The organism is Pseudomonas sp. WS 5079, assembly GCF_012985465.1.
Classification (GTDB): Bacteria; Pseudomonadota; Gammaproteobacteria; order Pseudomonadales; family Pseudomonadaceae; genus Aquipseudomonas.
Genome location: NZ_JAAQWN010000008.1, coordinates 114,341 through 172,011 on the forward strand (window position 1 = coordinate 114,341; position 57,671 = coordinate 172,011).

The 57,671-nt window shown below is 58.0% G+C and carries 52 protein-coding genes (2 of these 52 running past the window's edge); 14 read left to right on the forward strand and 38 right to left on the reverse strand.

What is annotated here, in order from left to right; all coding sequences use genetic code 11:
- Window positions 1-407, reverse strand: the 5' portion of a protein-coding gene (greB, locus tag HBO05_RS21275; RefSeq protein WP_172313970.1) for a transcription elongation factor GreB. The gene continues 67 nt to the left of window position 1, outside the view; only the first 407 of its 474 coding nucleotides appear in the window; it begins with the start codon at window positions 405-407; the stop codon falls past the left edge of the window.
- 139 nt (window positions 408-546) lie between these two features.
- The gene (locus tag HBO05_RS21280; RefSeq protein ID WP_178123759.1) at window positions 547-1,692 is read right to left on the reverse strand and encodes a hypothetical protein; all 1,146 of its coding nucleotides are present in this window, start codon (window positions 1,690-1,692) and stop codon (window positions 547-549) included.
- A 300-nt stretch (window positions 1,693-1,992) separates the two neighbouring features.
- On the opposite strand from HBO05_RS21280, the gene HBO05_RS21285 reads away from it, so the two are divergent.
- Genes HBO05_RS21285 through HBO05_RS21295 form a run of 3 tightly spaced genes read left to right on the forward strand, consistent with a single transcriptional unit; the run spans window position 1,993 to window position 5,448 of the window.
- Window positions 1,993-2,919 (forward strand): ABC transporter ATP-binding protein, encoded by a 927-nt coding sequence (locus HBO05_RS21285; RefSeq protein WP_172313972.1) that lies wholly within the window; start codon window positions 1,993-1,995, stop codon window positions 2,917-2,919.
- A complete protein-coding gene (locus tag HBO05_RS21290) occupies window positions 2,916-3,641 on the forward strand; it encodes an ABC transporter permease (RefSeq protein WP_169952681.1) in 726 nt (241 codons plus the stop codon). Before HBO05_RS21285 ends, HBO05_RS21290 begins: the two co-directional genes overlap by 4 nt.
- A gap of 37 nt (window positions 3,642-3,678) precedes the next feature.
- Complete coding sequence (locus HBO05_RS21295; protein WP_346266479.1) at window positions 3,679-5,448, forward strand: Gldg family protein; 1,770 nt, start codon at window positions 3,679-3,681, stop codon at window positions 5,446-5,448.
- Between the two features lie 10 nt (window positions 5,449-5,458).
- Here the strand turns inward: HBO05_RS21295 and HBO05_RS21300 are convergent, their stop codons facing one another.
- From HBO05_RS21300 to HBO05_RS21310, 3 genes are all read right to left on the reverse strand, one after another.
- Window positions 5,459-5,767 (reverse strand): class I SAM-dependent methyltransferase, encoded by a 309-nt coding sequence (locus tag HBO05_RS21300; RefSeq protein WP_169952685.1) that lies wholly within the window; start codon window positions 5,765-5,767, stop codon window positions 5,459-5,461.
- 247 nt (window positions 5,768-6,014) lie between these two features.
- Complete coding sequence (locus HBO05_RS21305; RefSeq protein WP_057439195.1) at window positions 6,015-6,449, reverse strand: DoxX family protein; 435 nt, start codon at window positions 6,447-6,449, stop codon at window positions 6,015-6,017.
- A gap of 103 nt (window positions 6,450-6,552) precedes the next feature.
- The gene (locus HBO05_RS21310; RefSeq protein ID WP_172313974.1) at window positions 6,553-7,974 is read right to left on the reverse strand and encodes a transglycosylase SLT domain-containing protein; all 1,422 of its coding nucleotides are present in this window, start codon (window positions 7,972-7,974) and stop codon (window positions 6,553-6,555) included.
- A 235-nt stretch (window positions 7,975-8,209) separates the two neighbouring features.
- Here HBO05_RS21310 and HBO05_RS21315 point away from each other — a divergent pair, with 235 nt between their 5' ends.
- The 3 genes from HBO05_RS21315 to HBO05_RS21325 all read left to right on the forward strand — a co-directional run bounded on the left by HBO05_RS21315 (window position 8,210) and on the right by HBO05_RS21325 (window position 11,102).
- Window positions 8,210-9,016 (forward strand): TatD family hydrolase, encoded by an 807-nt coding sequence (locus HBO05_RS21315; RefSeq protein WP_172313976.1) that lies wholly within the window; start codon window positions 8,210-8,212, stop codon window positions 9,014-9,016.
- Between the two features lie 96 nt (window positions 9,017-9,112).
- The gene (locus HBO05_RS21320) at window positions 9,113-10,594 is read left to right on the forward strand and encodes a methyl-accepting chemotaxis protein (RefSeq protein WP_172313978.1); all 1,482 of its coding nucleotides are present in this window, start codon (window positions 9,113-9,115) and stop codon (window positions 10,592-10,594) included.
- A 145-nt stretch (window positions 10,595-10,739) separates the two neighbouring features.
- Entirely contained in the window at window positions 10,740-11,102 is a 363-nt protein-coding gene (locus HBO05_RS21325) for an Mpo1-like protein (RefSeq protein WP_170042804.1), read from the forward strand.
- 7 nt (window positions 11,103-11,109) lie between these two features.
- Here HBO05_RS21325 and HBO05_RS21330 read toward each other — a convergent pair whose 3' ends face one another.
- From HBO05_RS21330 to HBO05_RS21340, 3 genes are all read right to left on the reverse strand, one after another.
- Window positions 11,110-11,907, reverse strand: a complete 798-nt coding sequence (locus HBO05_RS21330; protein WP_170042803.1) for a thioesterase family protein — start codon at window positions 11,905-11,907, stop codon at window positions 11,110-11,112.
- Between the two features lie 101 nt (window positions 11,908-12,008).
- Window positions 12,009-12,770, reverse strand: coding sequence for a CHAD domain-containing protein (locus HBO05_RS21335; RefSeq protein WP_172313981.1), 762 nt, complete (start codon window positions 12,768-12,770; stop codon window positions 12,009-12,011).
- 95 nt (window positions 12,771-12,865) lie between these two features.
- Entirely contained in the window at window positions 12,866-13,144 is a 279-nt protein-coding gene (locus tag HBO05_RS21340) for a hypothetical protein (protein ID WP_029300795.1), read from the reverse strand.
- Between the two features lie 216 nt (window positions 13,145-13,360).
- Here HBO05_RS21340 and HBO05_RS21345 point away from each other — a divergent pair, with 216 nt between their 5' ends.
- Complete coding sequence (locus tag HBO05_RS21345) at window positions 13,361-14,398, forward strand: patatin-like phospholipase family protein (protein WP_169952699.1); 1,038 nt, start codon at window positions 13,361-13,363, stop codon at window positions 14,396-14,398.
- Window positions 14,399-14,732: 334 nt separating this feature from the next.
- Here HBO05_RS21345 and HBO05_RS21350 read toward each other — a convergent pair whose 3' ends face one another.
- From HBO05_RS21350 to kdpF, 6 genes are all read right to left on the reverse strand, one after another.
- A complete protein-coding gene (locus tag HBO05_RS21350) occupies window positions 14,733-15,428 on the reverse strand; it encodes a response regulator (RefSeq protein ID WP_170042801.1) in 696 nt (231 codons plus the stop codon).
- 49 nt (window positions 15,429-15,477) lie between these two features.
- On the reverse strand, window positions 15,478-18,129 hold the full coding sequence (locus HBO05_RS21355) for a sensor histidine kinase KdpD (RefSeq protein WP_172313983.1): 2,652 nt from the start codon (window positions 18,127-18,129) through the stop codon (window positions 15,478-15,480).
- 255 nt (window positions 18,130-18,384) lie between these two features.
- On the reverse strand, window positions 18,385-18,930 hold the full coding sequence (kdpC, locus tag HBO05_RS21360; RefSeq protein ID WP_172313985.1) for a potassium-transporting ATPase subunit KdpC: 546 nt from the start codon (window positions 18,928-18,930) through the stop codon (window positions 18,385-18,387).
- Between the two features lie 114 nt (window positions 18,931-19,044).
- On the reverse strand, window positions 19,045-21,102 hold the full coding sequence (gene kdpB, locus HBO05_RS21365) for a potassium-transporting ATPase subunit KdpB (RefSeq protein ID WP_169952707.1): 2,058 nt from the start codon (window positions 21,100-21,102) through the stop codon (window positions 19,045-19,047).
- 11 nt (window positions 21,103-21,113) lie between these two features.
- Complete coding sequence (gene kdpA / locus HBO05_RS21370) at window positions 21,114-22,808, reverse strand: potassium-transporting ATPase subunit KdpA (protein ID WP_172313987.1); 1,695 nt, start codon at window positions 22,806-22,808, stop codon at window positions 21,114-21,116.
- 8 nt (window positions 22,809-22,816) lie between these two features.
- Window positions 22,817-22,906 carry a K(+)-transporting ATPase subunit F gene (gene kdpF, locus HBO05_RS21375; protein WP_032863112.1) on the reverse strand — a complete coding sequence of 30 codons (90 nt, stop codon included), beginning with the start codon at window positions 22,904-22,906 and terminating at the stop codon, window positions 22,817-22,819.
- Window positions 22,907-23,283: 377 nt separating this feature from the next.
- On the opposite strand from kdpF, the gene eat reads away from it, so the two are divergent.
- From eat to HBO05_RS21390, 3 genes are all read left to right on the forward strand, one after another.
- A complete protein-coding gene (gene eat, locus HBO05_RS21380) occupies window positions 23,284-24,648 on the forward strand; it encodes an ethanolamine permease (RefSeq protein ID WP_172313989.1) in 1,365 nt (454 codons plus the stop codon).
- A gap of 111 nt (window positions 24,649-24,759) precedes the next feature.
- The gene (locus tag HBO05_RS21385; RefSeq protein WP_003172675.1) at window positions 24,760-24,927 is read left to right on the forward strand and encodes a DUF2897 family protein; all 168 of its coding nucleotides are present in this window, start codon (window positions 24,760-24,762) and stop codon (window positions 24,925-24,927) included.
- 134 nt (window positions 24,928-25,061) lie between these two features.
- Window positions 25,062-25,652 (forward strand): TetR/AcrR family transcriptional regulator, encoded by a 591-nt coding sequence (locus tag HBO05_RS21390; RefSeq protein WP_169952712.1) that lies wholly within the window; start codon window positions 25,062-25,064, stop codon window positions 25,650-25,652.
- A 17-nt stretch (window positions 25,653-25,669) separates the two neighbouring features.
- On the opposite strand, the gene HBO05_RS21395 is transcribed toward HBO05_RS21390, so the two are convergent.
- Window positions 25,670-26,005 (reverse strand): helix-hairpin-helix domain-containing protein, encoded by a 336-nt coding sequence (locus HBO05_RS21395; protein ID WP_170042796.1) that lies wholly within the window; start codon window positions 26,003-26,005, stop codon window positions 25,670-25,672.
- A 309-nt stretch (window positions 26,006-26,314) separates the two neighbouring features.
- Here HBO05_RS21395 and HBO05_RS21400 point away from each other — a divergent pair, with 309 nt between their 5' ends.
- Window positions 26,315-26,833: a GNAT family N-acetyltransferase gene (locus HBO05_RS21400; RefSeq protein WP_169952716.1), complete on the forward strand. Its 519-nt coding sequence runs from the start codon at window positions 26,315-26,317 to the stop codon at window positions 26,831-26,833.
- A 51-nt stretch (window positions 26,834-26,884) separates the two neighbouring features.
- On the opposite strand, the gene HBO05_RS21405 is transcribed toward HBO05_RS21400, so the two are convergent.
- The 23 genes from HBO05_RS21405 to mtnA form a co-directional block, all read right to left on the reverse strand.
- Window positions 26,885-28,879: a nucleoside-diphosphate sugar epimerase/dehydratase gene (locus HBO05_RS21405; protein WP_169952718.1), complete on the reverse strand. Its 1,995-nt coding sequence runs from the start codon at window positions 28,877-28,879 to the stop codon at window positions 26,885-26,887.
- A gap of 222 nt (window positions 28,880-29,101) precedes the next feature.
- Window positions 29,102-30,112: a glycosyltransferase family 4 protein gene (locus HBO05_RS21410; RefSeq protein WP_169952720.1), complete on the reverse strand. Its 1,011-nt coding sequence runs from the start codon at window positions 30,110-30,112 to the stop codon at window positions 29,102-29,104.
- Complete coding sequence (locus HBO05_RS21415; protein ID WP_169952722.1) at window positions 30,109-31,077, reverse strand: SDR family oxidoreductase; 969 nt, start codon at window positions 31,075-31,077, stop codon at window positions 30,109-30,111. Before HBO05_RS21415 ends, HBO05_RS21410 begins: the two co-directional genes overlap by 4 nt.
- Window positions 31,074-31,985: a glycosyltransferase gene (locus HBO05_RS21420; RefSeq protein WP_170042790.1), complete on the reverse strand. Its 912-nt coding sequence runs from the start codon at window positions 31,983-31,985 to the stop codon at window positions 31,074-31,076. Before HBO05_RS21420 ends, HBO05_RS21415 begins: the two co-directional genes overlap by 4 nt.
- A 65-nt stretch (window positions 31,986-32,050) precedes the next feature.
- Entirely contained in the window at window positions 32,051-32,956 is a 906-nt protein-coding gene (locus HBO05_RS21425) for a glycosyltransferase family 2 protein (RefSeq protein ID WP_169952726.1), read from the reverse strand.
- A gap of 1 nt (window position 32,957) precedes the next feature.
- Complete coding sequence (locus HBO05_RS21430; RefSeq protein WP_169952728.1) at window positions 32,958-34,061, reverse strand: hypothetical protein; 1,104 nt, start codon at window positions 34,059-34,061, stop codon at window positions 32,958-32,960.
- A gap of 84 nt (window positions 34,062-34,145) precedes the next feature.
- Window positions 34,146-35,573, reverse strand: coding sequence for a group 1 glycosyl transferase (locus HBO05_RS21435; RefSeq protein ID WP_169952730.1), 1,428 nt, complete (start codon window positions 35,571-35,573; stop codon window positions 34,146-34,148).
- The gene (locus HBO05_RS21440; RefSeq protein ID WP_169952732.1) at window positions 35,570-36,847 is read right to left on the reverse strand and encodes an O-antigen translocase; all 1,278 of its coding nucleotides are present in this window, start codon (window positions 36,845-36,847) and stop codon (window positions 35,570-35,572) included. Before HBO05_RS21440 ends, HBO05_RS21435 begins: the two co-directional genes overlap by 4 nt.
- Window positions 36,844-37,971, reverse strand: a complete 1,128-nt coding sequence (locus HBO05_RS21445) for a DegT/DnrJ/EryC1/StrS family aminotransferase (protein ID WP_169952734.1) — start codon at window positions 37,969-37,971, stop codon at window positions 36,844-36,846. The genes HBO05_RS21440 and HBO05_RS21445 overlap by 4 nt, the downstream gene beginning before the upstream one ends.
- Before the next feature lie 104 nt (window positions 37,972-38,075).
- The gene (locus tag HBO05_RS21450; RefSeq protein WP_169952736.1) at window positions 38,076-38,480 is read right to left on the reverse strand and encodes an FdtA/QdtA family cupin domain-containing protein; all 405 of its coding nucleotides are present in this window, start codon (window positions 38,478-38,480) and stop codon (window positions 38,076-38,078) included.
- Complete coding sequence (gene rfbC / locus HBO05_RS21455) at window positions 38,477-39,043, reverse strand: dTDP-4-dehydrorhamnose 3,5-epimerase (protein ID WP_169952738.1); 567 nt, start codon at window positions 39,041-39,043, stop codon at window positions 38,477-38,479. The genes HBO05_RS21450 and rfbC overlap by 4 nt, the downstream gene beginning before the upstream one ends.
- A complete protein-coding gene (gene rfbA / locus HBO05_RS21460; protein ID WP_172313991.1) occupies window positions 39,040-39,933 on the reverse strand; it encodes a glucose-1-phosphate thymidylyltransferase RfbA in 894 nt (297 codons plus the stop codon). Before rfbA ends, rfbC begins: the two co-directional genes overlap by 4 nt.
- A 479-nt stretch (window positions 39,934-40,412) precedes the next feature.
- A complete protein-coding gene (locus tag HBO05_RS21465; RefSeq protein ID WP_172313993.1) occupies window positions 40,413-41,765 on the reverse strand; it encodes a Wzz/FepE/Etk N-terminal domain-containing protein in 1,353 nt (450 codons plus the stop codon).
- Between the two features lie 367 nt (window positions 41,766-42,132).
- A complete protein-coding gene (locus HBO05_RS21470; RefSeq protein ID WP_169952744.1) occupies window positions 42,133-42,366 on the reverse strand; it encodes a lipopolysaccharide assembly protein LapA domain-containing protein in 234 nt (77 codons plus the stop codon).
- 25 nt (window positions 42,367-42,391) lie between these two features.
- Window positions 42,392-42,688: an integration host factor subunit beta gene (gene ihfB, locus HBO05_RS21475; RefSeq protein WP_169952746.1), complete on the reverse strand. Its 297-nt coding sequence runs from the start codon at window positions 42,686-42,688 to the stop codon at window positions 42,392-42,394.
- A 329-nt stretch (window positions 42,689-43,017) separates the two neighbouring features.
- On the reverse strand, window positions 43,018-44,712 hold the full coding sequence (gene rpsA / locus HBO05_RS21480) for a 30S ribosomal protein S1 (protein WP_029298694.1): 1,695 nt from the start codon (window positions 44,710-44,712) through the stop codon (window positions 43,018-43,020).
- 121 nt (window positions 44,713-44,833) lie between these two features.
- Window positions 44,834-45,523: a (d)CMP kinase gene (gene cmk / locus HBO05_RS21485; protein ID WP_032863151.1), complete on the reverse strand. Its 690-nt coding sequence runs from the start codon at window positions 45,521-45,523 to the stop codon at window positions 44,834-44,836.
- Entirely contained in the window at window positions 45,520-47,730 is a 2,211-nt protein-coding gene (locus tag HBO05_RS21490; protein WP_172314071.1) for a bifunctional prephenate dehydrogenase/3-phosphoshikimate 1-carboxyvinyltransferase, read from the reverse strand. Before HBO05_RS21490 ends, cmk begins: the two co-directional genes overlap by 4 nt.
- 28 nt (window positions 47,731-47,758) lie before the next feature.
- Window positions 47,759-48,871 (reverse strand): histidinol-phosphate transaminase, encoded by a 1,113-nt coding sequence (hisC, locus tag HBO05_RS21495; protein WP_172313995.1) that lies wholly within the window; start codon window positions 48,869-48,871, stop codon window positions 47,759-47,761.
- Window positions 48,872-48,880: 9 nt separating this feature from the next.
- Window positions 48,881-49,975, reverse strand: coding sequence for a prephenate dehydratase (gene pheA, locus HBO05_RS21500; protein WP_025113086.1), 1,095 nt, complete (start codon window positions 49,973-49,975; stop codon window positions 48,881-48,883).
- Window positions 49,975-51,060 (reverse strand): 3-phosphoserine/phosphohydroxythreonine transaminase, encoded by a 1,086-nt coding sequence (gene serC, locus HBO05_RS21505; RefSeq protein ID WP_169952750.1) that lies wholly within the window; start codon window positions 51,058-51,060, stop codon window positions 49,975-49,977. Before serC ends, pheA begins: the two co-directional genes overlap by 1 nt.
- A gap of 227 nt (window positions 51,061-51,287) precedes the next feature.
- On the reverse strand, window positions 51,288-53,942 hold the full coding sequence (gyrA, locus tag HBO05_RS21510) for a DNA gyrase subunit A (protein WP_029298707.1): 2,655 nt from the start codon (window positions 53,940-53,942) through the stop codon (window positions 51,288-51,290).
- Window positions 53,943-54,366: 424 nt separating this feature from the next.
- Complete coding sequence (gene mtnA / locus HBO05_RS21515; RefSeq protein ID WP_172313997.1) at window positions 54,367-55,443, reverse strand: S-methyl-5-thioribose-1-phosphate isomerase; 1,077 nt, start codon at window positions 55,441-55,443, stop codon at window positions 54,367-54,369.
- Between the two features lie 109 nt (window positions 55,444-55,552).
- Here mtnA and HBO05_RS21520 point away from each other — a divergent pair, with 109 nt between their 5' ends.
- The 3 genes from HBO05_RS21520 to mupP form a co-directional block, all read left to right on the forward strand.
- Entirely contained in the window at window positions 55,553-56,884 is a 1,332-nt protein-coding gene (locus HBO05_RS21520) for a TRZ/ATZ family hydrolase (protein WP_172313999.1), read from the forward strand.
- A 63-nt stretch (window positions 56,885-56,947) separates the two neighbouring features.
- Window positions 56,948-57,646, forward strand: a complete 699-nt coding sequence (gene ubiG / locus HBO05_RS21525; protein ID WP_003172645.1) for a bifunctional 2-polyprenyl-6-hydroxyphenol methylase/3-demethylubiquinol 3-O-methyltransferase UbiG — start codon at window positions 56,948-56,950, stop codon at window positions 57,644-57,646.
- A gap of 4 nt (window positions 57,647-57,650) precedes the next feature.
- Window positions 57,651-57,671 carry the 5' portion of an N-acetylmuramic acid 6-phosphate phosphatase MupP gene (mupP, locus tag HBO05_RS21530; protein WP_169952756.1) on the forward strand. Its footprint extends 651 nt past the window's final position, so only the first 21 of its 672 coding nucleotides appear in the window; its start codon is at window positions 57,651-57,653; the stop codon falls past the right edge of the window.

Below are 57,671 nucleotides of genomic sequence, written 5' to 3' on the forward strand. Positions count from 1 at the left end.
TCATCGTCCACCTTCTTGCGCAACAGGGCCCTGGCCATGGGTGAGTCAATGGAGATGTAGTCCATGCGCTCATAGATCTCGTCATAACCCACGATCCGGAAACGCTTGGTCTCGCCCTGCTCGTTCTCGATATCCACCCAGGCCCCGAAGAACACCTTGCCCTCCTGCTCGGGCATGTACTCCACCACCCGCATGTCTTCCAGGCGCTTGCGCAGGTAGCGCACCCGGCGATCGATTTCGCGCAGCAGCTTCTTGTTGTACTGGTAGTCGGCGTTCTCGCTGCGATCTCCCAGCGAAGCGGCCCAGGTCACCTTGCGCGTAGTATCCGGACGCTTTTCTCGCCACAGGTAATCCAGCTCTTTCTTCAGCGCCTCATGACCTTCTTTGGTAATCAGCTTGGTACTCAAAAGCGTCACATCCCCAGGAAATATCCATTGGTTCAAACCAGCCTTGCATCAGCCACGGATGCACTGGCTGGCTGCCGGCAACCGGTCGGGTTTGATAATAAATGAACGCCAAAAAGTAGCCAGGCCTGATTCCCTCAGGTCAGTCGGCCCTAGGCACGTTGCCCGGCTCCTGCTCGACCTTTCCCACAGGAAACAAGGTTCCATCCAGGCGATAGAGCAACGCCTTTAGATCCCCCCTGAAACCCGACAATTGCCCCAGGCCATTCGCCAACTGTTCAGCCTGCTGTTGGGATGCCCTGTCATGGGCCTGTAGCCTGAACGACTCATCTTCCAGCTGTCGCGCCCAATCTTCCAGGCGCCGTTGTTCCGCCTCCTGCAACTGCGTATCCCGGACCAGATTTGCCTCGCGGCTATCCAAGGCTTCTGTACGCTGTTGCAAGGTAACTTCCTGGGCGCTGACTTGTTGGTGAGCCCTCTCCAATGTTGCTTTTTCCTGGAGCAACTGGCTGCGCTGTTCCTCCAACTCCTCCTGTTGCTGGAGCACCGCGCGCTTTTGCTGCGTCAACTCATGTGCCACTCGGGCCAGATTGGTCAGGGTGGTGTCTACTTCAACCAGGGTCGACTGATCCGCGACTACAGGTGGCCGCTCCTGCACCTGCTGAACGGGGGCGGTTGGCGTCGGCAATGGCAAGGACTCAACGGCCCGTATGGCGGGCACCACCACCGGCGGTTCTTCCTGGGACTCAGGCGGCAAGTCCTCCGCATGACTTGCTGTACCGGGTGGCGACACCATTTTTGATGAGAAGCGAATAGACGGCACAATCAACTCGGTGCTCTCAATCGCGGGCAAGCCAATGACTGACGTCCCAAGGGTGATCACCTTCATCACCAATGCTTTCTTGATCATCAGCGAATGGTGATCCTCCGGCCGAGCCGTCGGCAGCTTGCTGCCCTTCAGGTCGATGAAGTGATAAGGCACCTGCGACTCTGAGGCGTTGCCATCCTTAGCGCCAGATGCCGTGGCCAGGGTGATGATCTGCTTGAGGACGCTCATTGCCAGTTGCAGGCTCTCCTTGGACTCGATGCCTCCAAGAAAATACCGCTCGGCTTTTTTGCGCAAGGCGGCGAGATAGACCCGGGAGCTTCCGGGCTCGACCTCTTCATCCAGGCTATAGACAAGAAAGTTCGATGCGATTTGCGGTACCGCAAAACAACAGAGCAATGCACCGTTAACCGGGGAATCATGACCAGAGTGTTCAAGAACAAGAGTACGTAGAAGCATCATGAGTGTCGAACTCCATTACGGTAGTACTTCATATACACGCCATCTATAAAATCAAAAATCAACACCACACCAAGAGCAATGCAATTGTTTCAGCGAGTGATTGGGGCACATGTAGGACTTACCTTATTCGCGCGTCCTAGCGTTTCCAAGCGCCCCCATTGAACGTACCATTTTTTAACAATGCCGCAGATCAATACTTTTCATCTTAAACCTTTGGCAACTCGCAGCCTGAAGACACAGGTTAATTGAGGCCGTGTCCAACCCGGCGCGTCCTGGCAAACAACCAAGCAGAAAAGAATAATGATCGAAATAACAAATCTAACAAAGAAAGCCGGACGCACTACGATCCTCGACAACTTGACATTCAGCGCTCACCCCCGGGAATGCATAGGGTTGTTCGGACATGATGGCGCCGGCAAAAGCACCCTACTAAAACTACTTTCAGGTGGCATTCCTGCAACTTCCGGAAATATAAAAATATACGACCTGGCTATATCCACACACCCTATAAAGACCAGAAAGATAATAGGTTACCAGCCTGAATCCGCACTAAGCCATGGCAGCATGAAGGTTAAGAGCTTTCTGGGTTTCATGGCTGAAGTTCGTGGGTTCCGGGGCCTGGAAAAACGCAAGATGGTGGATCGCGCCATCACCCGCCTGGAGCTATGGCGGGTACTCAACTCACCCGTCGCCGCCTTGCCTGCGGGGCACCGACGCAAAGTGGCACTGGCCCAGGCCATTGTGCATGACCCCAAGCTGCTGCTGCTCGATGAACCCACCGAAGGCCTGGACGCCCTGCAAAAACATAAGGTCGGGATGCTCATCCAGTCACTGACCGAAGACATGACCGTGATGATCGCCTCGCGTAACCCCGAGGAGTTTTCCTCGATCTGCCAGCGGGCGCTGGTCCTGGCCGAAGGCCGCCTACTGGCTGATGCCCCGGTCACGCAACTGCTGCGCAGCTCGCGTCATTACCAGGCAATCACCCTGGCCGCCGATGCTCCCCTGGACCTGCTGGCGCTGGCCGTACTTCCTGGGGTGGCCGGTATTGAAGAAGACCGGCATGCCGACGGCAGCGTGACGGTACTCGCGATGCCGGGGCAAATCATTTATCCCCACGTCAATGCCCTGGTCGCCAATCGTCGTTGGAAGATCAACGCCTTGAGCATTGAGCCGGGACGCCTAAGCGATGTCATCCACCATATGAGCCAGGAGGCACCCAATTGAAACGTCTACCCGTGATATTCAAGCGCCAACTCAGCAGTTACTTGTCGAGCCCAGCCACTTACTTCGGCATCGCACTCTTCCTGCTGACCAATGCTGCGCTGGGTTTTTATGTAGGACACTTCTTAGATAAAGCCCCGACTAATTTACATGCTTTTTTTCAGTTCCATCCCTGGCTCTATCTAATTTTCATTCCATTTATTTCCACATTACTTTGGCTGGATGAGCATAAAGACACTGCACTGGTCTTTACCAACACCCTGCCAGTTTCCGCATTAGAACTGACATTGGGCAAATTTTTCGCCGCATGGGTCCTGTGTGCCCTGACCCTGCTGTTAAACTTTCCGCTGATTATTGCCATCAACTATCTGGCCCCGGCGGACAACTCAACGATCCTCGCGCAATGTATCGGGAGTTGGCTGCTGGCTGGGGCCTATCTTTCGTTCTCCGGTCTTATCTGCGTACTGGCCTGTAACCGACTGATTATCTTCAGCCTCACCCTTACGTTGCTATTGATAACCAGCACTTTATCATCCGTGCTGGATATGCTGGCCCATCAGACACCGATCTGGATTATTGACAGTTTGATCTCACTCAATCCACGGCTACGTTTCAGCGCCATCGACAGCGGCCTGTTGACGCTGCAGGACACCTCGTACTTCGTCAGCATGATCATCGCTTTCCTCACTGCAACCACCCTCACTTTAAATTTCAGAAAAGGCTGAGAACGGATATCCCATGAGGAACCTTATAAACTTTGGCGTGACGTTGGTCGTCATCGCCCTGCTTTTTCTCGCCTTCAATCTGGTCTGGGTCCTGAAACTGCCCAACTATCGCCTGGACCTTTCCGGGCACCAAATCCATACCCTGTCTCCCTCCACCGATGCCCTGCTCGCGACACTTGAAATGCCCATGGACCTGTACTTTTTCAACGCCAGCCACCCCCGTAAAAGTGAAGTTTTGAACAATCATGGCGAACACATCGCAATGCTGCTCAAGGCTTATGAGAGCGCGGCAAACGGCAACATCAATCTGCACCTGATCGACCCCCGGCCCTTTTCCGAAGATGAATATAAGGCGCAGGTATTGGGACTGGACAGTAAACAAGGACTGTTTGGCCTGATCGGCATCCGTGCAAACCAGGAGCCGCAGAAAATCGAAAGGTTCGACCCCAGCCAAGCGGACTTCCTGGAATATGAGATCAGCCGCCTGATCCACAACGTCGCCCGCCAGGAGCAACCGACTATCGGGCTGATCTCCGGATTACCCATAGATGGCAGCCGGGACGAGCTCAATCAGGCCACCGCGCCGCCGTGGCAGCTGCTCAAGGAGTTGCGCAGCCATTTCAACCTGATGAGCCTGGGCAACGACATCCCGCGCATCCCCGAACACATCAAGACCTTGATGGTCGTCCAACCCGCTCGACTGGCGCAACAGACACTTTTTGCCATTGACCAATTTGTCCTGGCAGGGGGCAGGTTGATGATGTTTATCGACCCGCTGAACGATCTGGACTCGACCGCCCACACCGCCATCCAGCAAAGCCTGCTCGCGGCTTGGGGCGTGCAGATGCCGGCGAATATGGTATTGGCGGACAGCCTCTATGCAACCCCGGTAGTCATGACCAGCGGCCAGCCGCCTGTACGCCACCCCGGGGCAATTACCCTGCCCAGAGAGGCGATGGCGCAGCACGATATCAGTAGCTGGGGCGTCGACAGTGTGACGCTGTTAAATCCCGGCACACTCATACCACTGAAAAAAAGCCGCACCACCTTCACCCCGCTCCTGCAAAGTTCCGAGCAAGCCAGCACGTTCGATGGGGCACGTTTCACTCAAAAGGACGCTTTCGACGCCATGCTCGGCGAGGCGGCCAATCGTGGTCGGAGGAATGTAATCGCCGCCCGTATCGAAGGGCCCGCCTATTCCGCGTTTGCGGACGGTATCAACGGCCAGAAAGCTACGCTGCAAAAGGCCACGAATATCCAAGTAGTTGTGGTTGCCGACATTGACCTGCTCAGCGATCGCGTCTGGCTGGCCCCACGCAATGCCAACGGGCAAAAAGCGCCGCGTCCAGGCAATGCCAGGTTTGTCTTGAATACCCTGGACAACCTCGCAGCACCCGACATGCTGCGCGCGATCAGCCCGCGTGCGAGTGACCAGCAACCACCCGGGTTGCTGGACCGGCTGCGCAACGAGGCTGCACAGACCTACCGAAAAAAGGCGGCCCTGCTGGAACAACGCCTGGACCAGGCAGAAAAGGAATGGCAATCGCTGAACACGCCGCCATCAATGCTGGGGGGGCAGGCTGTCCCTTCAAGCGCGCTGTTGCAGGCGCTGAACAAAGAACGCCTGCGATTACGCATGGAGCTTCACACCTTGGAAAATACGGCCTACAAGAGCGTCCGCCAGTTGGAGCTCAGCGTGGTGGTGCTCACCAGCATCACCGTTGCGCTGATCGTAAGCCTGTTGGGCTTGGGGATCTTCGTCTCGCGTCGCCGTCGCCAACACCCGCCTGCCGCAGCGTTCTACTGAGCGTCGCGGCTTAACGCCGGGTAATCAAACCCTGGCGCGCCACGCGGGTCAGGTGGCGGATGAACTCGCTGGCATCCTCGGCGTTCGGCGCCTGGATCACCGCCAGGTCAAAGCTGTTGGTGGCAAAGCGCGCCAGGGACTCGCCGTCCTCGACAAACTGGATCAGGAACGCCGAAGGACGGCCAGTGCGGCGGGGCCAGCCATCCAGGTAACGCAATAGCGTCGGCTGGTGCTTGCCGCCAAGGAGGATTTTCGGGTTGCGCTGAGTCAGGCCCGCAGTGATCGGGGCCAGGCGTACAAGAGGTCGTAGTGCATTCATCGTGTCGTGTCTCTGCCTCAAAAGTCTGCGGGCAGGTGAGAGGCAACACCGAACCAGCGCTTTAGCGGTATTTCGAAACCTGGAGCAGGCTTCTGTCGGAACTGCAGCGAGTCCCTGTGGCGCCCCGCAATTAGCTGTTTAAATCGGCGCATGCAGCATCCTAGAGAAGCCGGTGGGGCGGTGTCAAGAATCCCGTACAACGAAAAAGGCCCGCACGGGGCGGGCCTTTAACACGTGTGCAGCGCGATCAATTGGCGATGGCGCGGTCAGCAGACAGTTTGCCAGCACCTTCGAACAGCACCGCCACTGTGCCACCCAGCAATGCCAGGGCGAACTCATAGCCGTTGTTGGCCATGAACAAACCGTTGCTGATATGCACCGAGAAGATCGCCACCAGCGAGACAATGGTCAAGCCCAGCGCCGCTGGACGTGCCAGCAAGCCAATGATCAGCGCCAGCCCGGCAAAGAACTCAGTACCGCCCGACAACAGTGCCATCAGGGTACCCGGGGCCAGGCCGATGCTCTCCATCCACTGCGCCGTGCCTGCCAGGCCGCCGCCGCCAAACCAGCCGAAAAGTTTTTGCGAACCGTGGGCGGCAAAAATGATACCGACGAAAATCCGCAGGACTGTCAGGCCGTAGCCTGCGCGGGTGGACAGAAGGTTTTTGATCATTGGGCTCATAGTGATAATCCTTTTCGAAGTAGGGGTTGGTTGGCCGCTATATTAATCAGTTTAAATAATGATAAAAGCCGAAAAAAGCGCTAATCAATATCGATAAATTAGATTATTTGCGTGAGACGATCTTGGCCCCCACCGGCTCCAGGGAGTCCCGCTCCCGATCAAAGGCCAAGTAGTACTTGTTCACGCTATTAACATAGCTGACGCCGCCCATTCCGACCTGCTCCATGGCGATGCGCTCGACCTGGAAGAACCACTGATTGGGGTTCAAGCCCCGGCGTCGCGCCTCGGCGCGCATGCCCTGCACCCGTTCCGGGCCCATGTTGTAGGCCGCCAGGACGAACGCCATGCGCTCGCGCTCATTGAGCTTGGGGCTGGCGAAGAACTTGCGCCGAATCAACGCCAGGTAGCGCGCACCCGCCTGCACATTGCTGTCCAGGGTCTGGATATTGTTGACCCCTACCCGCTGGGCGGCCGACGGAGTGATCTGCATCAGGCCGGTTGGCCCGCTGCCGCTTTTCGCGCCGGGATTGAGGGACGATTCCTTGAATGCCAGGGCCGCCAGGTTCAGCCAGTCCATGCCTTGCTCACGTGCATGCTTTTGCAGGACCGGGCGCAGTTTCTCCAGGCGCTGTCGATCCGCCCGTGCCAAGGGGTAACGCACCTGATAGAGGCGGCGATAAATACGCTGGAAGGCCACATCCTGGTCTGACGGAGTCTTGTAGGTTTTCAGGAAGCGATCGATGCTCGCCCGCAGCATCGAGGCATCCTGACGTACGAACCAGTACTCCTCCCCCGGCTCACTGATCGCTACTTGCTTGTCAAAACGCAACTTGGGCAGGATCTTCGACCAACGCTCGGCAATCGGCCGCTCGACAATGGTCAGGTGGAAGATCCCCGCCTGGACCATCTCCAATACATCTTCCACCGCCAGGCTGGGGTCCACCCATTCCACCTTGACCGGCGGCAGTTTGCGCAGCGCCAGTTTCTGGTTGATCTGGTTGACCGCCTCCCCCGCTGCACTCCCCGTCGTCAGGGCCAGGGTGCGCCCCGACAACTGCTCCAAGCGGGTAAACCGTCGCTCGCCCTTGAGGCCCACCAGCCACAGCGGCACATCGCTGGCAATCGGGTCACTGCTGCTGATCTTGTGGGCCGCGGTCGCATCCAGCAGTTCACCGGGCGCCACCAGGTCACCTTCACCACGGGCCAACGCGCCCAGCAACTGATCCTTGGCCTTGGGGATGATTTTGAGGTTGATTTCCTGGCCATCGCGGGCACGGCCATTGAGGTAGTGTTCGAAGGCGCGCAGGCGGTGATACTCAACGCCAATGGACTGGCCCTGGACCTCACCGGAACTGTTACGGCTCTGGTTGACCAGCACCCGCAAGGTGCGGCTGCTGCGGATTTCTGCCAGGTCCCGGACTTTGCTCGGCTTGGTCACTTCCAGCGGCCCGTCCAGACGCGCAACCGCCGCCGTGGGCAGCAGCAGGGTCAGGCACACCATGAGCATTGCCGAGGGTCGGATCATCCGCTCTCCGGAAAGAACAAGGCCCCATGCACCGCGAAAAACGCCGCATTGGGGGACAGAAACAGAGCGCCAGAGGCGCAGACTTTGCACGCAAGGGTGTCACAGCAGCAGGCCATCGGCCAACCACGGTGTTACTTGCGACGTTCAAAGACAGCGATAACTCGTTGTAGTTCTTGGTTTTTCTTATAAATCTACAGCTCTGATAGACTTTCCGGCCGCAGGCGGAGATAGCACCATGCAACTCATTGATATTGGCGTCAACCTGACCAACCCCAGTTTCGACGACAAGCACCAGGCCGTGCTCGACCGCGCCTATGCCGCTGGCGTGGGCCAATTGGTCGTCACCGGCACCAGTGTGCAAGGCAGCGAGCAGGCCCTGGAACTGTGCCGGCGTTGGGATGAAAGCGCCCGGCGACTGTTCTCCACTGCGGGCATTCACCCCCACAGTGCCAGCGACTGGCACGCCGACAGCGCCCGGCAACTGCGTGATCTGCTCAGCCAGGATCGAGTACGCGCGGTGGGTGAATGCGGGCTGGACTTCAACCGTGACTTCTCACCCCGCCCCCAGCAGGAAAAAGTCCTCGAAGCCCACCTGGCATTGGCCGTCGAATTGCAGTTGCCGGTGTTTCTCCATGAACGGGACGCCAACCAGCGCCTGCTGGAGATCCTGCGCGACTACCGTGATCAACTGCCCGCCGCCGTGGTGCACTGCTTCACCGGCGAGCAACGCGCGCTGTTCAGCTACCTCGATCTGGACCTGCATATCGGTATCACCGGCTGGATCTGTGACGAACGCCGTGGGATGCACTTGCACCCGCTTGTAAGGGAAATCCCTCGGGGCCGCCTGATGCTGGAAAGCGACGCGCCCTACTTGCTGCCACGCACCCTGCGCCCCAAACCGAAGAACGGGCGCAATGAGCCGGCCTATCTGCCGGAAGTCTTGCGCGAAGTCGCCCTGCACCGCGAAGAAAGCCTGGAAGACCTGGCCCAACACAGCACCGCCTGCGCCCGCACTTTTTTCGGCCTGCCTGCGTTGGATTGACGCGGTGCATTGACCCATATCAACACCCATTTCCCGGATAGCGGCACAATAATGGCACCTTGCCAATACTGTTTCCGCTATCAGAGAAAACCTTCCATGGGTGCCTGGCTTAGCAATATCTCGCTGAAGTACAAATTCTGGGCCGTGAATGCGGTCGCGTTCATCACCACACTGCTGTTGGTGCTGTATGCCGTGCAGCTTGAACAACAGGCCCGCAGCCATGCCTCCCAAGCCTCGGCACAAGCCCAGGGCCGCTTGCTCGGTGCCTGGCCGGCCGGGCAAGCGCTGCCCACAGGCGTGCACTGGCTGACATTTGCCCGGGGCCAGGTTCCCGAGTTGGCGGACCAGGACTTGTCCGCCCTCAGCGAAGCCAGCGGCTGGGTCGAGTTCAATCACATGCCGCTGTTCGGCGAGAACCCGTTGATGGGCGCCGAAGTCGTCGCCCGCGCCGATGGCCAGCAAGTTGCGGTATTGGCCTATGCACCGAGCCTGAGCCAGGTGTTTACCGAACGTTTCACCAACTACGCGGTGGCGGTGCTGATCCTGATGCTCGCCATGCTCTGCGCCTCGCAGTTACTGATCCGCTTTTTGCTGGCCCAACTCAACACCTTGAAAGACGTAATGCTGCACGTCGAGAAAACCGGCGACCTCTCGGCCCGCGTGCCCCTGGCGTGCAAGGACGAAGTCGGGCAGATGGCCAGTGCCTTCAACGCCATGCAGGCCGGGTACCAGCGGGTGGTCAGCACCGTGGCACGCACCGCCAAGCTGTTGGACGATGGCGCCGCGCGCCTGGCCAGCAGCATGAATGAGGTCCAGCACGGCATGCTCGGCCAGCAAAGCGAGACCGACCAGGCGGCCACCGCGATCAATGAAATGACCGCCACCGTGTATCACATCGCCCAACACGCCGGTGCCACCCGCGACTTGTCCCAGACCGCCGACACCCTGGCCGGCAGCGGCCAGGAAGTGGTGAGCCGGGTCCAGCGCTCGATTGCCGGGTTGTCCACCGGAGTGCAGCAAACCGCCGAGATGATCCAGAAGCTGGCCGAGGACAGCCAGAAAATCAATGGCGTGGTCGGCGTGATCCACAGCATCGCCGAACAAACCAACCTGCTGGCCCTCAACGCCGCCATCGAAGCCGCGCGCGCCGGGGAAATGGGCCGCGGCTTTGCGGTGGTGGCCGATGAAGTACGCAACCTGGCCAAGCGCGTGCAAAGCTCCACCGATGAGATCACCCGCATGGTCTCTGCCCTGCAGGCCGGTACCCGGGATGCGGTGGACTTTATGCAGGAAAGCTCGTTCAAGGCCGACGACTGCGTGCAGCAGGCCCAGGAAGCCGGCGCTTCACTCGCCGAAATCACCAGCGCCGTGGCGCAGATGCGCGAGAGCAACACGCAAATTGCCGTTGCCGCCGAGCAGCAGAGCCATGTGGCCGAAGAGATGAACCGCGCGGTGGTGAGCATTCGCGATGTCACGGAAAACACCGTGCAACAGACTGTGGATTCGGCCACCACCAGCAACGAACTGGCGACCCTGGCCGGCGAGTTGAGCAAGGCTATCGGCCAGCTCAAACTGTAACGTTTGCCCACCGATCAGCCAGCGCACGCCGCTGGCTTGCTCCATCAAAACGCTATAACCCCCATAGCCAACCCCAATTCGCCGCCCCTGCCCGCCCGACCTAAACTCTGTTCATCAAGTATCAATGGACAGAGGATTTATCATCATGGGCAAACGTCACCCCAATCTCCCGGCCTGGCAATGGCGCGCCTACCCGCAAAACCATCAGCACCCGACCAACCTGGTATTGCACCTGATTGCCGTGCCGTTGTTCATCGTCGGGTTCCTGCTGATTGTGTCCGGCGTGTTCAGCCTGAGCCTGGCCAGTTTCGCCATCGGTGTGGTCGGCGTAATGGCCGGCCTGGCGCTGCAACGCCACGGCCATAGCCTGGAAGCCCAGGCCAGCGAGCCGTTCAGTGATCGTAAAGATGCAGTGCAGCGCCTGGTGGTCGAGCAGTTCGTGACCTTCCCGCGCTTTGTCCTCAGCGGTGGCTGGTGGCAGGCCTGGCGTCAGCGCCACCGCCACTGAGGATGGCTCAGGCGAAGACCACCACGGTCTGGCGGCTGATGGCGATCAATTGGCCGTCAGGCCCCCACAACATCGCCGCAGCATGGCCGTAGCCGTCGCGGGCATGCTCGATCTGGACGTGGTACTGGCACCAGTCCAGCGTCGTCAACTGCGCCAGGGGCTGGATGAATTCGATGGTCCAGGTCAGGGTGCTGCCGGGTGCCGGCTTCTTCAGGTGCGGCAAGAGCGCCGGCGGCCAGGCATCCACCAGGGCGAGGATATGGGCTTCGGTCAGAGGCTCTTCTTTCACATCCCCCCGCAAGCGCACCCAGCCGCCCATTTCCCGGGATTTGTTGCCGGTGAACGGCAAGCCACCGACACTCCAGCGCATCGCCAGGTGGCGCATGAACTCAGGCGTCACGCCTTTGATATAGGGCAGTTCCTGGCACTCGTCCCAATGCTTGAAGGCCGGCGCGGGCAAGGCCGGCACGTCGATCTCTGAAGGCCGCGATGCGCCGAAGCTGGCCTGGGCCAGGGTCATCACTTCACCGCCCTGCACCACCCGGCCCAGCAACTGGCTGACCGCCTTGCCTTCGCGCAACACTTCCACTTGATAGCTCGCCGATAGATCTGGCGCCACTGGCCCGACAAAGGTCACGGCCAACGAACGCAACGGCCGATCCACCGGCACCTGGGCGCGCAATGCTTCGTATTGCAAGGCGGCAACCAGCCCGCCAAACGTGGCGCGACCCTGGGCCCACTCGGCCGGAATAGACACGTCCAACGGGTTGTTACGGGCAGCGTCGAGCAAATCACTAAAGCGCATGGCGACCTCACATCAAGAAAACCGATGAGCGATCTTAACCAGCGCGCCAGCCCGGTACAGCGCTTATTCCGGCCAAATACCCAGACAGATAAGCCGCAGACTCAGAAACAGTCCGCCGCCAGCTTGTCGAGGACCCGGTCCGCCTTGCCCTCGGCCTGAGCCATGGTGCGCTGCCAGACCGCGACACAGGGCTGTAGATCGGCCTGCTGCGCGGCTTGCGCCAGCCATTGCCAGCAGTCATGCCAATCCCCCAGCGCGCCCTGGGCAGACTTGAGGCGGGACGTGGCCTTGGCCGGCACCTGGCCCAATTGCGGGTAGGCCTCGGCCGCGTAGCGCACGCGCTTGATCAACAAGCGCAGGCGATGGCGGTCGTGATCGGGATCGTGCAGTGCCACTTCCAGTGCCTGCCATTGCTTGGCCAGGCGCTTTTCGATGCGCGTGCGCAGGCCCTTGAGCAGTTTTTGCTGCTGGGATGCGCGGATAAATCGTGGAAAGGCTTCGAGGATCAGCAGCAGTCGCGCCAACTCCGGGCTTTTCGCCACCTGTTGATAGGTCTGCGACTGCAGGCGCAGGCGCCGGGCGGCTGCTTGGTGATAACCGTGCTGCTGCAGATACGCCGCCAACACCTCGCGATCGCGCAGCGGCGTGGTCAATTGGCCGACTGCGCTGGCGGCCGTCTCCAGTTGCTCGACGCCGGGCAGCCCGCGCAAGGGCCGTAACAGGCTGCGCAGACGGCGCACGGTGGTGCGCAAGTCGTGCAACGCTTCGTCATCGGTAACCGCCGCCAGGCGCGCCTGGCAACTCAACAATCCGACTTCCAGGCCAATGACCTGGGCGACTAACTGATCCACCAACGCCGACATGCTGCTTCCCCTGTTAAACAACGTCCATGCACCTGCGCAAAACAGGTGTCTGGAACCACCTTAACCATTCCCCCCGCGGGTTGCGCTGACTCGGATCAACGCCCGGCGCGCGACTCACGGATATAGAAACGGGCTTTTTCGGCTTTACTGGCACAGCCTTCAAACGCTTCGAATTGCTGCTGGGTCTTGGCGCCGGTCAGCAACGACAGGGCCTTGGAATAGCTGACCGTGCCGGCAAACCCTTCGGCCTTGGCCAGGTCCAGTTCGTGCCACGCAGCATCCAACTGGCTGCCACAGCTATCGCGATAGGCCGTTTTGCCGGCACAACCGGCCAGGGCCAACACAATCACAGGCAAACACATCCAGGCTTTCATCAATGACACCTCAAGAAAAGAAAACAGTCGTGGGATGTAGACGCTGCCTACATCGAAAAGTGCCTTGTCACACAGCCTGAAATGCCCAGTACTGATAGCCAAAGCATACCCGAGCAAATAGGTCGGTTTACGAAATTTATCGCTCGGGTCAACTAGGATTGAAGCAGCCCCCTGGTTAGGTGCATTGTGGACAGCTGTTTTGCGAAGGATCCGGTCATGAAAAAACGCGTTGCATTGGTCCTGGGCTCCGGCGGAGCAAGGGGTTATGCCCATATCGGGGTGATCGAAGAGATCGAAAAACGAGGCTATGAAATCGCCTGTATCGCCGGCTGTTCCATGGGCGCGGTGGTAGGCGGGATCTATGCGGCGGGCAAGCTGCAGGACTACCGGAACTGGATCGAAAGCCTGGATTACCTGGATGTGCTGCGCCTGGTGGATGTGAGCTTTCGCCTGGGGGCGATACGCGGCGAGAAGGTCTTCGGGCAGATCCGCAAGATCGTCGGCGAGATCAATATCGAAGACCTGCGCATTCCCTACACCGCGGTGGCCACCGACCTGACCAACCAGCAGGAAATCTGGTTCCAGGAAGGCTGCCTGCACCAGGCCATGCGTGCCTCGGCAGCGATCCCCAGCCTGTTTACCCCGGTGATGCAAGGCAACCGCATGCTGGTGGACGGCGGCCTGCTCAACCCGCTGCCTATCGTGCCGGTGGTGTCGAGCCATTGCGACCTGATCATTGCGGTCAACCTCAACGCCACCAACCAGAAACACTACACCCTGCCGGTGATCCAGCGCCCGCCGGCGTTCAAGAGCCGCTTCGATAACCTGGTGCGTTCACTGGGCTCGCACCTGCCGTTTCGGCGCAAGCAGGCCGAGCAATTATTGTTGCTGGAACAAGAAGCGCTGCAGGCGCAAGCCGCCGATATCAACCCTTGGCTCGAAGGCGCCGAGCCCGAATCCCAGCAACCGGCTGCGGCCCCGGAAACGCCCGGCGCCCCCAAGTCGGCCACCGGTTCGTTCATCATCGACAACGTGGGGCCGGCATCGCTGCTGGACTTGATCAACCAGAGTTTCGAGGTGATGCAGACGTCGCTGGCCCAGTACAAAATTGCCGGCTACCCGCCGGATGTGCTGATCAACGTGCCCAAGCGCGTGTGCCGGTTCTTTGAGTTCTACAAGGCGCCGGAACTGATCGCGTTGGGGCGGGAGATTGCCAGTGATACGTTGGATCGGTATGAGAGTGAGCAGAGTTGAGCTCTGCGGCGGGTTTTATGGCCTCATCGCGGGCAAGCCCGCTCCCACCTTTTGAATGTATTTACACAGCTAAATGTGGGAGCGGGCTTGCCCGCGATGAGGCCGGCCCAGCAACCACAATCCCTCAGCAGCCCCCAACAACCGATACCCCACCTTTTGCATGTATTCACACAGCTAAATGTGGGAGCGGGCTTGCCCGCGATAGGGCCGGCCCAGCAACCACAATCCCTCAGCAGCCCCCAACAACCAATACCCCACCTTTTGCATGTATTCGCACACCTAAATGTGGGAGCGGGCTTGCCCGCGATGAGGCCGGCCCAGCAACCACAATCTTTCAGCCCTCCCCCCCCAACAACCGATACCCCACCCCCGCCTCGGTCACGATAAAACGCGGCTGGGTCGGGTCATCCGCCAGCTTTTGGCGCAAGTGCCCCACCACAATCCGCAGGTAGTGGCTGTCTTCGGTATGGGTCGGGCCCCAGATATCCTTGAGTAGTTGCTGCTGCGTGATCACCCGGCCCGGATGACGCGCCAGTTGCGCCAGGACCGCGTATTCCTTGCGGGTCAGGGCCACATCGACACCGTCCAGCAACACCCGCCGATACGCCAGGTCGACCGTCAGCGGGCCGAAACTCAGTGCGGCTTGCTGCGCTTCGCCGGTGGGCGCCTGGCGCAGCAACGCACGCACCCGGGCGAGGAACTCCTGGATGCCAAATGGCTTGGTCACATAGTCGTTGGCGCCCCCATCCAGGGCCTGGACCTTCTGCCCTTCGCTGGCACGCACCGACAACACCAGCACCGGGGCGCTCGACCATTCGCGCAGCTCGCACAGCACCTGTTGGCCGTCCATGTCCGGCAGGCCCAGGTCCAGCACCACAAGGTCCGGCTTGCTCAAGGCCGCCTGGGCCAGCCCTTCGGCGCCGGTCCCGGCCTCAATCACTTTGTAGCCCTGGGAGGCCAGGCTGATGCGCAAGAACTTGCGGATCTGCGGCTCGTCGTCAATGACCAAAATCGTCGCAGTCTGGCTCATGGTGTTCCATCACAATCGCTGAAAAAAGATAAGAGTAGCGCAGCGGGTATCACGCTTCACTCTCCAGGCTCGGCTGCGTCTGCAACGGCAGGAACAAGGTGATGCAAGTGCCCCGCCCCTCGATGCCCTCGGCCACGCTGATATGCCCGCCGTGGGCGCCAACCATGCCCTGGCAGATTGCCAGGCCGAGTCCGGTGCCCTGCCCGCCCCGGTCGCCCCGTGCGGCGGTGTAGAACATATCGAAAATCTTCGCCCGTTCGTCTTCGGGAATCCCCGGCCCTTCGTCACTGACCGAGAAAAACAGCGCCTGCTCCGCCACGCCGGCGCGCAGTTGCAAGCGGCCATGGGGCGGTGAAAAGCGTGCAGCGTTTTCCAGCACATTCACCAGTGCCTGCTCGATCAACGCGGCATGTACATAAAGCAGCGGCAACTCGGGCGGCACATCGGTGCTTACCTGCAACGGCACCAACACCGCGCGCAAACGGGCGAGGGAACTGCCGACGATATCGCCGGGCGACACCCAGTCCCGCGCCAGCTTCAAGGCGCCATGGCCCAGGCGGGTCATGTCCAGCAGGTTCTGGATGTAGCGGTCCAGGCGCTCGGCTTCATCGCGGGTGCCTTCCAGCAACTCACGCCGATCTTCCAGGGGAATCGCTTCGCCCAGCGCCAGCAGGCTGTCGATGCTGCCGCGCATGGAGGTCAGCGGCGTGCGCAAGTCATGGGACACCGAGGCCAGCAAGGCGCTGCGCAGTTGTTCGGTCTCGCCGTGCAAACGGGCGGCCTCCAGGTTCTGGGCCAGTTGCGCGCGGGCCAGTGCCTGGGCCAACGGTTGGCTCAAGGCCGTGAGCAGGCGCCGACGTTGGCCACTGAGTTCCAGGCCGGCCTTGGGGCTGACGCCGAGCAGGCCCAGTGGACCGTTTTCAGCAGACAACGGCCACCACCACCAACGCCCAAACGGCAAGGTGCCGGTGCCCATGCCCGCTGGCTGATCGTGCTGCCAGGCCCAGTCGGCGGCGGCACGTTCAGCCTCGGTAAAGGTGATCGGCCCACCGGTCTCGACCTTCCAGTCACTGGGCCCGTCGCGATTGACCAGGCACAGCTGCAAATCGCTCCAGCCCTGCAGATGGTGGGCCGCCGCGCTGACCACCGCCTGGCGATCGGTGGCGGCGGTGAGTTTGCGCGACAGGTCGAGCAGTTCACTGGTTTCTTCCTGGGTGTCGCGCAGGGCCTGCAACTGCCGACGCTGGCGCGCAGCCAGGTTGCCGGTCAGCGCCGCCATCAGCAGAAAGAACAGCAAGGTCAGCACATCCTCTTCACGCTGGATGGCGAAGGAGAAATTCGGCGGGATAAACAAAAAGTCATAGGTCATGAACGACAACGCCGCACACGCCAATGCCGGCCCCAGGCTGCTGCGCACCGCCACCAGCAGCACCGCCGCGAGGAACACCAGGGAGATATTGGGCAGCGGCAGGACACTCGACACGCCCCATGCCAATGCACTGGCCAGCACGGTTGCCAGCAGCGCCAGGGCGTAGTCGAACCACACCAGACCACGTACATCGGGCAAGCGCGGCGGCACCGGCGTTTCATCGCTATCGAGGACGTTGATCTCCAGGCCCCGGGCATTGCGCAACAGGCGCGCCGCCAAGCCACCGCCGAACAGCCGGCGGCGCCAGCGTGGGTGTGACTGCCCCACCAGCACCAGGCTGGCACGGCGTTCGGCCGCGTGCTGGATCAGGGTCTTGGCCACTTCGCCGGCCCGCAGCAACACCACTTCGCCGCCCAGGCGCTCGGCCAGTTGCTGGGCGTTTTGCAGGCGCAGCCGCGACTGTTCGTCACGTACCCGACCGTTGTCCACATGCACCAGGCTCCAGGGCAAATGCCGGCGCTGGGCCACACGGCTGGCGTGGCGCACCAGGCGTTCGGCCTCGGCATCGCCATCCACCCCCACCAGCAAGCGCCCGCGCACGGTGGGCGCGGCCTGGCCCAGTTGCCGGTAGCCCTGGGCCAGATCGTCATCGACGTGCGCGGCGGCGGTCTGCATTGCCAGCTCGCGCAGGGCCATGAGGTTGGTCTGGGTAAAGAACGCATCGATGGCCGCGCGCGCCTGCTCCGGCACGTAGACCTTGCCGTCACGCAGGCGCTCCAGCAGCTCGCGGGATGGCAGGTCGATCAGCAATAATTCATCGGCTTCCTGCAATACCCAGTCCGGCAGGGTTTCACGCACCTGCACGCCGGTGATGCCACGTACCTGATCATTGAGGCTTTCCAGGTGCTGGACGTTGACCGTGGTGAACACGTTGATCCCGGCAGAGAGCAGCTCCTGGATGTCTTGCCAGCGCTTTTCGTGGCGACTGCCGGGGGCGTTGCTGTGGGCCAGCTCGTCCACCAGCACCAGCTTGGGCTTGGTGGCGAGCAAGCCGTCGAGGTCCATTTCTTCGAGCATCACCCCACGGTATTCCGAGCGCAGCAGCGGCTGCTGGGGCAAGCCACTGAGCAAGGCCTCGGTCTCGGCGCGGCCATGGGTCTCGACCACCCCGGCCACCAGTTTGACGCCCTGGCGCAGCTGGGTGTGGGCGGCCTGGAGCATGGCGTAGGTCTTGCCCACGCCCGGTGCGGCACCGAGGAACACTTTGAGCCGGCCACGGCCGTGCTTGGGTAGGTCGGCTAGAAGGGCGTCGGCGCGGCCGGAGTCACTCATGGGGCAGTCTTCTTTCAGTTAGGGATGTTGGGAACAGGTTGGCGCCATCGCGGGCTTGCCCTAATGCCAGTCAGTTAAGCGCAGATCCCTTTGGGAGCGGGCTTGCTCGCGAAAGCAGTGGGTCATGGGCCGACGTCTTCGCGGCGATGCGGCGATCCGACAAGCCCGCTCCCATATTTGATCTTCACTGCTTTGAGCATTGCGTTCGCTTAACTGATCGGCACCAGGGCAAGCCCTCGATGGCGGCGCAACGGTCTACAACTTTTCCAGCGCCATATTCAGCGCCAGTACATTCACCACCGGCGGCCCCACCAGCGGCTGTTCGATATGCTCGTCCATCAAGCGCTCCAGGGTCGACACCGGCAACTGGCGTGCCGCCGCTACCCGCGCCAGTTGATAGGCAATCGCCTGCGGTGGCAAGTGTGGATCAAGACCGCTGCCGGAGGTAGTCACTAGCGCCAGGGGCACCGGGCCCTGGCCGGGGCCCTGGATTTTCGCGGCGTCGTCAAACACCCGCGTCGCCAGCGCCGGGTTGCTCGGGCCGAGGTTGCTGGCGCTGCTGGACACGGTGGCAAACGCACCCGCCGAAGGCCGCGAGTGGAACCAGCGCTCGCCGGTAAACTCCTGGGCAATCAGGCTGGAACCGCGCACCTTGCCTTGGTCGTCACGCACCAGGCTGCCATTGGCCTGGTCGGGAAAGGCCACCTGGGCGACACCGGTCACTACCAACGGATAGGCCACGCCCGTGATCAGGGTCATCAATACCAACAGGCTCAAGGCCGGACGGATCATGCTGGACATTTCATCTTCCTCAATTGATTCGGGACCTGTAGGAGCCGGCTTGCCGGCGACAGCGGTGTGTCAGTTACACCGCGTCAAGCGGATCGCCGGCAAGCCGGCTCCTACAGGGTTGGGTCAGACCAGGTGCAGCGCGGTCAAAAGCATGTCGATCGCCTTGATCCCGGCGAACGGCACCACAAGCCCGCCCACGCCATAGATCAACAGGTTGCGTCGCAGCAGCGCCGCCGCACTCGCCGCCTGCACCCGCACACCGCGCAGGGCCAGCGGGATCAGCACCACGATGATCAGCGCGTTGAACACAATCGCCGAAAGGATCGCGCTCTGCGGGCTGTTCAGGTGCATCACGTTAAGCACCCCCAGTTGCGGGTAGATCGAGGCAAACAGCGCCGGCAGGATCGCGAAGTACTTGGCCACGTCGTTGGCAATGGAAAAGGTGGTCAGCGCGCCCCGGGTCACCAGCAATTCCTTGCCGATCTGCACCACGTCCAGCAGCTTGGTCGGGTCGCTGTCGAGGTCGACCATGTTCGCCGCCTCGCGGGCCGCCTGGGTCCCGTCATTCATGGCCATGCCCACGTCCGCCTGGGCCAGGGCCGGGGCGTCGTTGGCACCGTCGCCACACATGGCCACCAGGCGCCCGTCGTTCTGCTCATGGCGGATGCGCGCCAGTTTTTTCTCCGGCGTGGCTTCTGCCAGCACATCATCCACGCCGGCTTCAGCGGCAATCGCGGCGGCGGTCAATGGGTTGTCGCCGGTCACCATCACCGTGCGGATCCCCAGCTTGCGCAGCTCGGCAAAGCGCTCACGGATACCCGGCTTGACCACGTCCTTGAGGTGGATTGCGCCAAGCAATTTACCGTCGGCACACACCAGCAACGGGGTGCCGCCGCTCTGGGCGATCTTGTCGATTTCCCGGGACAGCGCGGGCAACAGGTCTTGGCGTTGCAGGCCGATAAACGCCAGCAGCGAATCGACCGCACCTTTACGGTAGACCCGGCCCTGATAGTCCACACCAGACAAGCGCGTTTCGGCGCTGAACGGCACGCCTGTCAGCTCTTGCACGGAGGGCTCGTTGTACGGATGCAGGGCGCGCAGGTATTCGACGATGGATTTGCCTTCCGCCGTATCGTCGGCCAGCGAGGCCAGCAGCGCGCCTTCGGCCAGTTCCTTGCCGTTGACGCCAGGCGCGGCATAAATGCCTGCACAGCGACGGTTACCGAAGGTGATGGTGCCGGTCTTGTCCAGCAGCAGCACATGCACGTCCCCCGCCGCCTCCACGGCGCGCCCGGACTTGGCGATCACATTGAGGCGCACCAGGCGATCCATGCCGGCGATGCCGATGGCCGATAACAGGCCGCCGATGGTGGTGGGAATCAACGTCACCAGCAGTGCCACCAAAAACACCAGCGGCAGGCTGCCATTGGCGAAATGGGCGAAGGGCTGCAAGGTCACCACGACCAAAAGGAAGATCAGGGTCAGGCCGATCAGCAGGATATCCAGCGCCACTTCGTTGGGGGTTTTCTGGCGCTTGGCACCTTCGACCAGGGCGATCATGCGGTCCAGCGTCGACTCACCGGGGTTGGCGGTGATGCGAATCAGCAGCCAGTCCGAGACCAGCCGGGTATTGCCGGTGACGGCCGAGCGGTCGCCGCCGGACTCGCGGATGACCGGCGCGGACTCACCAGTGATCGCCGCCTCGTTGACCGCCGCGATGCCTTCGATGACTTCGCCGTCGCCAGGGATCATTTCCCCGGCCGCGACCCGCACCACATCGCCTTTGCGCAGGCTGGTGGCAGGCACTACCGTGAAGCTGCCATCGGCCTCCTGGCGCCGCGCACTCAGGCCTTCGCTGCCAGCCTTGAGGCTATCGGCGCGGGCCTTGCCACGGCCTTCGGCCAAGGCTTCGGCGAAGTTGGCGAACAACACGGTGAACCACAGCCACAGGGCGATCTGCACCGCGACAAAGGTCGGCACGCTGCTGTCCGGCACCAGGCACAACACGGTGGTGAGGATCGCGGTCAGCTCGACCACCAGCATCACCGGCGAACGCTTCAACTGGCGCGGGTCCAGCTTGACGAACGCCTGGATCAGCGCCGGGCGCCACAGGGCCGAGATCGCGGTCTTGGCCGACTCCTGGGTCTTGACCGCAGCGGTATTGTTTACAGGCATATTCATGTTCATACCCCTTAGAAGCCCATGCTCAGGTGTTCAGCAATAGGGCCCAGTGCCAGCGTCGGCAGGAACGTCAGGCCGCCCACCAGCAAAATGGTCACGGTCAGCAGCGTCACGAACAACGGGCCGTGGGTCGGGAAGCTGTTCTGGCCAATCGGTGCGCTTTTCTTCATCGCCAGGCTGCCGGCCAGGGCCAGGACCGGGAGGATGTAGCCAAAGCGGCCGATCAACATGCCCAGGCCCAGCATCAGGTTGTGAAACGGGGTGTTGGCGCCCAGGCCACCAAAGGCCGAACCGTTGTTGGCACTGGCCGAGGTGTAGGCATAAAGCAACTGGCTGAAGCCGTGGGGGCCGGGGTTGCTGATGGTCGCGGCGGTGGCCGGCACGCTGGCGGCAATCGCGCCGAGTACCAGTACGCCGACAGGCATCACCAGCAGGGTCACCACCAGCAACTGCACTTCCCGGGCCTGGAGTTTCTTGCCGAGGTATTCCGGGGTGCGGCCGATCATCAAGCCGGCGAGGAATACCGCGATCAGCACGTTGAGCAACATCCCGTACATACCGGCACCGACGCCGCCAAAGATCACTTCGCCGACCATCATATTGACCAGCGCGACCATCCCGCTCAGGGGGTTGAGGCTGTCCTGCATGCCGTTGACCGAACCGTTGGACGCCGCCGTGGTGGTCACCGACCACAACACGGTGCCGGTGGTACCGAAGCGCGTTTCCTTGCCTTCCAGCGGCGCAGCCTGCTCGACGGCCGGGTTGTTCAGGGTCGGGTTGGGCTGGTACTCAGACCACAGCGACACCGAGCCACCGATCAGGAACAGCGCCAACATGCAGCCGAGGATCGCGCGGCTCTGGCGCAGGTCCTTGACGTAGTGGCCAAAGGTGAACACCAACGCCACCGGGATCATGATGATCGCCGCCAGTTCAAACAGGTTGGCCCAAGCGGTTGGGTCTTCAAACGGATGCGCCGAGTTGACCCCGAAGAAGCCGCCGCCGTTGGTCCCCAATTGCTTGATCGCAATCTGACTGGCGGCCGGGCCGAGCGGGATCACCTGATCGATACCTTGCATCGTCAGGGCATCGACATAGTGGGCGAAGGTTTGAGGCACGCCCTGCCAGACCAGAAACAACGCCAGCACCAGGCACAATGGCAGCAGGCCATAGAGGGTGGCGCGGGTCATATCCACCCAGAAATTGCCCAGGGTGCTGGCGGACTTGCGACCGATCCCACGACACAGGGCGACAAGCACCGCAAGGCCAGTGGCCGCACTGACAAAATTCTGCACGGTCAGGCCCACCATCTGGCTCAGGTAGCTGAGGCTGGCTTCACCGCTGTAGGATTGCCAGTTGGTGTTGGTCATGAAACTGACGGCGGTGTTGAACGCCTGCGTCCATTCCTGACCCGGCAATTGCTGCGGGTTGAGCGGCAAGTAACCCTGGAACAACAGGATTGCAAACAACAACAAAAAGCCCGCCAGGTTAAAGGCCAGCAGGGCCAGGGTGTACTTCTGCCAACTTTGCTCTTGTTGCGCATCAACCCCGGCCACGCGATAACACACGCGCTCCACCGGTCCGAACACCGGCGTCAGCCACGTGCGCTGCCCTTCCATCACCTTGTAGTAGAACCGCCCCAGAAATGGCGCCGGAACCAGCACCACGGCGAAGAAGGCGATGATCAGCCAATAGTCATAACTGTGCATAGCCGCTCCTAGCCCCGGTCCGCGCGCAACAGCGCAACCAGCAGATAAATGAACAGCGCCACGGCCAGTAGCAGTGACACCCCGTCCAGAACACTCATGGAAGTTTCTCCGTCAAACGGCGACTGCCGCGTATGGGGCATTGTCCGCAGGAGGCGCGTAAAGGAGCGAGGGCGAGTGGGTGGTGGAGGCGTAAAGACGGCGTAAAGAGTGGGCTGGGCTTAGGTCTGCGAGATGGCTATCGCGGCTAAGCCCGGCGCCTGAGCTTGAGCGTGTTCACCGAGCCCATGTGGGAGCGGGCTTGCCCGCGATAGCGCCAGTGCAGTCACCACCGCCCTACCCTAGTGCACGAAATAACAGTCTCAAACAACAAACTATCTCCCGGGCGACAGTTGCTGCCCTTTACGACGCCCTTTTCCAAGCTGGCATGGCCGCTGCAATGTCCTGAAACATTCCAAACCGTTCAGGGAGCAGCACGATGAACACACAACTCAAGCCCACCTTGGGCACCTTGCACCTGTGGGGCATCGCCGTCGGGCTGGTGATCTCCGGCGAGTACTTCGGCTGGAGCTATGGCTGGGGCGTGGCCGGGACGCTGGGCTTTTTGGTGACGTCATTGATGGTCGCCGCCATGTACACCTGCTTTATCTTCAGCTTCACCGAACTGACCACCGCGATTCCCCACGCAGGCGGGCCGTTTGCCTACAGCCGCCGAGCGTTCGGCGAGAAAGGTGGGTTGATTGCCGGGCTGGCCACCTTGATCGAATTCGTCTTCGCGCCCCCGGCTATTGCCCTGGCCATCGGCGCCTACCTGAATGTGCAGTTTCCGGCACTCGACCCGAAACACGCAGCGGTCGGGGCCTACTTCGTGTTCATGGGCTTGAATATTCTCGGGGTCAAACTGGCTGCGACCTTTGAATTGGTGGTGTGTGTGCTGGCCGTGGCCGAACTGCTGGTGTTTATGGGCGTGGTCGCCCCGGCGTTCAGCTTCAGCAACTTCGCCCTCAACGGCTGGGCGGGCGCCGACACCTTTGGCGCACCGGCCGTTGCCGGGATGTTCGCGGCGATCCCCTTTGCCATCTGGTTCTTCCTCGCCATCGAAGGCGCCGCCATGGCCGCCGAAGAAGCCAAGGACCCGAAACGCACGATTCCCAGGGCTTACATCAGCGGCATCCTGACCCTGGTGTTCCTGGCCATGGGCGTGATGTTCTTTGCCGGCGGCGTGGGCGACTGGCGCACCCTGTCGAACATCAACGACCCCCTGCCCCAGGCGATGAAAACCGTGGTGGGCGACAGCTCCGGCTGGCTGCATATGCTGGTGTGGATCGGCCTGTTCGGCCTGGTCGCCAGCTTCCACGGCATCATCCTCGGCTACTCGCGGCAGTTCTTCGCCCTGGCCCGCGCCGGGTACCTGCCCTCCTCCCTGGCCAAACTGTCACGCTTCCAGACACCCCACCGGGCCATCCTCGCCGGCGGCGTGGTGGGCATCGCCGCAATCTACAGCGACGGCCTGATCAACCTTGGCGGCATGACCCTGACCGCCGCGATGATCACCATGGCCGTGTTCGGCGCCATCGTCATGTACATCATGAGCATGCTCAGCCTGTTCAAGCTGCGTAAGAGCGAACCGCTGCTGGAGCGCACCTTCCGCGCGCCGGGCTACCCTATCGTGCCGGCCATCGCCCTGATTCTGGCGCTGGTGTGCCTGGTGGCCATGGCGTGGTTCAACACCCTGATCGGCCTGATCTTCCTCGGGTTCATGGCCGCAGGTTTCATCTACTTCCAACTAACCGCCCAAGACCGCGCCGATGCACCGGCAGATGCAATGTTGACCGGGCTCTAAACCAGCGAGGCAGAACGGGCCTACAATGGAACGACTGACGAATGCCGTCACTCAAAGCTGATAGTGCCGTGGGGAATTTTCCCCATGGCAGTCGGCCTCAAGGAGAGCCCTATGCCCTGGTATGCCTGGTTGATCATGGTGGTCGCTATCGGTTCGATCGTCGGTGGCTTGATGATGCTGCGTGACAGCGCCAACAAAGTGGAACTGACCGACGAACAACGCAAACGCGTCGCCGAGCGCAATGCTCAGGCGGACGCCAAGGATGCGCAGGATCGCTGAAACAAACGCCTCGTGCTGACCGCTACTGGCAGCACGCCAGGCGAATCGATTTAGAGTAGTGCAAATTTGTAATCGCACCGAGAAACACCGCCAAACCTTGGTTAATATGGCCTGATGTTTCAGAGGGCCTTCTTATGCGCTACTCGCAAAATCACAAAGCTCAAACCCACCAGCGCATCATTAAAGAGGCGTCGGTCCGGTTTCGTCGCGATGGCATCGGCGCCACCGGCCTGCAACCCCTGATGAAAGCCCTGAACCTGACCCATGGCGGGTTCTACGCCCACTTCAAATCCAAGGACGAACTGGTGGAAAAGGCCCTGCAAGCAGCCTCCGCCGAGCTGGACGCACATTGTGCGATGCTCTTCAGCCAGGAACGACCGCTGGAAGCCTTCATCGACAGTTACCTGTCCGAGTGGCACCACACCTCCCCGGACCAAGGCTGTCCGTTACCCACCATGTCCTCGGAACTGGGACAGCGCGGGCAACAGAGCCCCACCACCGATACAGTTCTCGGCGCCCGTCTCAATCAAATCGAAACCGCATTGGGCAACCCCAACGCAGACGAGCAAAGCCTGGTGATGATGTCCACACTGGTGGGCGCGCTGGTCCTGGCGCGCAGCGTCGAAAACCCGGAACTGGCGACACGCATTCTCGACGTGGTGCGAGAAAGCCTGAAAACCGGGGTCAATACAGCCTCTGCAGACATAAAAAAGGCCGGTCAATGACCGGCCTCGTGCCTTGATTACTTAACCTCCAGCCTGTCGCGATTCTTCTCCAGCAGCGACTTGCCAATCCCCTTCACTTCCAGCAACTCATCCACCGCCGTGAACGATCCATTGGACTCGCGATAAGCAATGATTGCCTTGGCCTTGGCGGCGCCAATGCCGAACAGATCACGGCGCAGGGTTTCAGCGTCTGCTGCATTGAGGTTGACCTTGGGGGTTGCTTGTTCGCTTGCACTCAACTGGGCCGCGAGCGGTACAGGCGCCTCGGGTTTGGACGATGGGGCGGCGATGGCCGTGATGGAAAGGCTGGTGAGAATGGCAAAAAACAGGGAGGAAAAAACCGATCTACGCATTGGAGACGCTCCATGACATCAGTGGGAAAAGCAGCTTTGCGAAGCTGCTTTTCAAACTTAGGTGATGTGGGATGGCTGTCAAAAATGGAGGTATTGCAAGATGTAGCTGCACTGGCTTTGGCGCTCAAAAAGCGACAAATGTTTTCGGCACTCTGTAGATTGGACTATAGATAGAACTTTTCGACTTAGACATAGGGACGTATCATGTCTATCCGGCCCTAAGCATCGTCAGCCCGAATCAAAACTTCGACGCAGCGCCTGTGAAAAACATGCACCATATATTAAAAAAACCAGTTAAATGGAAAAAAAATGAACTTAGAATCAAAAACGGTAAGACTACGACTCATTGAAGAGAGCGATGCTGGATTTGTTCTGAAGCTGCGCCTCGACAACAACTACAACCAGTTCCTCTCTTCTGTAAACCCAAGTGTTGAGGCTCAAAGAGAGTGGATCAACAAATACAAGGGCGATGAGCAGAAAGGCGTTCAATATTACTTCATCATTGAACGCCTTGATGGCGTACCTTGCGGCACGGTCAGACTTTATGATTTCAAAGAAAAATCATTTTGTTGGGGCAGCTGGATTCTCAACGAAGACAAAACCAGATATGCAGCCCTGGAGAGTGCTTTCCTGGTTTATCAGTTTGCCTTTGAAAATCTCGAATTTGAAAAGTCACACTTTGAAGTTAGAAAAGGCAATGATCGAGTTATCTCATTTCATGAGAAAATGGGAGCAATCAAGACAGGTGAAACCGAACTCGATTTTCTCTTTGAAATCACTAAAGATGCAGTCAATAAAACCAGAGTCCGTCTATCGAGCAAAATATAAAACCAACTTGCCAGGCATTATGCCTGGCAACATTGACGCACACCTTGCGCTCTAAGGCTCGAGGCGACGCTGCTGATAGATCCAGTCCACGATCTCGCCATCCGGAGCATACCCACTGACCGTATCGCGTAGCAGTTGACGGACCCGGCTGTAGTCGTCCGCATCAACCGCGGCGAGCAGCTCTGTCAGCTTCCCTTTGAGTAACTCCCAATCCAGATGATCCTCGTTGGCACTCATGATCATCGGGTGCTGGGTGGCCACGACGTTGTCGCCAATCAGCAACTCCTCGTAGAGCTTTTCACCGGGACGTAGCCCTGTAAACTCGATGGCGATGTCACCATGTGGGTTTTTATCCGAACGAACACTCAGGCCGGACAGGTGAATCATCTTCTCTGCCAGCTCGACGATTCTTACCGGCTCGCCCATATCGAGCACGAACACATCTCCGCCCTGCCCCATAGAGCCCGCCTGGATCACCAACTGGGCAGCTTCGGGAATAGTCATGAAGTAACGCGTGATCTTGGGGTGAGTGACCGTAAGCGGCCCACCAGATTTGATCTGCTTGTGAAACAACGGAATAACCGAGCCAGACGAGCCTAATACATTGCCAAAGCGGACCATGGTGAAACGGGTCTTGTTGACGCGGGAAACATTAGCCTTGTCGCCAAACAATACCGGGGCCAACTCACGGCTCAACGCCTGCAACGTCAACTCGGCCAAACGCTTGGTACTGCCCATGACATTGGTCGGGCGCACAGCCTTGTCCGTGGAGATCAGCACAAAGTTGGAGACCCCCGCCTGAAGCGCCGCCTGGGCGGTATTCAATGTACCAATGACATTGTTAAGGACACCCTCGGCAATGTTGTGCTCAACCATCGGTACATGTTTGTAGGCTGCCGCGTGGTAGACCGTATCAACATGCCAGGTCTTCATCACGTCGAGCAATTTTGCCTGGTTGCGTACCGAGCCTAGGATCGGTAGCAAGCGAACAGGCAGCGACTCACGAGTGATGCGCTGCTCAAGCTCGGACAGAATGCTGTAAAGGTTGAATTCACTGTGCTCGAACAGCAACAAGGTAGTAGGACGCAATGCCAGGATCTGGCGGCAAAGCTCTGAACCAATCGAACCACCCGCCCCCGTGACGAGCACGCTCTGACCTTTGATGCAATGCTCCAGCAAATCGCCCTGGGCAGGCACGGCATCCCGCCCCAGCAAGTCGGCAATGTCTACTTCCTGAATGTCATCGACCTTCACCCGGCCGCTGGCAAGATCCATGAAACCCGGCACACTCCGTACGTGCAGCGGGAACCCTTCCAACAGGCCGAGAATCTCGCGCCGCCGCGCACGATTGGACGACGGAATGGCCAACAGGATTTCCTGGGCCCCCGTGGTGTCGATCATCTGTTGAATGTGCTTGGGCTTGAACACTTGGAGGCCGGAGATGACGCGATCGGAAATACTGCTGTCGTCATCGATAAACGCCACCGGACGCATGACCCGCCCCATGCGAAGCGCAGCCACCAGTTGATTGCCGGCAGCACCTGCGCCGTAGATCGCAACCTTGGTCAGGCCATCATCGCGACTGGTAAACGGCACATGCTGGGCTGCTGCAAACCAATCCCCCAGAAAGTACTGGCGCATGGCCAGGCGCAAACCACCAATCATGATCAGGCTGAGCCACCAGTAGTTGAACACGATAGAGCGTGGTACGACGTTCTCGTGGTTGCTGTACCAATAGACTACAACCCCCAAGATCAACGCCGACAGGCTGACCGCCTTGATAATCGCGATAAGCGCATCATTACCGAAGTACCGCATCACGGCGCGATACATGCCAAAACGAATAAACAGCGGGATCGAGACGATTGGCGCGCTGATGAACAGCCATGAATGCAACACGACGGGGTTGACCAACTCGTCGATCCCCAGACGAACCACAAATGCCATCCAGAGGGCGAGCCAGACCAGCACGATGTCGGCAATGACCTGGAGGATGCGTTTGCGTCTGCGAGGAAGGCTCAGCAAATATGCCCGTAATTTATCCATGTTATTCCCGACTACCCCTTACTGCATACAATTGAAAAAACGCCCGGCTGGAGACTTCCGACAGTTATTCTGATCCGGCGTAAAAAGCATGTTGCCACGGTTTAGCTCCTTGATACTAAGAATGTAAAGCCCGTAGAAAAAAACTGCCGGTGATTTACATATATCAGTGCCGAATCCAAGCCCACCTAGCAGCAAGGAAAATTGACGCTTTGGCCAGCGGCGCTACTCTCTCTGCCCTGCACTATATTTGACAGCCAGGAATACTAGGGGAAGATACGCAATAACTGTTCCCACCCCTGCGTCCAGCCCAAAAAGCGCCACCGCCAATGCCAACGGCAACAGCCAAACTACATTGATAACGGCAACCGCAAGTGTGACGGGCAGATGGCGGCCATATTGGCGGCTGGCAAATTGGTAGGCATGGCTGCGATGGGCCTCATAGACTTTATCGCCCCGGGCAAGCCGTCGGATGAGAGTAAAGGTCGCATCCACGATAAAGACACCCAGCATGATCAGCCAAGCGAAGAAAAACTCACTACCGGCCCAGGCAGCCTGAACAGAAAGACCTCCCAGAATGATCCCCAGAAACCCACTACCTGCGTCGCCCATGAAAATACGGGCCGGCGGGAAATTCCAATACAGGAAGCCAGCCACAGACACACTCAACAACAAGGGTGCCCACATCATCGACGGCTGCCCGCTCAAAAAGTAAATCAGCGTCAGCGCAAGACAGGCACAGATAGCCTGCAGACTGGCAAGACCGTCAATACCGTCCATGAAGTTGTAGAGATTCAGCATCCAGACCAGGTAAAACACGGCCAGGACATGGCCTACCCAACCAAGATCGAACGTAACGCCAAAAGCTGAAATTGCCGGTAGTCCCTGCATCCAGGACAACATCCAGATCGCGGCGGCAAAATGCCCCAACAAGCGCCAACGAGCGGCGATATGACCATGATCGTCCATAAAGCCGATGATTGCGATCAACAACCCTGCACCTAGCAGAGCAGCACTCTCAGCAACCGTTATCAACTGGGCACCCGCCAGCCACACGAGTGCAAAGGCAAACGTCAGTACAATCGCCACTCCCCCACCGCGAGGGGTGGGGACCGTGTGCGAACTGCGGGCATTGGGAATATCAATGATGCTGCGGCGCAACGCGTATTGACGCAAGAGCGCCGTTAGCGCCAGGGAAACCAAGGCGACAATGGGAAAGATGTACCAGTACTTCATTCAGTTCGCTCGCTGACATAGTGTTGCGCAGTAACAGCAAGACCTTGCTCGAGTGTAAGTGGCGGCTGCCAACCCAACACCTGGCGCGCCTTGGTGACATCGACTTGCAGCGAGCCGCAAAGACGTTGGGACAGCGCTTTTTTGCCTAACAAGGTCGCCCCCCAGACCAGTACCCACTGTGGAACCGGTATCAACCTGGCTGGGGCGCCCAGGGCTTTTGCAAGTTTACGTAGCAGCTCACTGGTCGACACGTCATCCCCGTCGCTCGCCAAGAAGGTCTCATTGGACGCAGCCGGGTGAGTCGTACAGGTCAAGATCAGGCTCACGAGATTGTCCAGCGCAACGAGGCTTCTTTGGTTGCGTATGGCACCAAATGGCAGAGGAACGCGCTTCACGAGCCATTTCATCATGCTTTCAAAGTTGGCTTTGACTCCCGGTCCATACACAAGTACCGGTCGGATTATCACCACTTCAAGCCCGGTCTCAAGCGCAAGAGCTTTCAACGCCTCCTCCGCCTCCATCTTGGAAACACCATAAGGATCAACGGGCGCCGACGGGTCTGTTTCGCGAAAAGGTCGGCCCGGGGCGGTTTGCTCGCCGTTGACTTTCACCGAACTGACGAACACAAATCGCCTGGCTCCTGCGGACGCTGCGCTACGGGCCAACGCAAGGGTATGCCCGACATTGACCCGCCGAAACGCCGTAAGAGGATCCGTTTCGGTGTCGTTCATGACGTGAACGCGTGAAGCGAGATGAACAACAACATCTACGCCCTGCAAAGCTGGGTGCTCTGGTGACACAGCCGAGAAATCGGCAAGCACGACGTACTCGACATCAGAAGCAGAAGCATCCGGCAAACGACGGACAAGGGCACGCACCTGATAATCAGTGCTCCCCTGCAATTGTTGAATCAGATGACGGCCGACAAAACCGCTGCTGCCGGTGACCAATAACTGGGTTTTCATTTCTTTTGCCTCAAAACCGCCAACACCAGACACAAACCAGCGAATACCAACTTATCCCGTGGGCGTCTGCGGCACTTCGCGGCACTGGTCGCCAAGCGCAGCAGGTCCAGGCGCCCCAGCCCGATCCAGCGCCGGACAAAAGGTTCGTCAGCCATACCGACCATGCCGGCGATCAGTGCAGCCTGATTCAGCCACCAACCATCTAGCACTTGGGAAAGGCGTTTCTTGAACGCCTTTGAGCCGCTATTCACCCCGACCTGGTTACCACCATGCTGGCGATAGCGCATATAAGGCCGGCTATCGATCACCCACTTGAATCCGTGTGAACGGCTATAGGCATAACAATACCAATCATGCAGCGTCACACCCTGTACTTGTACAAAACGACTGTTGATATGCTGTTGAAGCTCAACAAACAGACGCTGGGAAAAGACGTAAGTGCACCCAGGGCCGGCTGCCTCGAACAAATGATCGTACGCAACCTGAGGCTGCGATTTGACAATGGTCGACTCACGACCATCAGGCCAGAATGCCGTTACATTGCCGGAGTAGCCGTCAGCCCCTGTATCGTTCATGTGCTGCGTGGCGCTGACAAGTTTGTCTGGCAGCCAGATATCGTCCTGGTCGGCGAATGAAAAATAATCAAAGTCTTCAGTGGGTGCTTCATTGACCAGGCGGAAAAAGTTTCGTGCCGCACCACCAAATTTTTCACCGTGGGCCAGGGATTTGACCCTTGAGTCTCTCTGGCACAGTTGATCGACCCATTCTTCGGTACCGTCGTTGGAGCTGTCCACACTGATCAGAATCGAGACGGATACACCCACTTGCCCCAAGATCGAGTCAACTTGTTCGGCCATCCAACGCATACCGTTGTAGGCAGCGAGCAGAACCAGAATACGTGGCTGCATCAGAATCCACCCTTAGTACTTGATCCAAAAACAATCCTTGAAAAATTACGTCCTGAAAATAGCATTCAACGCACCCCGCCCAACTTTTTCTGCCAGCCATGGCTTACGCCGCGAATCATCATTCTCAGCGATTTGAGCTTATTGTCGTCAATCAGCAGATTAACGAAAAAACGCAGTACCAATGCAGACAGCAGACGTTTTTTCCAACAGGTCGGCGTATGGCGCATACGGCAAACAGCGACGGTATTACGAAAGAAAAAATAACGGCGCACGGGGGAGTATCTAAAAAAACTCAAGCCAAAAATCTTGACGGGAGGAGCATCAGACAATGCATGGCCCATTTCCACATTCAGGCAACCATACAACGTATAGCCCTGGTCACGGACCCGAAAGCACCACTCCGTATCCGTAAAGTCGACGAACATACCTTCGTCATAGCGAATACCCTCGATCCACGCCTGAGTGCTGATGAACATCCCCGAGGTAATGAGCGCATCCGCTTTTACCAAGCCGTGCTCATCATCAGAGCTGAAAACCGGCTTGATTGCGCCGTCGATTGAACTGTAAAAAGGGAAATTGATTTTCTTTCCATCACGACGGTCAAAAAACGCCGGGCTAACAGCAATACAACTGGCGTCCTTTGCCTTGGCGCTCATCATCGCCTGATACAACCGCGCAATCAGATCGGGTTCAGCATGACTGTCCTGGTCGAACGTCACGACGTATTGCATACCCGCTTCAATCGCCATGGCAAAGCCGGTATTGAGCGCGGTGCCCAACCCCTGGTTGCCATTGAGCGAGACATAGTTGACCCGCGCACGCACTTCAGGCTCCTGCGCCAGAAATGATTCGCTCCCGCCGTTATCGACCAACACCAGAAACTCAACCTGAGCTGCCAGGGACGTCAGCAGCTCATCAAGTATCTTAATATCGGGATTATAACCGACGACTATTGCTGCAACAGTATTCAACTTACCTCCTGACCTCGGCATGCAACGCCGAAGGTTCTTGATTTTTTAACACGACAGACCAGTACCACAATATCACTAAGAACCCGAAGGAATTAAAAAGAACGGGATTACTTAAAGACATTATAAGATACATAAAAATTATCAAGCGGCTGGACGAGCCTTGCACGCTTGGCACATACCTGCGAGTAGGAAAAAGCAGAATACTAAACAAGAGAATCGATAAAGGAAGGCCAACATACCGGATTGAATCCATCCAGGTAATTTCAGTTTGCGACACCAGCCTTTGATAGCCTTCAGTATAAAAAAATGAGCCAAGGCCATTACCGAACACCAGCATTTTCCAATCCACAACATTCAGAAACGACAAAAAGTGGCCAATCTTGATACTGTTAGACGCTTCATCGGAGCTGAATACGCTAGTTTCCGCGACCAAGTATCCCACAACCAAAGAAACCGCAGGAACCAAAGCACTTAACACCAACAGGCGCACAGCCCAACTTTGGTTATAAAAGTACAAGACAAACATCGAAATCATACCCATCACCATCAACCCTCTAGAGGCTGACGAGACAATAGCGACCATTATCACAATCATAAAAAATAACGAATGAAGTCTTTTAGACTTCAAAAAATCAATAAAAAACAAAGATAAAGGAAGCAACATAAACGGAGAGGAGCGATGATGAAGCATAAACATTTCCAACCCGCCAAAATTACGCAGACCGTAATATCCAAGTTCATTAGCATTATAAAAATCGAGCAGTGCCACCGCCAGAAATGATCCTGGCTCGACCATCAATATAAAAGAAAATGTACACATGATAAGCGCGAAGATAGCACCTACAGATTTGACAATTTCACCCATATCCACCCTGAACTCAGCGATGGTATAGATCAGAAAGAGTGAGACAGCGCCCAACAGCATTTGCCGGGAAAAATCAGCGTCTGTGTCACCGATCAGCCCTAGAAGGAAACCATATAAAAAAATCGAAACCACAATAATCGGCGCAATCGTTCTCAGTGGCCGAGCCAACAAAACATAAACCGCCATCAAAAAAAGCGGTATGAAAAACAATTTATTCAGTACAAAGATCGGCACCAGCACGGTCGACAGACAATAAAAGAACAAAAGCCAACGTATAATCCGACTAGTCATTGAAAACCCACGCTCGATCAACGAAAACAATATTCATCGAAACTTCCTCGCCAAGATCATCTTCGCCAACAGCTTAAATTTTTTCCCCATAGATAGCGCAGCGAACAAGCGGCACGCCAAATTCCGCTCGAATCTGGACAGTAGTAAAAAAGTATCCAAGGCAATATCCACATTTAAAGAGCCTTTTTGCTCCTCAAAAAAAGCTGCATCTCCTGCCCAATTACCGTCTAAATCCAGTGGGTTCACGCAAAGCTGCCCGTCGTACAGACACTTCAGATAGCGCTCCTTTACCGAGTCGTACGCATTAACTTTCTCAATAGCAAAAAAAGTTTCCTTGTCAAATCTGTAGTCTGCTATAGATTCCATAACAGCGTTGATATCGGCTCGCTTGAGCCTGTCCGCCGGGGAGTAGCCCTGGACCGGGGAGATCAGCCCGACACACCGCTGCCCTTTGACGAATTGCTCTGCGAAAGCAGTCCCGCCTGGCAGTGGGTGGCTATCAACGTAAAAGTCCGCCTTAGCGACCAACTTACTGTACTCCTGAAAATCAAGGTGTGCCCTGATACTCAGCCTGGAGCCATATCGCAGTTTTAATGGCCACCACCAGAACGCTTTTTTAACGTCACTGCCAATAACCATGAATGTGGAAGCGGGGTAATCATCAAGAATACGTGCTACTAACTTGAAAATACTAAAGCCTTTGCGGGGCTTGTACTTGATATCTGAGCCTGCAGAAATGAAAAGCAACGCAGCCTGCGTGGTTGGTTTGAAATCACCAGCCATCTGCGCACGTGGCATGTTCAGCGGGATACCCAGGAAGCTCTTACGCCCCTGAATACACTTCGTTAAATCAAAACGGCGGCCGTGGCCGCTGAGCTCAAAGTAATAGTCCGCGACCGAACTCCCATAGGAGAAAACGTGGTCCGCATGATTGACAAAAAACACTTCAAGCCCGGAAAGGCGTTTTGCTACTCCACACGCGATGACTACCAGGATATCGTCAGGATGGATGTGCAGGACGACCTTTTTATAGCCCGACAATAGACCAACCATCTCCGCCAGCGCATCGACAGGACACGAAGCACTAACGACTCTGGTTTTATCAAAAAATCTACAAACCTGGGCCTTGGCATCTGGTGCAGCTTGGCGTGAGATCAACAGATCGGCAGGTTCTGCATGCATGGAGGCAAGCTTTTCCATCAACCTCGTATGCCCACCGGTCATGAAGGGCTCGCTCACAACATGCAAAACCTCCCCACACTCATTTAGCGCCGCCACAGAACCTGTATCCGACATCGAAAGACAGCGCTCAATGAGGTCCGCTTCGATAAGCGGCGCATCGTGAATCCCAACATCCGCAAACCAGAGAAGGTTGCCGTAGGCACACGCCAGTGCGAGCGCCTGATTCAGGTCAGCCGTCTCGCGAATAGCAACTTCAAAATCCTTAAATATTTTTTTCAAGCTTTATGTTCCAGCTTATTATGAAAATAGTTATCCAACCTTAAATAGACAAAAATATACATAACTAAACTATACAACGCATAATTTACCGCATAGGCCCAGGTAGCCGACTCAACCCCCCACCATTGCGTGAATACTATGGTCAACAAATACAACGAAATACTAAATATTATTTCAGTGATGATAAAAACCTTAACCATGGCTCGACTGAGCATGACATATGCCATTATCCAACTAAATATTTTCAAGGAGTCGCCCACGACTTGCCCGGCGAAAAAATTCCGAACAGGGTAGAAGTCAGAGGTGAACAGCACTGCCACTACAAAATCCCGAAGAACATATATTGTCCCAGCGGCTAACAAAGCAACCGGAAAAATCAGCTTATAGCCCTGTATAATCTCCGCTCTTACCTCATTCGCCGTTTTTAACTCAGAAAGCTTAGGAAGATAGTAAACACTTAATGTTGTCGTTACCAGTAATAGGTAAGCAGCGCTCAAGCGCCACATAGCCTCCCAATAGCCAGCCATTTCCCAGCCATATTCTGTCCCGATATGACTACGGACCAGCATCTGCGCTAACGGTGCGCACGCTGCAGAAACAACCGCCATCAAGAAGAAGGCAAATAATTTCTTCGCGATCTGTTTGTCCGGGCACCCAAATAGGTATGAGATCTTAAACCATTGAGTTCTCAGGCAAAGCAGCAATGTCACAATAAAACTGATAGATTGGTAAATAACCAGCGCTACCAACGCACCATACAAACCGAAGTTGGTTGCCAGATAAAAAGTCACACCAAATGATAGAAAACTGCCCGCGATATTAGCAACGATATATAGTACAATTTCCTTTCTCCCGTTCAATATCGCAAGCAGCAATATATTCAGCGAAAAAAAAACAACAACACAGGAAAACCAAAGAAAGACACCACTCAAGTCGGTATTCTTTAAAAACAACGATGCAAGCTCTTTACTGTAAACCGCAACAAGTAATGCAACAGCAACACTACCCACCACTGCAACAAACCCTGCTGTTTTCCATAGTTTAATCTGCTGCTCAGGCTCTTCATGATATTCAGCTGTATACTTGACAACGCCATTGGTAATAGCGCCACCAGTAAATATCGTTATAACCTGCAACGCATTCTGAAATTGCCCTATCGCGGCATATCCAGCCGGCCCCACATAAATGGCCAAGACTTTATTAAGACCCAACAAGGTAATCATTTTAATGGCAACAGCAATACCATTTAACAAGCTGGTCTTAACAAGATTCATACAGTGTCCGGTCGAAAGCTATTACAGGCATCGATAACAACGCGAGCCTCTTCGAAGGACAATGTCGGTCCTATTGGCAAGCTGAGAATTTGCTCATGTATCTGTACCGATACAGGAAGTTTTTGCTCCTTCAAATCAGCATATGCCTGTTGGAAGTGAGGCGGAATTGGGTAATGGATGAGTGTTTGTATACCTTGTGCGCCGAGGTGGGCTTGAAGAGCATCCCTATGGGCACACAGCACAGTGTATACATGCCATACATGGCTGTCGTTACTCGAGGCGTTGAATGCCGCCCCCACAGGCAATGTAATAGCTGGGTTACTGATCAACTGGCCATACAACTCAGCGATTTCACGACGATGTGCTGTTTGTTTATCCAAGTATTTCAATTTCACCGATAAGCATGCAGCCTGCATTTCATCCAGCCGGCTGTTGATACCGCGATAAATATTCTTATATTTTTCGTGCGACCCGTAGTTGCCCAACGCTCGAACTGTCTTGGCCAGGACTTCGTCATTAGTCGTGACTGCCCCAGCGTCACCCAGCGCGCCTAGATTTTTCCCGGGATAGAAGCTAAATCCGGATGCATGCCCCCAACTACCGGCCTTCTTCCCATCGAGAGTTGCCCCATGGGATTGCGCCGAATCTTCAAGAACTAGTAAGTCATGGGCGCGAGCAAGCTCCATGATTTTCGGCATATCAGCCAGCCGACCGTAAAGGTGAACAGGCAAAATCATCCGAGTTTTTGATGTAATCGCTGCCTTTGCGTTCACTGGGCATATATTGAACGTCTTCGGATCAGGCTCAACCAATACGGGGGTCAATCCATTCTCTGAAATGGCGAGGATACTAGCAATATAAGTATTGGAGGGAACAAGAACCTCATCGCCCTCCGCAAGGAGACCCAACTCCTTCCAGGCACGAATGACTAATACCAACGCATCCAGCCCGTTAGCAACACCAATGCAGTGTTCAACACCACAGTATTGAGCAAACTCCTGTTCGAATGTCTGTAGCTCTTTCCCACCGATATACCAGCCAGAATCAACAACGCGCGCACAGGCTGTCACCAACTCATCACGGCAGAGATCATTTACAGACTTCAAATCAAGAAATTTTATCATTTATAAAACACTCTTTACTTTAACGCGCCAGAAATCGGATTGACTGTAACCATCATATTAATTAACTGGCCGTTTCACCAGAAAATCGGAACACCATCTATATTTTAGAAATTATTAATCAAATTTTTGAATACCGAGTATTCCCTTAGATAATCACTCTCATCATAAATATCACTCGCCAATACCAGCAGTACGCAATCCGGGCTGAAATCATGCATCTCGTGCCAAATCATGCGATCGATAATGATGGCCTTATCAGGCGCGTCCAGCCACACTTCCTCTTTGCTCACCCCATCATCAAGCTTCATCAAACAGCGTCCAGAAACACAGACGGCCACCTGCAGCAGTTCCTTATGGGCATGAAATCCACGCGGAACTCCTTGTTTAGTTCCAGTGAGGTAATAAACACGTTTAATTTCAAACGGAATATCATTTTCATACTCCAGCGCAACCAGTTGGCCCCGCTCATCACCTTTGGAGGTGATGTCCAGAAACTTGATCAAACTCATGCTTGCTTCTCCGAGAGGCTATCGGATGTCGGAGCCTTGTCATCTTTATCACTAACGTTAAAGCCGCCGGTAGCAGGCCAATTTATCCCAAGCCTTTCATCACTCCAGTGCAGCGCCCCTTCAGAGTCTTTATCGTAATAATCTGTCGTTTTATACAAAAAGTGCGTGTCATCTTCCAAAGCAACAAAACCGTGGGCAAAACCCTCAGGAATCCATAGCATCAAGTTGTTTTGGGTGTTTAGCTCCACGCCGACCCATTGCAGGTAAGTGCTGGACTCAGGCCGAATATCCACTGCCACATCAAAAGCGGCACCGCGTACCACACGCACCAGCTTGCCCTGGGCATGCGGTGCGCGCTGGAAGTGCAGCCCCCTTAGAACGCCCTTTGCCGAGCAGGAATGATTGTCCTGGACAAATGCTCGCGGAATAGGCAGGTCAAGCTCTTTAAGTGCTGTATGAAACCGCTCTTCGTTAAAGCTCTCCATAAACCAGCCGCGATCATCGCCAAAAATTTTTGGCTCAATGATTACAACGTCAGGAATAGCAGTCTGAATCAGTTTCATGCCTTTGAGGTCTCTTCCAGAAGTTTCTGCAAGTACTGGCCATAGCCTGTCTTTTTCAGTTTTTCCGCCTGAGCACCCAGTTGCTCTGGGGTGATCCAACCTTTATGGAATGCAATTTCTTCAAGGCAGGCGACTTTCAACCCCTGGCGGTGCTCAATGGTATGGACGAAATGACTCGCTTCCAGGAGCGACTCATGAGTACCTGTGTCCAACCAGGCAAAACCACGGCCCAGCATCTCGACGGTTAATGACTTGTCATCCAGATAGGCGCGGTTGACGTCAGTGATTTCAAGCTCGCCACGCGGCGACGGCTTGATGCTCTTGGCAATGTCCACCACTCGATTGTCGTAGAAGTACAAGCCTGTAACTGCATAGTTGGACTTCGGTTTCGCCGGTTTTTCTTCGATGCTCAATGCTCGACCAGTGGCATCGAACTCAACAACACCAAAACGCTCAGGATCTGATACGTGATAACCAAAGACTGTCGCACCTGATGTCTGGGACATGGCGGAGCGCAAGTTATCGGAAAAGTGCTGACCGTAGAAAATATTGTCGCCAAGGATCAGGCAGCAAGGATCGTCACCAATAAACTCCTCGCCAATCAGGAAGGCCTGGGCCAAACCGTCCGGACTGGGTTGCTCTGCATAGCTGAGCTGGATGCCGTACTGGCTGCCGTCTCCCAGGAGCTTTTTAAAGCAAGGCAGATCTTCAGGGGTAGAGATGATCAAGATTTCGCGCATGCCAGCCAGCATCAACACCGACAACGGATAAAAAATCATCGGCTTGTCGAAAATAGGCAACATTTGCTTGGATACACCCAGGGTCAGCGGGTGCAAGCGCGTCCCGGAGCCGCCAGCGAGGATGATGCCTTTACGTTTGATGTCCGTCATATCTTTAAAACTTCCTTAAATATCTGCATTACACCAGGCCAACACGCAGGTTGACGGGTGAAAAATAGCGCGTAGCTTCTCGGTATTGAGCCACAATTTCAATGCCTGCGGCCGGCAATCCGAAATCGCCAATATGAAAATTTATTCTTTTCTGGGCAGAGCCCTCACCTGCTCCAGCCTCCTGCGCAACGCAGACAACTGTCTACGCCGGTAAATCACCGCCCAGGCCAGGTAGATCGACTTGCGTGATTATGAGCCATCCGCCGCAGGTCGCCGCCGTTTTTTTACATGAAATAACCCGACAAGCAGGAAGACCGACCCACAAACGCCAGTCACACCGGCCGGCTCCAGGCCTCACACAAGACCTGAAGCCGAGAAACCCTTAACCGGTGCGCTATAGACAACAAGTTGCGAGCTAGTTTCCAAATGAAATCAAATCTCGCACTGGCCGGGGAGCACAGTGCAGATTGCGCTGATACCTATTGCGGCCTGTTCAAACCTGTATCGCTACCCACCATGGTCGGTGAGCCCGGTTGCACGGACAACATTACCGACTGGGGCTGAGGCTGGCGGGTTTTGACGAGATGACGAACTACCGCAATGAAGGCCCCGACAAAGCCACCCAAGACCAGGCCAAGCAGGATAATCAAGGCCTTCTGAGGCTTGACCGGGCGCAAAGGTTCCAGCGCCTGCTTATCGATAGTTACCAGCTTCAGCCGGCTCATATCAATGCTTAAGTTACGCAATCGAGCCACTTCGGCGCGCACCGGCTGAACACCGGCCAGGAATAGATCCTCGTTTTCACGACGATTCAGCACTTCAATCTCGCGGTTTGACTGGAGCAATTGAAGCTCCCTGGCAATCTGCGCGATACGACCCTCAGTAAAATCATCAGACTTACGCTGCATCAACGCATTGCGTTCAGCCTCGAGCGCCTCGACGCCCATGAAGTACAGAGGGATTTGCTGATTGTTTATTTCGGTACGCATCACACTTGATGAGCCATTACGGTCTGACTCACCCAGAGCGGAAGGCGTGCTGGGTTTTCTGATTCCCAGGGACTTGGCGATTCCGATGGCCTCGTTCAACTGCGCCACTCGGTCAGTGCGCCCAGTCTTCAGCTGTGCTCGCAACGCTTTGAGTTCATCCTGCAACTGCGCACGTCGCAGGCTGTCCGTTTCTCGCAGCGATGCTATCCGCGCCTCTTTATCAACCTCGTAGCTGGAACGGGCGGCATCAATCTTGCCCTTGAGCTCGTTCAACCGGTTTTTTACGATGACGTCCAGATCCGCCGCAATCTGCTCACGCTCCGTTGCAATCGCGTAATCGATGAAGCCATTGAGTATGGCGACGCCATCCACGCCTTTCGGATAACTCATCTCAAGCTTGATATAGGCACTGAGGGAGTTGGCTTTTTTGGGGTCGGGCAGACTGAGTTCGATAGAGTTGCGGTTGAACTCTTCGAAACTCTGCTCCAAGGTCCTGCCAGGCTGCTCAAAGGCCTTGAACAGCTTCTGGTTTGAACGGAAAAACCCCAAGCGGGTATCGTAGGACTCCAGAGATGCGCCCACTCTGACCAGGGCATCACCAGGAGGTAGTGCATAAATCTCTGAGCGATTCAAAGCATCCAGCTCATTGATTGCGGCCGGACGCAGCACACTGCTGACTTCGTACTGAGGAGGCGTGAGGAACGCATAGATAGCAGCAATCAGCCCGGCACCTGCGGTAGCGGCCATAACTAACTTTTTCTGCTTCCAGATAGCCTGAAAAAGCACAACGAGATCAATCTCGCCGGACGAAGGAATCGGGGGCGCGCGGAAGCTACTACTCACAACAAAAACCTGCCTTCAAAGAGAAACTGCGGGCTCGTTATGCAGACGATCTTGTGGTTTTTTTGTATTTATAAGGGTCGGCCAAAAAGCCCAGCGTCGCTGCCAGGCCCTAGACACACAAAATGACTGGAATCGAGAACAGGTTGCATTTTGCCATCTATCGATAACATTGCAAGACTTGACATGACTGTAAGGCAATTCCTATTTATTGCAGAGTTGTCAGGGAAAACACGTCAGAGGAGCCCTAAAGCCACTATTTCCTGAGGACAGAGAAGCGTTAACGCAGTCTAGTCGTAGTAGCAAAGCCCCACTGCATAGCTTGAACCCGCAATACAGGCGACAAACGGTCTACGCTGTCAGATTGACCCTACAACACGGGTTTAGGGTGCCTCTTGCGCCGCATCAGCAGACTCAAGAGCGGCCCCACCAACATCCCGACAATCAACGCCAACGTCACAAACACCGAGACCGGCAGTTGTGGTGTAGACCACCCCAAAAACGCCAGGCTGACGTCTTGCTGGTTTTCCAGCACGAATGCCAGGATCGCCAAGGCAGCGATCAGCACAATCAGTACCAGGGCGACGCGCTTTACACCGCGCATAAACTTCTCCTATCCCCAAAAAAACTCAGACGCTTTCGTCTTCGTCTTCGTTCACTCGATCCCGTAATTCCTTGCCCGGCTTGAAATGGGGCACGAATTTGCCGTCGAGGCTGACGGATTGGCCGGTTTTCGGGTTGCGACCCACGCGCGGGGCACGGTAGTGCAGCGAGAAGCTACCAAAGCCGCGGATCTCGATTCGATCACCAGTGGCCAGGCACTGGGACATTTGCTCAAGCATGGTCTTGATGGCCAACTCCACATCCTTGGATGAGAGCAGCCCTTGATGGGTGACAATTCGTTCGATCAACTCCGACTTCGTCATATTTTTCCCTTCTTTTTCAAGCAGCTAGGAAAAGCGCTCCGAAGGTTTTAGCATGACCAGATGAATTTGAACAGCCTGTGGCTTGACTTATCTTGCGCAAATTCTGACGACACCCACCAGACCAAGGATAAGAGCGGGACGAGCCCAGGAAAGCGCAGGAGACGCTTCCCGGAAAAAGCGCTGGAAGTGACTGGATAACAAGATCACCTCCCGCAGACAGCCCCAGGGGCGATCACACCACATCAGCCGCTCTGTCCTACTGTAAAAACCAAATCCCAGGCACAAAAAAGGGCGACCGAAGCCGCCCTTTTTCTATGGTCTAACAGAACTTAGTTCTGTTTTTCCATTTGTGCACGCAACAGGTCGCCCAGAGTGGTCGGACCCGAAGCAATGTCAGAGGTCGCTGGCTTATCGCGCAGGCTCTGGATTGCTTCTTTCTCTTCGATCTCGTCCTTGGACTTGATGGAGAGTTGGATCACGCGGCTCTTGCGGTCAACGCTGATGATCTTGGCTTCTACTTCCTGGCCTTCTTTCAGAACGTTACGCGCGTCTTCAACGCGATCACGGCTGATTTCGGAGGCTTTCAGAGTCGCTTCGATATCGTCACCCAAAGTGATGATGGCGCCTTTAGCGTCAACTTCCTTCACGATGCCTTTAACGATTGCACCCTTGTCGTTCTCTTGAACGTACTCGGAGAACGGATCGCTTTCCAGTTGCTTGATACCCAGGGAGATGCGCTCGCGCTCTGGGTCAACCGACAGGATAACGGTGTCCAGCTCGTCGCCCTTCTTGAAACGACGAACAGCTTCTTCGCCAACTTCGTTCCAGGAGATGTCGGACAGGTGAACCAGGCCGTCGATGCCGCCGTCCAGACCAATGAAGATACCGAAATCGGTGATCGACTTGATGGTGCCGGAGATTTTATCGCCCTTGTTGAACTGGCCAGAGAAATCTTCCCATGGGTTAGATTTGCACTGCTTAATGCCCAGGGAGATACGACGACGCTCTTCGTCGATGTCCAGAACCATAACTTCCACTTCGTCGCCGACTTGTACGACTTTCGAAGGGTGGATGTTCTTGTTGGTCCAGTCCATTTCGGAAACGTGTACCAGGCCTTCCACGCCTTCTTCCAGCTCTGCGAAGCAGCCGTAGTCGGTCAGGTTGGTAACACGCGCGGTAACGCGAGTGCTTTCTGGGTAACGGGCTTTGATAGCAACCCATGGATCTTCACCCAGTTGCTTCAGGCCCAGGGAAACACGGTTGCGCTCGCGATCGTATTTCAGAACCTTGACATCGATCTCGTCGCCAACGTTGACGATTTCGGAAGGATGCTTGATACGCTTCCAAGCCATGTCGGTAATGTGCAGCAGGCCATCGACGCCACCCAGATCGACGAATGCGCCGTAATCGGTGAGGTTCTTGACGATACCTTTGACTTGTTGGCCTTCCTGCAGGGATTCCAGCAGAGCTTCACGCTCGGCGGAGTTCTCTGCTTCCAGGACGCTGCGACGGGAAACGACAACGTTGTTGCGCTTCTGGTCGAGCTTGATGACCTTGAATTCGAGCTCTTTGCCTTCCAGGTGCGTGGTGTCGCGCACTGGACGAACGTCGACCAAAGAACCTGGCAGGAACGCACGGATGCCGTTAACGTCGACAGTGAAGCCGCCTTTAACCTTACCGTTGATAACGCCCTTGACCACTTCTTCAGCTGCGAAGGCTGCTTCCAGAACAATCCAGCATTCAGCGCGCTTGGCTTTTTCACGGGAGAGCTTGGTTTCACCGAAGCCGTCTTCAACCGAGTCCAGAGCAACGTGAACTTCGTCACCGACATTGATAGTCAGGTCGCCAGCGTCGTTGTAGAACTGCTCAAGCGGGATGAGTGCTTCAGACTTCAGACCAGCGTGAACGGTTACCCAGCGAGCTTGGTAATCGATATCAACGATAACACCGGTGATGATGGAGCCAGCCTGAAGGTTCAGGGTTTTTAGGCTTTCTTCAAAGAGTTCCGCAAAGCTTTCGCTCATTTTAATTCCTGTTGATAAGGGCGAAGAATACGCCCATCTGCCACACCCCAGACGGTGTGGGTTACGTTCATATAAGAGAAGAAGCGCAGGTCTAGGACTGGTCCCCTGCACTTCCTCTGAGTCATCCGGCGATATCGCGCAGTGCGATTTCACTCAAGATGCGTTCCAACACCTGCTCGATGGACAATTCCGTGGAATCCAGCTGTATGGCGTCAGCCGCCGGTTTAAGCGGGGCTACCGCACGCTGGGTGTCGCGCTCATCGCGCGCACGAATCTCATCTAGCAGACTCGACAGACTAACACCATCCACCTTGCCCTTCAACTGCAAGTAACGGCGGCGCGCCCGCTCCTCGGCACTGGCCGTCAGGAAAATCTTCAGCGGCGCCTCGGGGAACACCACGGTGCCCATGTCGCGGCCATCGGCTACCAGGCCCGGCGGCTCTTGAAACGCCCGCTGGCGCTGGAGCAAGGCATCGCGCACCGCCGGCAATGCGGCGACCTGCGACGCCCAGGAGCCGACCTGCTCGTTGCGCAGGTCATCCGTTACATCATCCCCTTCCAGGATAATGCGCAGCGAGTGGCCTTCGGTCGCGCCGACGAACTGCACGTCAAGGTGCGCCGCCAACAACACCAACGACTCTTCATTGGTCAAGTCGACACCATGGTTACGCGCAGCGAAAGCCAGCAGGCGATACAGCGCCCCGGAATCCAGCAGGCACCAACCCAGGCGCTTGGCCAGCAGGCCCGCGACAGTGCCTTTGCCAGAGCCGCTTGGGCCGTCGATGGTAATCACCGGTGCTTTGATATTCACAATTGAGCCTCTTGGGCTACACGCATGCCTACTTGGGCAGACAGTGTAAGAAAATTCGGAAAAGATGTAGCTACGCTGGCACAGTCATGGATACGAATCGGCGCAGTGGCACGCAGGGCCGCGACGCTGAACGCCATGGCGATCCGATGATCACCGTGGGCATGCACCTCGCCACCAGCCAAGCCGCCACCATCAATGATAATCCCATCAGGGGTCGGCACACACTTCACACCCAGCGCCAGCAGACCGTCGGCCATCACCTGGATACGGTCGGACTCCTTGACCCGCAACTCCTCGGCACCCCGCAATACCGTGCGCCCTTCGGCACAGGCGGCGGCGACAAACAGCACCGGGAACTCGTCGATAGCCAAGGGCACCAGCGCCTCGGGAATCTCGATCCCCTTGAGCGGTGCCGCGCGTACACGCAGGTCTGCAACCGGCTCGCCACCCACTTCACGCGGGTTTTCCAGGGCGATATCAGCACCCATCAGGCGCAGGATATCGATCACCCCGGTGCGGGTCGGATTGACGCCCACATGCTCCAGCAACAACTCGGAACCCTCGGCGATCGAGGCGGCCACCAGGAAGAAGGCCGAGGAAGAGATATCACCCGGCACCTCGATACGCGTGGCGACCAATGCATGACCCGACTCTACCGCCGCCGTCGCACCATTGACCTGCACCGGACAGCCAAAACCGCGCAGCATTCGCTCGGTATGGTCACGGGTAGGCGCAGGCTCGGTCACTGCTGTCCGGCCCTCGGCATACAGCCCGGCCAGCAACAGGCTGGACTTGACCTGGGCACTGGCCATCGGCAGCGTGTAACTCATACCCTTGAGCACTTGCCCGCCACGAATGGTCAGGGGCGGCCGCCCCTCCGGCCCGGTCTCTATCACTGCACCCATTTCTCGCAACGGTTTGGCCACGCGACTCATCGGCCGCTTGGACAGCGAAGCATCACCGGTCAGGACACTGTCAAAACCCTGCGCCGCCAATAAACCGGACAACAGACGCATGGAAGTACCCGAGTTACCGAGATAAATCGGCCCTGGCGCTGGTTTCAAGCCGTGCAGGCCAACGCCATGGATAGTCACCCGACCATGGTGCGGACCTTCGATCACCACGCCCATGTCGCGGAATGCCTGCAGGGTCGCCAGGGCATCTTCACCCTCGAGAAACCCTTCGACTTCGGTAACCCCGTCCGCCAGCGACCCGAGCATGATCGAGCGATGGGAAATCGACTTATCCCCCGGCACCCGGAGCTTGCCCTTCAGTTGCCCACCCGGGCTGGCGACAAACACTACATCGTCAGCGGTGGCGGCCGCATCCATATAGGCCCGGCGCGCCAGGATCTTACTGAAATGCTCGCGCGCTACCCGCGCACGGGTGAAGACGCCCAGCAACTGATGGCCATCCCCCGCATCAACCGCGTCGCGCAAGGCATCCAAGTCACTGCGAAAGGTGTCCAGGGTCCGCAGCACAGCCTCGCGATTGGCGAGAAAAATGTCGTGCCACATCACCGGGTCGCTACCGGCAATCCGCGTGAAATCGCGAAAGCCACCGGCGGCGTAACGGAAAATCTCCAGGTTTTCGTTGCGCTTGGCCAGGGAGTCGACCAGGCCAAAGGCCAGCAGATGCGGCAAATGGCTGGTCGCCGCCAGCACTTCGTCATGGCGCTCGACCTGCATATGCTCGACATCCGCCCCCAGCTCGCGCCACAACCGGTCCACCACGGCCAAGGCTGCCGGGTCGGTTTCCGCCAGCGGCGTGAGGATCACCTTGTGTCGACGGAACAGCTGGGAATTGGACGCCTCCACCCCACTCTGCTCGGAGCCGGCAATCGGGTGCCCTGGCACGAAGCGCGGCGGCATGCCGCCAAACGCCTGGCGCGCCGCACGCACCACATTGCCCTTGGCGCTGCCGACATCCGTGAGAATCGCCTGGCCCAGGTCCATGCCGGCCAACAGCGCCAGCAGTTTTTCCATGGCCAGGATCGGCACCGCCAACTGGATGACATCGGCGCCCTCGCAGGCAACAGCCAAGTCCGCCTCACAGCGGTCCACCACGCCCAGCTCAACCGCCAGCTGGCGCGAATGCGGGTCAAGATCCACACCGACCACTTCGCCACACAGGCCGCTTTCCCGCAGGCCCTTGGCAAAGGAGCCGCCAATCAATCCCAGACCGACCACCACCAGGCGGCCGATCACAGGCACAACAGGTTGCATTGCAATCACATCAACCACGGGCCAGAACCTTGGCCAGCGCCTCAAGGAAGCGACTGTTTTCAGCCGGCAAACCGATGGTGATGCGCAAGTGGTTCGGCATGCCGTAATTGGCCACCGGACGCACGATCACGCCTTCGCGCAGCAAACCCTGGAAGACCGGGGCCGCCTCTTGGGCGAGATCCACGCAAATAAAGTTGCCCTTGGACGCAATCCAGCCCAGGCCCAGTTCGCGGAAGCCTTGCTGCAGCTGCTGCATGCCGCTCTCGTTGATCCGTCGCCCTTCTTCCAGGTACTCGGCATCCTTGAGCGCCGCACAGGCCGCCGCCAGCGCCAGACTGTTGACGTTGAACGGCTGGCGCACGCGGTTCAGCACATCCGCGACGACGGCTGTGGATAACCCGTAGCCGACCCGCAGCGACGCCAGGCCATAGGCCTTGGAGAAAGTGCGTGAGACCAGCAGGTTCGGATAGGCCGCGAGGAAATCCAGGCCGTCGGGCAAGTCGCCACCTTCGGCGTATTCGATGTAGGCCTCGTCCAGCACCACCAGCACGTGCCCAGGCACATCCTGCAGGAACTCGTTCAGCGCATCGGCACCGAACCAGGTACCGGTCGGGTTGTTCGGGTTGGCGATAAACACCACGCGGGTCTGGGCATCGATGGCCGCCAGCATGGCCGGCAGGTCATGCCCCCAGTCCCTGGCCGCAATCACCCGCGCCTCGGCACCGACGGCCTGGGTGACAATCGGATACACCGCAAACGCGTGCTCACTGAACACCGCGTTCAGGCCAGGCGCCAGGTAGGCACGCGCCACCAGCTCCAGGATGTCGTTGGAACCATTGCCCAGGGTGACCTGGCTCAACTCGACCCGGCAGCGCTCGGCCAACAGGGACTTGAGGACAAAGCCGTTGCCGTCGGGGTAACGGGTCAGCTCCGCCAACTCTTCACGGATCGCCGCCAGCACCTTGGGACTTGGGCCCAGGGGGTTTTCATTGCTCGCCAGCTTGACGATCTTCGCCGGATCCAGATTCAACTCGCGCGCCAACTCGTCCACAGGCTTGCCTGGAACGTAAGGCGACAGTTGTTGCACGCCCGGCTGTGCCAGGGCGAGGAAGTTGCCACTCATGTCAAAGCCTCACAAAACCGCTTTCGGGTAGGAGCCCAGCACCTTGAGTGCCACGGCTTCCTGACTGATTTTCTCCAGCACACTCTTGACCAGCGGATCACGGTGGTGGCCGACGAAGTCGATAAAGAACACATAGGTCCATTTACCGCTGCGCGAAGGACGCGTCTCGATGCGTGTCAGGTCTATCCCGTTGTCGTGGAACGGCACCAGCAGTTCATGCAGCGCACCCGGCTTGTTGCTCATGGAGACAATGATCGAGGTCTTGTCGTCGCCGGTCGGCGGTACTTCCTGGTTGCCGATCATCAAAAAGCGCGTGGAGTTATCCGGGCGATCCTCGATTTTCTCGGCCAGGCGCGTCAGACCGTACAGGCCCGCCGCCATATCCCCGGCAATCGCCGCCGAATTCCACTCACCCTTGACCCGCTTGGCCGCCTCGGCGTTGCTGGACACCGCCACACGCTCGACATTCGGGTAATGGGCATCCAGCCACTTGCGGCACTGGGCCAGGGACTGGGCGTGGGAGTAAATGCGGCTGATGCTGTCGGTCTTGGTGTTTTCACCCACCAGCAAGTGGTGGTGGATGCGCAGCTCGACTTCGCCACAGATCACCATGTCGTGCTCAAGGAAGCTGTCGAGGGTGTGGTTGACCGCGCCTTCGGTGGAGTTTTCCACCGGCACCACGCCAAAATTCACCGCACCGGCCGCCACTTCGCGGAACACTTCGTCGATGGCTGCCATCGGCTTGCTGATCACCGCATGGCCGAAATGCTTCATCGCCGCCGCCTGGGTGAAGGTCCCCTCGGGGCCGAGGTAAGCCACTTTCAATGGCTGCTCGAGAGCCAGGCACGAAGACATGATCTCGCGGAACAACCGCGCCATCTCTTCATTGCCCAGCGGCCCCTGGTTACGCTCCATCACCCGCTTGAGCACCTGGGCTTCGCGCTCCGGACGGTAGAACACCGGCACTTCACCTTCAGCCAGGGAGGCCATCTTGACCCGCGCCACTTCCTGGGCACACCGCGCGCGCTCGCTGATCAGCTCCAGGACTTTGGTGTCCAGGGCGTCAATGCGCACACGCAGGGCCTTGAGTTCTTGCTCAGACATTAGCCGTGTTCCTTCTCGAACTCTGCCATGTAGGCTACCAGCGCCTTGATGGCATTGATGTCGACTGCGTTGTAGATCGAGGCGCGCATGCCGCCTACCGAACGATGGCCCTTGAGGTTCAGCAGGCCACGCTCGTCGGCGCCGGCCAGAAATGGCTTGTCCAGGCGGTCATCGGCCAGGCGGAACGGCACGTTCATCCACGAGCGGTCGCTCAGGTTGATCGGGTTGCTGTACAGGCCGCTGGCGTCGATGAAGTCGTACAGGGTGCGCTTCTTCTCTTCGTTGAGCTTGCCCATGGCGGCCACGCCGCCCTGCTCTTTCAGCCACTCGAACACCAGGCCCGACAGATACCAGGCAAAGGCCGGCGGGGTGTTGTACATCGAGCCGTTGTCGGCCGCGACTTTGTAGTTGAGCATGGTCGGGCACACCGAACGGGCACGGCCGAGCAGGTCTTCACGGATGATATTGACCAGGATGCCGCTGGGGCCAATGTTCTTCTGTGCGCCGGCGTAGATCATGCCGTAGCGCGACACATCCATCGGGCGCGAGAGAATGTCCGAGGACATGTCGCACACCAACGGGACGTCACCGACTTCAGGCACCCAGTCGAACTCCAGGCCGCCGATGGTTTCGTTCTGCACGTAGTGAACGTAGGACGCGTCCTTGGATAGCTTCCACTCGTTCTGACCCGGGATAGCGAAATAATCGTAGGGCTTGGCAGTACCGGCCACATTGATATTGCCGTAGCGCGAGGCTTCTTCAATGGCTTTTTGCGACCAGATACCGGTATCGATATAGTCGGCAGTGCCGTCTTCCGGCAGCAGGTTCAGCGGCAATTGGGCAAATTGCTGGCTGGCGCCACCTTGCAGGAACAACACCTTGTAGTCCGACGGGATATCCAGCAGGTCACGCAGATCCTGCTCGGCCTTGGTGGCAATGGACACAAACTCATCGCTGCGATGGCTCATTTCCATGACCGAGAGGCCTTTGCCATGCCAGTCGAGGAGTTCACCCTGCGCGCGCTGCAGGACTGCTTCAGGAAGTGCCGCGGGACCAGCACAGAAGTTATAGGCTCTCTTGCTCACATCCAATCTCGCTCTGATCTGGTGGTCACATAATTCGTGTTCGACATATAACCCCATGTGGGAGCGGGCTTGCTCGCGAAGGCGGAGTCTCAGCGAGCACATGTGTTGACTGACACGCCGCCTTCGCGAGCAAGCCCGCTCCCACAGGGGAATGCGCAGTATCGCAAATTTTCAAAAGGGACAAATAACAAGGGGGCGAATCTTCATCCGCCCCCTTGGTTGTCCGCTTATTCCTGCGGTTCTTCCTCGTCTGCGGCAGCATCGAGGGTTGGCTCGTCGACGCTGTCATCGCCGGCTGCGATCACCTCGCCATCGAATTCCTCGCCTTCCAGCTCCTCGCCTTCGACTTCCGATGGCTCCTGGACACGCTCCAGACCCACCAGGGTCTCGTCGCTGGCCAGCTTGATCAAGGTCACGCCCTGGGTGTTACGGCCCAGGCTCGACACTTCATCAACCCGGGTACGCACCAGGGTGCCCTGGTCGGAAATCAGCATGATTTCCTCGCCATCCAGCACCTGCACCGCGCCGACCAGACGGCCGTTGCGATCGTTGCTGACCATAGCGATAACGCCCTGGCCGCCACGCTTGTACTCGGGGAACTCGCTGATGGCGGTGCGCTTGCCATAACCACGAGCCGAAGCGGTAAGGATCTGGCTGCCTTCTTCCGGGATCAGCATGGAAATCAGCTTCTGCCCTTCCGGCAGGCGCATGCCGCGCACACCACGGGCGGTACGACCCATGGCACGTACGTCGGATTCCTTGAAGCGCGTCACCTTGCCACCGTCGGAGAACAGCATGACTTCGCGCTCGCCATCGGTAATGGCGGCGGAAATCAGTACGTCGCCCTCGTCCAGCTCCAGGGCGATCAGGCCCACGCTGCGCTGGCGGCTGAAGGATTCCAGCGGGGTCTTCTTCACGGTGCCTTTGGCGGTGGCCATGAAGATGAAGTGACCCTCGGTGTATTCCTCGACCGGCAGCATGGTGGTGATGTATTCGTCGGTGTCCAGCGGCAACAGGTTGACCAGCGGACGACCACGGGCAGCGCGGGACGCTTCCGGGATCTCGTAGGTCTTGAGCCAGTACACCTTGCCTTTGCTGGAGAACAGCAGCAGCGTGGTGTGGCTGTTGGCTACCAGCAGGTGAGCGATGTAGTCCTCATCCTTGACGCCAGTCGCCGACTTGCCTTTACCACCACGACGCTGGGCCTGGTACGCAGCCAAAGGCTGGGTCTTGGCGTAGCCGCCGTGGGAAATGGTCACCACGCGCTCTTCTTCCGGGATCATGTCACCCAGGGTCAGGTCCAGGCGTGCATCGAGAATTTCGGTGCGGCGCACGTCGCCGTATTCGGCGCGGATCACTTCCAGTTCTTCGCGGATCACTTCCATCAGGCGCACGGCGCTATTGAGGATGCGGATCAGCTCGCCGATCTGGTTGAGGATCTCCTGGTACTCGGCCAGCAGCTTCTCGTGCTCCAGACCGGTCAGGCGGTGCAGGCGCAGTTCCAGGATGGCCTGGGCCTGTTCCGGCGACAGGAAGTACTTGCCATCGCGCAGGCCGTATTGCGGATCCAGGGTCTCCGGACGGCACGAATCGGCACCGGCACGTTCAACCATCGCCACGACGGCGCTGGATTCCCACGGCATCTTGATCAGTGCTTCCTTGGCTTCCGACGGGGTCGGCGAGGCCTTGATCAGGGCGATGACCGGGTCGATGTTCGACAGCGCAACCGCCTGGCCTTCCAGGATGTGCCCACGTTCACGGGCCTTGCGCAGCTCGAATACGGTACGGCGGGTCACCACTTCGCGACGGTGACGGACGAAGGCTTCCAGCAGATCCTTGAGGTTCAGGATGCGCGGGCGACCGTCGATCAAGGCCACGACGTTGATACCAAACACGCTTTGCAGCTGGGTCTGGGCGTAGAGGTTGTTGAGGATCACCTCAGGCACTTCGCCACGACGCAGCTCGATCACCACGCGCATACCGTCTTTGTCGGACTCGTCGCGTAGCTCGGTAATACCTTCGAGTTTCTTCTCTTTAACCAGCTCGGCGATCTTCTCGATCAGACGCGCCTTGTTCAGCTGGTAAGGCAGTTCGGTGATGACGATCTGCTGGCGGCCACCGACCTTGTCGATGTCTTCGATCATCGAGCGCGCGCGCATGTAGATGCGGCCACGACCGGTGCGATAGGCTTCGATGATGCCGGCACGACCATTGATGATCGCGGCGGTCGGGAAGTCCGGGCCGGGGATGTATTGCATCAGCTCATCGACGGTCAGCTCAGGGTTGTCGATGAGGGCCAGGCAACCGTCGATGACTTCACCGAGGTTGTGTGGCGGGATGTTGGTGGCCATGCCCACGGCGATACCGCTGGAGCCGTTGACCAACAGGTTGGGAATACGGGTCGGCATGACCGCCGGGATCATTTCGGTGCCGTCGTAGTTCGGCACCCAGTCCACGGTTTCCTTGTGCAGGTCGGCCAGCAGCTCGTGTGCCAGCTTGGTCATGCGCACTTCGGTGTATCGCATGGCCGCCGCGTTGTCGCCGTCCACCGAACCGAAGTTGCCCTGGCCGTCTACCAGCAGGTAGCGCAGGGAAAACGGCTGGGCCATCCGAACGATGGTGTCGTACACCGCAGTGTCGCCGTGAGGGTGATACTTACCGATCACGTCACCGACAACACGGGCAGATTTCTTGTACGGCTTGTTCCAGTCGTTACCCAGCTCGCTCATCGCGAACAGCACACGCCGGTGCACGGGCTTCAAGCCATCGCGCGCATCAGGCAGTGCCCGCCCGACAATTACGCTCATCGCGTAGTCGAGGTAGGACTGTTTCAGCTCGTCTTCGATATTGACCGGGAGGATTTCTTTGGCCAGTTCGCCCATGAGAAGCCTGATTCCTTTTTCGGGTGAAACCTCGTCACATCCATTTGGGACGAACGAAGCTCGCCGCCGCCGACATGATGCCTGGCAACGACTTACGACAAATCAACGAGTTATGACACGGATCTGCGCATTAAGGGCCGCCCCTTGGGGTGACCCTGGAAACCGCCGAATGGTATCACAATCGCCGCCACGCACCTATCCCCCAGATGCGCATGGAGCGTAGTAAGTTGACCGATGACAGGCTTGAGGGCGACGAGAGGGGCTCAGAGCTGAATCTAGGCTTGGATTTGCCTATGGAACCGAGGGTTTTGTTGGCTTTCGAAGCCCATCGCGGGCAAGCCCACTCCCACAGTTGATTTGCAAATGCATTCAACGTGTGGAACCACGCGTGCCCGAGATTGCAATCTGCCAGATATTACAGCCCTTAATGCAGACGCTTGCGACACATCAACTGGGCCAGCTTGGCCGCGTCCGGCCGCTCGACAATGCCTTTTTCGGTGACGATCACGTCGATCAGGTCCGCCGGCGTGACGTCAAACACCGGGTTAAAGGCTGCGACATCGGCGGCAAACCGCTGCCCGGCGACCTCCAGCAGCTCGCCGGCATCCCGCTCTTCCAGGGCAACGTCATCGCCAGTGGCCATCATCAGGTCCAGCGTAGAGCTGGGGGCCACTACCATGAAGCGCACACCATGGTGCATGGCGCTTACCGCCAGTTGGTAAGTGCCGATCTTGCTGATCACATCGCCATTGGCCGCAATGCAGTCGGCGCCAACAATTACCCAGGTCACGCCTTTGGTCTTGAGGATATGCGCGCCGGCCGAGTCGGCATTCACCGTAACCGGGATGCCCTCGCTCGCCAGCTCCCAGGCAGTCAGCCGCGAGCCTTGCAGCCAGGGGCGGGTTTCGTTGGCATAGACTTGCTCGACCATTCCTTCCAGAAACGCCGCGCGGATCACCCCCAGCGCCGTGCCCACGCCACCGCTAGCCAAGGCCCCGGCATTGCCGTGGGTGAGGATGGCCTGGGCATTGCCCTGGTGTTTGCGGATCAATTCGACGCCCAATTGCGCCATGGTCAGGTTGGCTTCACGGTCGCTTTCATGGATCGCGATAGCTTCGGCCTCCAGCACCGCCAACGGGTCGGCGTGCTTCTTGAGGCGGTCGAGGCGATCGCGCAAGCGCTTGAGGGCCCAGAAGAGGTTTGACGCGGTGGGCCGGGATTCGGCCAGCAGCGCGTAGTCCTCCTCCCATGCAGCCTGCCAGTCACCGCCCTCGGCAATCCGTGCACGGGCGGCCAGCACCAGGCCGTAGGCCGCGCTGATGCCAATGGCCGGCGCGCCGCGCACCACCATCATACGAATGGCTGCGGCCACTTCGTCGACCGACGAGCATATGACCCAGCTTTCCCGGGACGGCAGCGCACGCTGATCGAGCAGGTGCAGTGCGCCATCACGCCAATCGATGGCCCTCACTTTCTCCGCCGCCAACAGTCGATCGCGCATCCCTCACCCCGTACTCATCAACAAAAGCCGCGGATTATAGCGATCCGCCAGCCAGGACGCTCGGGTATACTTCGCCCTCTTTATATGACCGCCCCGGACGATGCCCGCTATGACGCCACCTGCCGCCCCGCTCGACTTACTGCTGCTGCCAAGCTGGCTGGTACCGGTCGAGCCTGCGGGCGTGGTGCTCAAGGCACATGGCCTGGGCATTCGCGATGGCCGCATCGCATTTATCGGCCCGCGCGCCCAGGCGCTGAAGCTGGCAGCCCACGAAGTACGCGAGCTGCCGGGGGTGCTGCTCAGCCCGGGCCTGGTGAATGCCCACGGCCATGCGGCGATGAGTCTGTTTCGCGGCCTGGCCGACGACCTGCCGCTGATGACCTGGCTGCAACACCATATCTGGCCGGCCGAAGCCAAGTGGGTCGATGAAGCCTTCGTGCGCGACGGCACTGACCTGGCGATCGCCGAGCAGATCAAGGGCGGCATCAGTTGCTTCTCAGACATGTACTTCTTCCCCAAGGTCGCCAGCGAACGCGTGCACAACAGCGGTATGCGCGCGCAAATTGCGATGCCGATCCTCGACTTCCCGACCCCCGGCGCCGCCACCGCCGATGAGGCGATCCGCCAGGGCGTGGAGCTGTTTGGCGACCTCAAGCATCACCCACGGATCAAAATCGCCTTTGGCCCCCATGCGCCCTATACCGTCAGCGATGCGAACCTGGAAAAAGTCCGGGTGATCGCCGAGGAGCTGGACGCCGCCATTCATATGCATGTCCACGAGACGGCCTTTGAAGTGCAGCAGTCCATCGAGCAGTATGGCGAACGGCCCCTGGCCCGCCTCGCACGCCTGGGCTTGCTCGGCCCGCGGCTGCAGGCCGTTCATATGACCCAAATCAGCGAAGACGACCTGGCGTTGCTGGTAGAAAGCAACAGCAGCGTGATCCACTGCCCGGAATCCAACCTGAAACTGGCCAGTGGCTTCTGCCCGGTGGAACGTCTGTGGCAGGCCGGCGTCAATGTGGCAGTAGGCACCGACGGCGCGGCAAGCAACAATGACCTCGACCTGCTGGGTGAAACCCGCACCGCCGCGCTGCTGGCCAAGGCCGTTGCTGGCTCGGCCAGCGCCCTGGATGCCCATCGCGCGCTGCGCATGGCCACCCTCAACGGTGCGCGGGCCATGGGCCTGGAAACAGAAATCGGCTCGCTGGAAGTGGGCAAGGCCGCGGATATCGTAGCCTTCGACCTTTCTGGCCTGGCCCAGCAACCGATCTACGATCCGGTCTCGCAGCTTATATATGCCACCGGCCGCGATTGTGTGAAACACCTTTGGGTCGGCGGCAAGCAACTGCTCGACGACCGGCAACTGACCCGCATGGATGAACAGCAACTGAGCGCCACGGCCGCTGCCTGGGGCCGGCGCATCAGCGGACACCCAGAATAACGCCGCCCCCGGATCAGCCTTCCGGGCCAGGCACACCGTTTTATCGGATTTAGAGGACTACCCATGAGTAACGTCGACCACGCCGAAATCGCCAAATTCGAAGCCCTGGCTCACCGCTGGTGGGACCGCGAAAGCGAGTTCAAGCCGCTGCACGACATCAACCCGCTGCGGGTCAACTGGATTGACGAGCGCGTCAACCTGGCCGGCAAGAAGGTCCTCGACGTGGGCTGCGGTGGCGGCATTCTCAGCGAGGCCATGGCCCAGCGCGGCGCGACGGTGATGGGCATCGACATGGGCGAAGCGCCCCTGGCCGTGGCCCAGCTGCATCAGTTGGAGTCGGGCGTGAGCGTGGAGTACCGGCAGATCACCGCCGAAGCCCTGGCCGAGGAAATGCCCGAGCAGTTTGACGTAGTGACCTGCCTGGAGATGCTGGAGCACGTGCCCGACCCATCGTCGGTGATCCGCGCCTGCTTCCGCATGGTCAAGCCCGGCGGCCAGGTGTTCTTCTCCACCATCAACCGCAACCCCAAGGCCTACCTGTTCGCGATCATCGGCGCCGAATACATCATGAAGCTGCTGCCACGCGGCACCCATGACTTCAAGAAGTTCATCCGCCCTTCCGAACTGGGCGCCTGGAGCCGCCAGGCCGGGCTGACCGTCAAGGACATCATCGGCCTGACCTACAACCCACTGACCAAGCACTACAAGCTGGCCAGCGACGTCGACGTCAATTACATGATCCAGACCCTGCGAGAGGAATAAGCCTGTGAAGTTGAAAGCGGTTCTT

What these genes read in the sequence shown, in the direction of transcription:
- HBO05_RS21285 (WP_172313972.1), top strand. Translation starts at nt 1,993, where the DNA reads ATGATCGAAATAACAAATCTAACAAAGAAAGCCGGACGCACTACGATC.
- HBO05_RS21315 (WP_172313976.1), top strand. Translation starts at nt 8,210, where the DNA reads ATGCAACTCATTGATATTGGCGTCAACCTGACCAACCCCAGTTTCGAC.
- HBO05_RS21385 (WP_003172675.1), top strand. Translation starts at nt 24,760, where the DNA reads ATGCCCTGGTATGCCTGGTTGATCATGGTGGTCGCTATCGGTTCGATC.
- HBO05_RS21470 (WP_169952744.1), bottom strand. Translation starts at nt 42,366, where the DNA reads ATGCGCGGTGTAAAGCGCGTCGCCCTGGTACTGATTGTGCTGATCGCT.
- HBO05_RS21305 (WP_057439195.1), bottom strand. Translation starts at nt 6,449, where the DNA reads ATGAGCCCAATGATCAAAAACCTTCTGTCCACCCGCGCAGGCTACGGC.
- HBO05_RS21325 (WP_170042804.1), top strand. Translation starts at nt 10,740, where the DNA reads ATGGGCAAACGTCACCCCAATCTCCCGGCCTGGCAATGGCGCGCCTAC.
- ubiG (WP_003172645.1), top strand. Translation starts at nt 56,948, where the DNA reads ATGAGTAACGTCGACCACGCCGAAATCGCCAAATTCGAAGCCCTGGCT.
- HBO05_RS21405 (WP_169952718.1), bottom strand. Translation starts at nt 28,879, where the DNA reads ATGGATAAATTACGGGCATATTTGCTGAGCCTTCCTCGCAGACGCAAA.
- HBO05_RS21410 (WP_169952720.1), bottom strand. Translation starts at nt 30,112, where the DNA reads ATGAAGTACTGGTACATCTTTCCCATTGTCGCCTTGGTTTCCCTGGCG.
- HBO05_RS21520 (WP_172313999.1), top strand. Translation starts at nt 55,553, where the DNA reads ATGACGCCACCTGCCGCCCCGCTCGACTTACTGCTGCTGCCAAGCTGG.
- gyrA (WP_029298707.1), bottom strand. Translation starts at nt 53,942, where the DNA reads ATGGGCGAACTGGCCAAAGAAATCCTCCCGGTCAATATCGAAGACGAG.
- HBO05_RS21395 (WP_170042796.1), bottom strand. Translation starts at nt 26,005, where the DNA reads ATGCGTAGATCGGTTTTTTCCTCCCTGTTTTTTGCCATTCTCACCAGC.
- kdpA (WP_172313987.1), bottom strand. Translation starts at nt 22,808, where the DNA reads ATGCACAGTTATGACTATTGGCTGATCATCGCCTTCTTCGCCGTGGTG.
- HBO05_RS21335 (WP_172313981.1), bottom strand. Translation starts at nt 12,770, where the DNA reads ATGTCGGCGTTGGTGGATCAGTTAGTCGCCCAGGTCATTGGCCTGGAA.
- kdpC (WP_172313985.1), bottom strand. Translation starts at nt 18,930, where the DNA reads ATGTCCAGCATGATCCGTCCGGCCTTGAGCCTGTTGGTATTGATGACC.
- kdpB (WP_169952707.1), bottom strand. Translation starts at nt 21,102, where the DNA reads ATGAATATGCCTGTAAACAATACCGCTGCGGTCAAGACCCAGGAGTCG.
- HBO05_RS21280 (WP_178123759.1), bottom strand. Translation starts at nt 1,692, where the DNA reads ATGATGCTTCTACGTACTCTTGTTCTTGAACACTCTGGTCATGATTCC.
- HBO05_RS21310 (WP_172313974.1), bottom strand. Translation starts at nt 7,974, where the DNA reads ATGATCCGACCCTCGGCAATGCTCATGGTGTGCCTGACCCTGCTGCTG.
- HBO05_RS21440 (WP_169952732.1), bottom strand. Translation starts at nt 36,847, where the DNA reads ATGAATCTTGTTAAGACCAGCTTGTTAAATGGTATTGCTGTTGCCATT.
- HBO05_RS21390 (WP_169952712.1), top strand. Translation starts at nt 25,062, where the DNA reads ATGCGCTACTCGCAAAATCACAAAGCTCAAACCCACCAGCGCATCATT.
- HBO05_RS21320 (WP_172313978.1), top strand. Translation starts at nt 9,113, where the DNA reads ATGGGTGCCTGGCTTAGCAATATCTCGCTGAAGTACAAATTCTGGGCC.
- HBO05_RS21350 (WP_170042801.1), bottom strand. Translation starts at nt 15,428, where the DNA reads ATGAGCCAGACTGCGACGATTTTGGTCATTGACGACGAGCCGCAGATC.
- HBO05_RS21450 (WP_169952736.1), bottom strand. Translation starts at nt 38,480, where the DNA reads ATGAGTTTGATCAAGTTTCTGGACATCACCTCCAAAGGTGATGAGCGG.
- rpsA (WP_029298694.1), bottom strand. Translation starts at nt 44,712, where the DNA reads ATGAGCGAAAGCTTTGCGGAACTCTTTGAAGAAAGCCTAAAAACCCTG.
- kdpF (WP_032863112.1), bottom strand. Translation starts at nt 22,906, where the DNA reads ATGAGTGTTCTGGACGGGGTGTCACTGCTACTGGCCGTGGCGCTGTTC.
- eat (WP_172313989.1), top strand. Translation starts at nt 23,284, where the DNA reads ATGAACACACAACTCAAGCCCACCTTGGGCACCTTGCACCTGTGGGGC.
- HBO05_RS21355 (WP_172313983.1), bottom strand. Translation starts at nt 18,129, where the DNA reads ATGAGTGACTCCGGCCGCGCCGACGCCCTTCTAGCCGACCTACCCAAG.
- HBO05_RS21345 (WP_169952699.1), top strand. Translation starts at nt 13,361, where the DNA reads ATGAAAAAACGCGTTGCATTGGTCCTGGGCTCCGGCGGAGCAAGGGGT.
- hisC (WP_172313995.1), bottom strand. Translation starts at nt 48,871, where the DNA reads ATGAGTGGCAACTTCCTCGCCCTGGCACAGCCGGGCGTGCAACAACTG.
- ihfB (WP_169952746.1), bottom strand. Translation starts at nt 42,688, where the DNA reads ATGACGAAGTCGGAGTTGATCGAACGAATTGTCACCCATCAAGGGCTG.
- HBO05_RS21445 (WP_169952734.1), bottom strand. Translation starts at nt 37,971, where the DNA reads ATGATAAAATTTCTTGATTTGAAGTCTGTAAATGATCTCTGCCGTGAT.
- HBO05_RS21340 (WP_029300795.1), bottom strand. Translation starts at nt 13,144, where the DNA reads ATGAAAGCCTGGATGTGTTTGCCTGTGATTGTGTTGGCCCTGGCCGGT.
- HBO05_RS21330 (WP_170042803.1), bottom strand. Translation starts at nt 11,907, where the DNA reads ATGCGCTTTAGTGATTTGCTCGACGCTGCCCGTAACAACCCGTTGGAC.
- HBO05_RS21400 (WP_169952716.1), top strand. Translation starts at nt 26,315, where the DNA reads ATGAACTTAGAATCAAAAACGGTAAGACTACGACTCATTGAAGAGAGC.
- rfbC (WP_169952738.1), bottom strand. Translation starts at nt 39,043, where the DNA reads ATGAAACTGATTCAGACTGCTATTCCTGACGTTGTAATCATTGAGCCA.
- HBO05_RS21415 (WP_169952722.1), bottom strand. Translation starts at nt 31,077, where the DNA reads ATGAAAACCCAGTTATTGGTCACCGGCAGCAGCGGTTTTGTCGGCCGT.
- rfbA (WP_172313991.1), bottom strand. Translation starts at nt 39,933, where the DNA reads ATGACGGACATCAAACGTAAAGGCATCATCCTCGCTGGCGGCTCCGGG.
- HBO05_RS21300 (WP_169952685.1), bottom strand. Translation starts at nt 5,767, where the DNA reads ATGAATGCACTACGACCTCTTGTACGCCTGGCCCCGATCACTGCGGGC.
- mtnA (WP_172313997.1), bottom strand. Translation starts at nt 55,443, where the DNA reads ATGCGCGATCGACTGTTGGCGGCGGAGAAAGTGAGGGCCATCGATTGG.
- pheA (WP_025113086.1), bottom strand. Translation starts at nt 49,975, where the DNA reads ATGTCTGAGCAAGAACTCAAGGCCCTGCGTGTGCGCATTGACGCCCTG.
- HBO05_RS21420 (WP_170042790.1), bottom strand. Translation starts at nt 31,985, where the DNA reads ATGCAGCCACGTATTCTGGTTCTGCTCGCTGCCTACAACGGTATGCGT.